The sequence below is a fragment of the Pseudomonas sp. BIOMIG1BAC genome, assembly GCF_001705995.2.
In the GTDB taxonomy this organism is placed as follows: Bacteria; Pseudomonadota; Gammaproteobacteria; order Pseudomonadales; family Pseudomonadaceae; genus Aquipseudomonas; species Aquipseudomonas sessilinigenes.
In genome coordinates, this window is record NZ_CP049045.1 from 6472757 (window position 1) to 6530087 (window position 57331).

54 protein-coding genes and 1 other RNA gene (2 of these 55 cut by a window edge) are annotated in these 57331 nt (G+C 60.9%); 16 read left to right on the plus strand and 39 right to left on the minus strand.

Annotation, left to right across the window (positions count from 1 at the left end; translation table 11 throughout):
* The 6 genes from ATY02_RS30045 to ATY02_RS30070 form a co-directional block, all read left to right on the plus strand.
* Positions 1-1093, plus strand: the 3' end of a protein-coding gene (locus ATY02_RS30045; RefSeq protein ID WP_068578869.1) for a multidrug efflux RND transporter permease subunit. Its footprint begins 2003 nt before the window's first position; 1093 of the gene's 3096 nt are visible here — the last part of the coding sequence; its start codon lies beyond the left edge, outside the window; its stop codon occupies positions 1091-1093.
* Between the two features lie 8 nt (positions 1094-1101).
* Positions 1102-1779, plus strand: coding sequence for a heavy metal response regulator transcription factor (locus ATY02_RS30050; protein WP_068578867.1), 678 nt, complete (start codon positions 1102-1104; stop codon positions 1777-1779).
* A complete protein-coding gene (locus tag ATY02_RS30055) occupies positions 1769-3133 on the plus strand; it encodes a heavy metal sensor histidine kinase (protein WP_068578864.1) in 1365 nt (454 codons plus the stop codon). The genes ATY02_RS30050 and ATY02_RS30055 overlap by 11 nt, the downstream gene beginning before the upstream one ends.
* A 176-nt stretch (positions 3134-3309) precedes the next feature.
* Positions 3310-3534 carry a hypothetical protein gene (locus tag ATY02_RS30060; protein ID WP_068578862.1) on the plus strand — a complete coding sequence of 75 codons (225 nt, stop codon included), beginning with the start codon at positions 3310-3312 and terminating at the stop codon, positions 3532-3534.
* A 189-nt stretch (positions 3535-3723) separates the two neighbouring features.
* Positions 3724-5055: an OprD family porin gene (locus ATY02_RS30065; protein ID WP_068578860.1), complete on the plus strand. Its 1332-nt coding sequence runs from the start codon at positions 3724-3726 to the stop codon at positions 5053-5055.
* 137 nt (positions 5056-5192) lie between these two features.
* The gene (locus ATY02_RS30070) at positions 5193-6716 is read left to right on the plus strand and encodes a sensor domain-containing diguanylate cyclase (RefSeq protein WP_068578858.1); all 1524 of its coding nucleotides are present in this window, start codon (positions 5193-5195) and stop codon (positions 6714-6716) included.
* A gap of 66 nt (positions 6717-6782) precedes the next feature.
* On the opposite strand, the gene lpxC is transcribed toward ATY02_RS30070, so the two are convergent.
* The 18 genes from lpxC to rsmI all read right to left on the minus strand — a co-directional run bounded on the left by lpxC (position 6783) and on the right by rsmI (position 26203).
* Positions 6783-7694, minus strand: a complete 912-nt coding sequence (gene lpxC / locus ATY02_RS30075; protein WP_011063304.1) for a UDP-3-O-acyl-N-acetylglucosamine deacetylase — start codon at positions 7692-7694, stop codon at positions 6783-6785.
* Positions 7695-7806: 112 nt separating this feature from the next.
* Positions 7807-9003, minus strand: a complete 1197-nt coding sequence (gene ftsZ, locus ATY02_RS30080; RefSeq protein ID WP_022640798.1) for a cell division protein FtsZ — start codon at positions 9001-9003, stop codon at positions 7807-7809.
* Between the two features lie 90 nt (positions 9004-9093).
* Entirely contained in the window at positions 9094-10353 is a 1260-nt protein-coding gene (gene ftsA, locus ATY02_RS30085; protein WP_068595669.1) for a cell division protein FtsA, read from the minus strand.
* Between the two features lie 14 nt (positions 10354-10367).
* Positions 10368-11237, minus strand: coding sequence for a cell division protein FtsQ/DivIB (locus tag ATY02_RS30090; protein ID WP_068578850.1), 870 nt, complete (start codon positions 11235-11237; stop codon positions 10368-10370).
* A gap of 4 nt (positions 11238-11241) precedes the next feature.
* Complete coding sequence (locus ATY02_RS30095; protein ID WP_068578849.1) at positions 11242-12198, minus strand: D-alanine--D-alanine ligase; 957 nt, start codon at positions 12196-12198, stop codon at positions 11242-11244.
* Positions 12195-13652 (minus strand): UDP-N-acetylmuramate--L-alanine ligase, encoded by a 1458-nt coding sequence (murC, locus tag ATY02_RS30100; RefSeq protein ID WP_068578847.1) that lies wholly within the window; start codon positions 13650-13652, stop codon positions 12195-12197. The genes ATY02_RS30095 and murC overlap by 4 nt, the downstream gene beginning before the upstream one ends.
* Positions 13645-14715: an undecaprenyldiphospho-muramoylpentapeptide beta-N-acetylglucosaminyltransferase gene (murG, locus tag ATY02_RS30105; RefSeq protein WP_068578846.1), complete on the minus strand. Its 1071-nt coding sequence runs from the start codon at positions 14713-14715 to the stop codon at positions 13645-13647. The genes murC and murG overlap by 8 nt, the downstream gene beginning before the upstream one ends.
* Positions 14705-15922, minus strand: coding sequence for a putative lipid II flippase FtsW (gene ftsW / locus ATY02_RS30110; protein WP_068578845.1), 1218 nt, complete (start codon positions 15920-15922; stop codon positions 14705-14707). The genes murG and ftsW overlap by 11 nt, the downstream gene beginning before the upstream one ends.
* Positions 15919-17265, minus strand: a complete 1347-nt coding sequence (murD, locus tag ATY02_RS30115; protein WP_068578843.1) for a UDP-N-acetylmuramoyl-L-alanine--D-glutamate ligase — start codon at positions 17263-17265, stop codon at positions 15919-15921. Before murD ends, ftsW begins: the two co-directional genes overlap by 4 nt.
* A gap of 6 nt (positions 17266-17271) precedes the next feature.
* Entirely contained in the window at positions 17272-18354 is a 1083-nt protein-coding gene (mraY, locus tag ATY02_RS30120; protein ID WP_068578841.1) for a phospho-N-acetylmuramoyl-pentapeptide-transferase, read from the minus strand.
* On the minus strand, positions 18354-19736 hold the full coding sequence (locus tag ATY02_RS30125; protein WP_068578838.1) for a UDP-N-acetylmuramoyl-tripeptide--D-alanyl-D-alanine ligase: 1383 nt from the start codon (positions 19734-19736) through the stop codon (positions 18354-18356). The genes mraY and ATY02_RS30125 overlap by 1 nt, the downstream gene beginning before the upstream one ends.
* Positions 19729-21192: a UDP-N-acetylmuramoyl-L-alanyl-D-glutamate--2,6-diaminopimelate ligase gene (locus tag ATY02_RS30130; RefSeq protein ID WP_068578836.1), complete on the minus strand. Its 1464-nt coding sequence runs from the start codon at positions 21190-21192 to the stop codon at positions 19729-19731. The genes ATY02_RS30125 and ATY02_RS30130 overlap by 8 nt, the downstream gene beginning before the upstream one ends.
* Positions 21192-22928, minus strand: coding sequence for a peptidoglycan D,D-transpeptidase FtsI family protein (locus ATY02_RS30135; protein WP_068578834.1), 1737 nt, complete (start codon positions 22926-22928; stop codon positions 21192-21194). Before ATY02_RS30135 ends, ATY02_RS30130 begins: the two co-directional genes overlap by 1 nt.
* On the minus strand, positions 22925-23218 hold the full coding sequence (gene ftsL / locus ATY02_RS30140) for a cell division protein FtsL (protein WP_003171871.1): 294 nt from the start codon (positions 23216-23218) through the stop codon (positions 22925-22927). The genes ATY02_RS30135 and ftsL overlap by 4 nt, the downstream gene beginning before the upstream one ends.
* Positions 23215-24162, minus strand: a complete 948-nt coding sequence (gene rsmH, locus ATY02_RS30145) for a 16S rRNA (cytosine(1402)-N(4))-methyltransferase RsmH (protein ID WP_068578832.1) — start codon at positions 24160-24162, stop codon at positions 23215-23217. Before rsmH ends, ftsL begins: the two co-directional genes overlap by 4 nt.
* Positions 24159-24614, minus strand: a complete 456-nt coding sequence (gene mraZ, locus ATY02_RS30150) for a division/cell wall cluster transcriptional repressor MraZ (protein ID WP_068578830.1) — start codon at positions 24612-24614, stop codon at positions 24159-24161. Before mraZ ends, rsmH begins: the two co-directional genes overlap by 4 nt.
* 308 nt (positions 24615-24922) lie before the next feature.
* Positions 24923-25276, minus strand: an RNA gene (rnpB, locus tag ATY02_RS30155) — RNase P RNA component class A.
* A gap of 72 nt (positions 25277-25348) precedes the next feature.
* Complete coding sequence (gene rsmI / locus ATY02_RS30160; protein ID WP_164487312.1) at positions 25349-26203, minus strand: 16S rRNA (cytidine(1402)-2'-O)-methyltransferase; 855 nt, start codon at positions 26201-26203, stop codon at positions 25349-25351.
* A gap of 230 nt (positions 26204-26433) precedes the next feature.
* Between rsmI and ATY02_RS30165 the strand changes: the two genes are divergently transcribed.
* From ATY02_RS30165 to ATY02_RS30180, 4 genes are all read left to right on the plus strand, one after another.
* Positions 26434-28245, plus strand: a complete 1812-nt coding sequence (locus tag ATY02_RS30165; RefSeq protein ID WP_068578828.1) for a penicillin-binding protein activator — start codon at positions 26434-26436, stop codon at positions 28243-28245.
* Positions 28245-28616: a YraN family protein gene (locus tag ATY02_RS30170; RefSeq protein WP_068578827.1), complete on the plus strand. Its 372-nt coding sequence runs from the start codon at positions 28245-28247 to the stop codon at positions 28614-28616. The genes ATY02_RS30165 and ATY02_RS30170 overlap by 1 nt, the downstream gene beginning before the upstream one ends.
* A gap of 104 nt (positions 28617-28720) precedes the next feature.
* On the plus strand, positions 28721-29314 hold the full coding sequence (locus ATY02_RS30175; protein ID WP_015636934.1) for a phosphoheptose isomerase: 594 nt from the start codon (positions 28721-28723) through the stop codon (positions 29312-29314).
* A complete protein-coding gene (locus ATY02_RS30180) occupies positions 29311-29889 on the plus strand; it encodes a BON domain-containing protein (RefSeq protein WP_068578825.1) in 579 nt (192 codons plus the stop codon). The genes ATY02_RS30175 and ATY02_RS30180 overlap by 4 nt, the downstream gene beginning before the upstream one ends.
* A gap of 48 nt (positions 29890-29937) precedes the next feature.
* On the opposite strand, the gene ATY02_RS30185 is transcribed toward ATY02_RS30180, so the two are convergent.
* The 7 genes from ATY02_RS30185 to rplM form a co-directional block, all read right to left on the minus strand.
* Positions 29938-30348: a ClpXP protease specificity-enhancing factor gene (locus tag ATY02_RS30185; protein WP_068578822.1), complete on the minus strand. Its 411-nt coding sequence runs from the start codon at positions 30346-30348 to the stop codon at positions 29938-29940.
* A gap of 16 nt (positions 30349-30364) precedes the next feature.
* Positions 30365-30982 (minus strand): glutathione S-transferase N-terminal domain-containing protein, encoded by a 618-nt coding sequence (locus ATY02_RS30190; protein ID WP_068578820.1) that lies wholly within the window; start codon positions 30980-30982, stop codon positions 30365-30367.
* Positions 30983-31133: 151 nt separating this feature from the next.
* The gene (locus ATY02_RS30195) at positions 31134-31916 is read right to left on the minus strand and encodes a cytochrome c1 (protein WP_068578818.1); all 783 of its coding nucleotides are present in this window, start codon (positions 31914-31916) and stop codon (positions 31134-31136) included.
* Positions 31916-33127, minus strand: coding sequence for a cytochrome b (locus ATY02_RS30200; RefSeq protein WP_053131929.1), 1212 nt, complete (start codon positions 33125-33127; stop codon positions 31916-31918). The genes ATY02_RS30195 and ATY02_RS30200 overlap by 1 nt, the downstream gene beginning before the upstream one ends.
* On the minus strand, positions 33127-33720 hold the full coding sequence (gene petA, locus ATY02_RS30205) for a ubiquinol-cytochrome c reductase iron-sulfur subunit (RefSeq protein WP_068578817.1): 594 nt from the start codon (positions 33718-33720) through the stop codon (positions 33127-33129). The genes ATY02_RS30200 and petA overlap by 1 nt, the downstream gene beginning before the upstream one ends.
* 253 nt (positions 33721-33973) lie before the next feature.
* Positions 33974-34366, minus strand: a complete 393-nt coding sequence (rpsI, locus tag ATY02_RS30210) for a 30S ribosomal protein S9 (RefSeq protein ID WP_007961615.1) — start codon at positions 34364-34366, stop codon at positions 33974-33976.
* A gap of 14 nt (positions 34367-34380) precedes the next feature.
* Positions 34381-34809, minus strand: coding sequence for a 50S ribosomal protein L13 (rplM, locus tag ATY02_RS30215; RefSeq protein ID WP_022640822.1), 429 nt, complete (start codon positions 34807-34809; stop codon positions 34381-34383).
* Between the two features lie 246 nt (positions 34810-35055).
* Between rplM and ATY02_RS30220 the strand changes: the two genes are divergently transcribed.
* A complete protein-coding gene (locus tag ATY02_RS30220) occupies positions 35056-36096 on the plus strand; it encodes an NADP(H)-dependent aldo-keto reductase (RefSeq protein WP_068578815.1) in 1041 nt (346 codons plus the stop codon).
* A gap of 67 nt (positions 36097-36163) precedes the next feature.
* Here ATY02_RS30220 and ATY02_RS30225 read toward each other — a convergent pair whose 3' ends face one another.
* Positions 36164-37300, minus strand: coding sequence for an acyl-CoA dehydrogenase family protein (locus ATY02_RS30225; RefSeq protein ID WP_053131934.1), 1137 nt, complete (start codon positions 37298-37300; stop codon positions 36164-36166).
* Positions 37301-37543: 243 nt separating this feature from the next.
* On the opposite strand from ATY02_RS30225, the gene ATY02_RS30230 reads away from it, so the two are divergent.
* The gene (locus ATY02_RS30230; protein WP_176719845.1) at positions 37544-38443 is read left to right on the plus strand and encodes a GlxA family transcriptional regulator; all 900 of its coding nucleotides are present in this window, start codon (positions 37544-37546) and stop codon (positions 38441-38443) included.
* Positions 38444-38488: 45 nt separating this feature from the next.
* Here ATY02_RS30230 and zapE read toward each other — a convergent pair whose 3' ends face one another.
* The 3 genes from zapE to ATY02_RS30245 all read right to left on the minus strand — a co-directional run bounded on the left by zapE (position 38489) and on the right by ATY02_RS30245 (position 41681).
* On the minus strand, positions 38489-39583 hold the full coding sequence (gene zapE, locus ATY02_RS30235) for a cell division protein ZapE (RefSeq protein ID WP_068595661.1): 1095 nt from the start codon (positions 39581-39583) through the stop codon (positions 38489-38491).
* Positions 39584-39671: 88 nt separating this feature from the next.
* Complete coding sequence (locus ATY02_RS30240) at positions 39672-41027, minus strand: tryptophan--tRNA ligase (protein ID WP_068578809.1); 1356 nt, start codon at positions 41025-41027, stop codon at positions 39672-39674.
* Positions 41028-41051: 24 nt separating this feature from the next.
* Positions 41052-41681: an alpha/beta hydrolase gene (locus ATY02_RS30245; RefSeq protein WP_068578807.1), complete on the minus strand. Its 630-nt coding sequence runs from the start codon at positions 41679-41681 to the stop codon at positions 41052-41054.
* A gap of 144 nt (positions 41682-41825) precedes the next feature.
* Here ATY02_RS30245 and ATY02_RS30250 point away from each other — a divergent pair, with 144 nt between their 5' ends.
* Positions 41826-42260 (plus strand): YhcB family protein, encoded by a 435-nt coding sequence (locus ATY02_RS30250; RefSeq protein ID WP_011063336.1) that lies wholly within the window; start codon positions 41826-41828, stop codon positions 42258-42260.
* Positions 42261-42341: 81 nt separating this feature from the next.
* Here the strand turns inward: ATY02_RS30250 and ATY02_RS30255 are convergent, their stop codons facing one another.
* The 5 genes from ATY02_RS30255 to ATY02_RS30275 form a co-directional block, all read right to left on the minus strand.
* The gene (locus ATY02_RS30255; protein ID WP_068578805.1) at positions 42342-43103 is read right to left on the minus strand and encodes an OmpA family protein; all 762 of its coding nucleotides are present in this window, start codon (positions 43101-43103) and stop codon (positions 42342-42344) included.
* Positions 43104-43213: 110 nt separating this feature from the next.
* Positions 43214-43858 carry an MBL fold metallo-hydrolase gene (locus ATY02_RS30260; RefSeq protein WP_068578803.1) on the minus strand — a complete coding sequence of 215 codons (645 nt, stop codon included), beginning with the start codon at positions 43856-43858 and terminating at the stop codon, positions 43214-43216.
* Between the two features lie 56 nt (positions 43859-43914).
* Positions 43915-44415 (minus strand): methylated-DNA--[protein]-cysteine S-methyltransferase, encoded by a 501-nt coding sequence (locus tag ATY02_RS30265; RefSeq protein ID WP_068578802.1) that lies wholly within the window; start codon positions 44413-44415, stop codon positions 43915-43917.
* Positions 44416-44557: 142 nt separating this feature from the next.
* Complete coding sequence (locus tag ATY02_RS30270; protein ID WP_068578800.1) at positions 44558-44806, minus strand: hypothetical protein; 249 nt, start codon at positions 44804-44806, stop codon at positions 44558-44560.
* Entirely contained in the window at positions 44787-44969 is a 183-nt protein-coding gene (locus ATY02_RS30275) for a hypothetical protein (protein ID WP_068578798.1), read from the minus strand. The genes ATY02_RS30270 and ATY02_RS30275 overlap by 20 nt, the downstream gene beginning before the upstream one ends.
* A 137-nt stretch (positions 44970-45106) precedes the next feature.
* Between ATY02_RS30275 and ATY02_RS30280 the strand changes: the two genes are divergently transcribed.
* The 3 genes from ATY02_RS30280 (at position 45107) to ATY02_RS30290 (ending at position 48253) form a co-directional block, all read left to right on the plus strand.
* Positions 45107-45781, plus strand: coding sequence for a response regulator transcription factor (locus tag ATY02_RS30280; RefSeq protein ID WP_068578796.1), 675 nt, complete (start codon positions 45107-45109; stop codon positions 45779-45781).
* Positions 45774-47114, plus strand: a complete 1341-nt coding sequence (locus ATY02_RS30285; protein ID WP_068578794.1) for a sensor histidine kinase — start codon at positions 45774-45776, stop codon at positions 47112-47114. Before ATY02_RS30280 ends, ATY02_RS30285 begins: the two co-directional genes overlap by 8 nt.
* Positions 47115-47350: 236 nt before the next feature.
* The gene (locus tag ATY02_RS30290) at positions 47351-48253 is read left to right on the plus strand and encodes a LysR family transcriptional regulator (RefSeq protein WP_068578792.1); all 903 of its coding nucleotides are present in this window, start codon (positions 47351-47353) and stop codon (positions 48251-48253) included.
* 13 nt (positions 48254-48266) lie between these two features.
* Here ATY02_RS30290 and ATY02_RS30295 read toward each other — a convergent pair whose 3' ends face one another.
* The 5 genes from ATY02_RS30295 to ATY02_RS30315 form a co-directional block, all read right to left on the minus strand.
* Positions 48267-51002: a LuxR C-terminal-related transcriptional regulator gene (locus ATY02_RS30295; protein WP_068578790.1), complete on the minus strand. Its 2736-nt coding sequence runs from the start codon at positions 51000-51002 to the stop codon at positions 48267-48269.
* A 309-nt stretch (positions 51003-51311) separates the two neighbouring features.
* Entirely contained in the window at positions 51312-52676 is a 1365-nt protein-coding gene (locus ATY02_RS30300) for a DUF1329 domain-containing protein (RefSeq protein WP_068578788.1), read from the minus strand.
* A gap of 30 nt (positions 52677-52706) precedes the next feature.
* Positions 52707-54590: a DUF1302 domain-containing protein gene (locus ATY02_RS30305; RefSeq protein WP_068578786.1), complete on the minus strand. Its 1884-nt coding sequence runs from the start codon at positions 54588-54590 to the stop codon at positions 52707-52709.
* Between the two features lie 334 nt (positions 54591-54924).
* Positions 54925-56607, minus strand: a complete 1683-nt coding sequence (locus tag ATY02_RS30310; protein ID WP_068578784.1) for a fatty acid--CoA ligase — start codon at positions 56605-56607, stop codon at positions 54925-54927.
* Between the two features lie 146 nt (positions 56608-56753).
* Positions 56754-57331, minus strand: the 3' portion of a protein-coding gene (locus tag ATY02_RS30315) for an MFS transporter (protein ID WP_068578782.1). It continues 607 nt past the right edge of the window; only the last 578 of its 1185 coding nucleotides appear in the window; the start codon falls outside the window, past its right edge; the stop codon is at positions 56754-56756.

The following is a 57331-nucleotide window of genomic DNA, read 5'->3' on the forward strand; positions in this document are numbered from 1 at the left end:
GCTCAAGAGCAACGACGGTGCGACCCTGAGCACCTGGACCCAGCGCCTGACCGAGAAACTGCGTGGCAACCCGGCCTTTCGCGATATTTCCAACGACCTGCAACTGGGTGGCAGCATCACCCACATAGAGATCGACCGGGTCGCTGCGAGCCGCTTCGGCCTGACGGCCAGCGATGTCGACGAGGCGTTGTACGACGCCTTCGGCCAGCGCCAGATCAACGAATTCCAGACCCAGGTCAACCAGTACAACGTGATCCTCGAACTCGACACCCGGCAACGGGGCAAGGCCGAGAGCCTCAGCTACTTCTATCTGCGCTCGCCGCTGACCGGGGAAATGGTCCCTCTCTCGGCCCTGGCGCGCTTCGATCCACCCACCGTGGGGCCGTTGTCGATCGCCCACGACGGCATGTTCCCGGCGGCCAACCTGTCGTTCAACCTGGCCCCCGGCGTGGCCCTGGGCGACGCGGTGATCCTGCTGGACCAGGCCAAGAGCCAGATCGGCATGCCAGCCTCCATCAGCGGCAACTTCCAGGGGGCAGCCCAGGCGTTCCAGAGCTCCCTGGCCAGCCAGCCCTACCTGATCCTCGCCGCGCTGGTGGCGGTCTACATCATCCTCGGGGTGCTGTACGAAAGCTTCGTGCATCCTTTGACCATCATTTCCACCCTGCCCTCGGCGGGCCTGGGCGCCTCGCTGATGCTCTGGCTGTGTGGCCAGGACTTCTCGATCATGGCGCTGATCGGCCTGGTACTGCTGATCGGCATCGTCAAGAAAAACGGCATCCTGATGATCGACTTCGCCCTTGAAGCCCAGCGCCAAGGCGGCCTGGCGCCTCAGGAAGCGATCTACCAGGCCTGCCTCACCCGCTTCCGCCCCATCATCATGACCACCCTGGCCGCCCTGCTCGGCGCCTTGCCCCTGATGCTCGGCTATGGCACTGGCGCCGAACTGCGCCAGCCCCTGGGCATCGCCGTGGTCGGTGGCCTGCTGGTGAGCCAGGCGCTGACGCTGTTCACCACGCCGGTCATATACTTGTGGCTCGAGCGGCTGTTCCACCGGCCCCGGTCGGCCCTGTTGCCGGCAACCAATACCTGAGGCGGGTCATGCGCGTTCTGATTATCGAAGACGAAGAAAAAACCGCGGACTACCTGCACCGCGGATTGACCGAGCAAGGCTATACCGTGGACCTGGCCCGGGATGGCATCGAGGGCCTGCACCTGGCCCTGGAAGCCGACTATGGCGTGATCGTGCTCGATGTCATGCTGCCGGGCCTGGACGGCTTCGGCGTGCTGCGGGCCCTGCGCGCGCGCAAGCAGACCCCGGTGATCATGCTCACCGCCCGAGAACGGGTGGAAGACCGGATCAGGGGCCTGCGCGATGGCGCCGACGACTACCTGGGCAAGCCGTTTTCCTTTCTCGAACTGGTGGCTCGATTGCAGGCCCTGACCCGGCGCAGTGGCGGCCACGAACCGGTGCAAATCAGCATCGCCGACCTGTGGATCGACCTGATCAGTCGCAAGGCCAGCCGCGCCGGTACTCGCCTGGACCTGACCGCCAAGGAGTTCTCGCTGCTCAGCGTGCTGGCCCGGCGCCAGGGTGAGATCCTCTCCAAGACCGCCATTGCCGAGATGGTCTGGGACATCAATTTCGACAGCGACGCCAACGTCGTGGAGGTGGCGATCAAGCGCCTGCGGGCCAAGCTCGACGGGCCTTTCGAACACAAGTTGCTGCATACCATCCGCGGCATGGGCTACGTACTGGAGAACCGCAGTGCCGAGTAACTCCATCGCCCTACGCCTGAGCGGCTTGTTCACCCTGGTGGCGCTGCTGATCTTCCTGCTGATCGGCGGGGCGCTCTATCAACAGGTGGACAAGGGCCTGGGCCAGTTGCCGGAGGCCGAGCTGGATGCGCGCTACAGCGTGCTGGAGTCAGCCTTGACCCGCTATGGCAACCCCGAACACTGGGGCAAGATCAGCGCCAAGCTCAAGCTGCTCAGCGAGGAAGACAAGCGCATCCGCTTCTGGGCCATCAGCGGCGACCCGGACTATGAATACGGCAATCCCGATGCGCGGCTCCGCGCCTTTGCCCAGGGCCCGTTGGGCATGCGCGACTTGAGCCTGGACGAGCATCCCTATCCGTTGCGGGTGCTGGTCAGCCAGTTGCCGGCCAAGGAACAGCGCCCGCCCCTGCGCTTTTTGATTGCCATCGACACCGAGGCCTTCCACCAGACCCAGCACCAGTTGCTGATTGCCTTGATCGGCCTGGCCATCGTCGGCGTTCTGCTGGCCTCGGCCCTGGGCTATTGGGTGGCGCGGATCGGCCTCAAGCCGCTGATCAAGCTGTCCCAGGAAGCCCAGCGCCTGGCCCCGCCAAGGCTCTCGGGGCGCCTGCAGCTGTCACCGCTGCCACCGGAGCTGAGCCAGTTCGTCAACTCGTTCAACTCCACCCTGGAACGGGTCGAACTGGCTTACTCGCGCCTGGAGTCGTTCAACGCCGACGTGGCCCATGAGCTGCGCTCGCCACTGACCAACCTGATCGGCCAGACCCAGGTGGCCCTGACCCGGGGGCGCTCCGCGGAGCACTACTTCGAGGTGCTGCAATCGAATCTCGAAGAACTGGAACGGTTGCGCTCGATCGTCAACGACATGCTGTTCCTGGCCAGCGCCGACCAGGGCAGCAAGGCCACCAAGCTCACCAGCGCCTCCCTGGCCACGGAGGTGGCGACCACCCTGGACTACCTGGATTTCATCCTCGAAGACGCCCAGGTCAGGGTCGAGGTCCAGGGCGACGCCCAGGTCCGCATCGAGATCGCCCACCTGCGCCGGGCGCTGATCAACCTGCTGAGCAACGCCGTGCAGCACACCGCCGCCGGCGAAGTGATCCGGGTCCGGATCGAGGTTCAGGAACAACAAGTGGCGATCGCCGTCAGCAATCCGGGACAGGGCATCGCCAGCGAGCACCTGCCGCGCTTGTTCGAGCGTTTCTACCGGGTGGATGCCTCACGCAGCAACAGCGGCGCCAACCATGGATTGGGCCTGGCCATCGTCAAGGCCATCGCCCTGATGCACGGCGGCGACGTCTTCGTGCGCAGCGATCGAGGGATCAATACCTTCGGTCTCTACCTGCCCCGCTGAAACCGCCGCCAACACCTGACCTGGGACAAGAGGCGGCAAAATCCTGCAACCATCACGCTCTTGACTGTTGTTTTTTTGGTAACAGTCCTTATCCTGTTCGGCTCTTTTTCCAGCCTCATCGTGGTTATATTTTTGTCGCACCGAATTGAACTTGCTCTGCAAGAAGGTCTTCAGAAATGTCCAACAGCATGGGTATTGCCAGCGCGTTCGTCTTGTCTTCCCTGTTCGTGGCGCCAGCCGCCATGGCCGAAGAGTCCCAGGCTTTCATCGCACGCAATGCCGCACGCGCCGCCGCGTTCGAACAAGCACAGATCGCCCAGGCGGCCCAGCAGCAGAACAGTCAGCAAGCCCAGAAGATCACTGCCGAGCACAGCAAGGCTGATGCCCAAAAGGACAGTTGATCCAAGCCAACGACTCGTTTCCCTCGACAACTTCTCTGTTTTCAATGCCGAGTAAGTTGTCTTAAAGCCGCTGAATCCAGCGGCTTTTTTTTGTCGTGGAGAAATCCCCGGCACGTTCGTCATGTACAGAACAAGAACACACCGAATTCAAAATAAAAAACTATCTTCACCCACCAAAGGAGCAACACGTTGTTTAGGACTTCGCTGAAGGTCAGCCCACTATTCATTGCAATCGCTGCAACTATCCCGAGCCTCGCACAAGCCGCCGAGGACAGCGCGACCGAGGGTTTCGTCGCCGGTTCGAGCCTCAAGCTCAACGCCCGCAACTACTACATGAACCGCAACCGCCAACAGCATAAGGATGACAACATCGAGTGGGGCCAAGGCTTCCTGGGGGTTTTCCAGTCCGGCTATACCGAGGGCACCGTCGGTTTCGGCGTGGATGCCAATGCCATGCTCGGCCTCAAGCTCGATGGTGGTGGCGGCACCGATGGCTCGAGCATCCTGCCGATCAGCCGCAGCGGCAAGGACGGCGGCAAGGCCCCCGGCTCCTTCTCCACCGCCGGCGCGACCCTGAAGATGTGCGCCTTCGACACCGAACTGAAAGCCGGTGACCTGTTCCTCAACAACCCGGTGATCGCCGGGGGCATGAGCCGCATGCTGCCGCAGACTTTCCGTGGCGTGAGCCTGACCAACCACAGCTTCGACGGCTGGTTGATCGAAGGTGGCCAGGCCAGCTTCACCAAGCTCTACAACCAGAGCGGCCACAAGCGCATTGGTACCGCCTACGGCGCCTTGCCCAGCAATGATGAAAGCCGTCACCTGAACTGGGCCGGGGTGGCCTGGAGCGGCGTGCCGGGACTGACCAGCAGCCTCTATGCCTCCGAACTCAAGGACATCTGGAACCAGTACTACTACGACCTGGACTACACCTACGCGGTCAATGACCTGGTCAGCCTCAACCCCGGCCTGCACTACTACCACACCCAGGACACCGGCAAGGCCCTGCTGGGCAACATCGACAACAACACCTACAGCCTGCACTTCACCGTCGGCGTGGGTAGCCACAGCGTCACCGCCGCCTACCAGCGGGTCAACGGCAATACACCGTTCGACTACATCAACCAGGGTGACAGCATCTACCTGGACAACTCCCAGCAGTACTCGGACTTCAACGGCCCCAACGAACGCTCGTGGAAGCTCAAGTACGCCTATGACTTCGCCGGCATCGGCCTGCCTGGCCTGACCTCGGCGCTATCCTATTCGCGCGGCGAGCTGGATCTGACCAAGGTCAATCCGAACAGCCCTGGTTACTCCAGCTGGTACAGCGCCGATGGCAAGAATGCCAAGCATTGGGAACGCGACCTGGATATCAAGTACGTGGTGCAGGGCGGCAAGGCCAAGGACCTGGCGGTGCGCCTGCAATGGGCAACCAACCGGGGTGGCAATGGTTACCGCGTCGTGGATAACGACACCGACGAATACCGTGTGATCGTCGACTACCCGATCAATGTCTTCTAAGACGCTATAAATAGAAGGCCAGCAAGTGTTGCTGGCCTTTTGTTTATGTGGGATTTATACAAGCGCCAGGGATCGATCGCTTTGCCCGGTCGCCCACACAAGGCTCGAAAATCCTCGAGGTAGCAAAAATCAGAACCATGAGCTTGAGCAGTGCGACATCCCGCACAGGGACACCCGCATCAAACTCCGAACGATTGTTGATCCTGGCCAGTTCGCTGATCGTCGCGGCCATCCTCGGCATCGTCACCTTCCTGCTGATTCGCGAGCGTGCCTCCGCCGAACAGGCCGCCATTCGTGCCGCAAACAACATCGTGCAACTGATCGATGCCGATGTGATGCGTAACGTGGAACTCTACGATCAGTCGCTCAAAGGGCTGATCAGCGCGGCACAACGCAGCGACCTGGATAATGTTTCCGCCGCCATTCGCCACCTGGCTCTCTTCGATCGTGCCAGCGCCGCCCCCTACAAGGGCGATATCCTGTTGCTGGACAAGCACGGCGACGTCCTTGCCGACTCGGCCTCGGTGCAGCCACGCAAGGCCAACTTCGCCGATCGTGAGTACTTCCGACTCCATGCCGCCAACCCGGCACCGGGGATGATGATCAGCCGGCCATTCCGTGCCCGTACCACCGAACAGGATTGGCGCATCAGCTTCAGCCGTCGCCTCAATGGCGAGAACGGCGAGTTCCAGGGCGTCGCCGAGGCGGCCATGCGCCTGAGCTATTTCAACCAACTGTTCAAGAACCTCGATATCGGCCGCAACGGCACGATCAACCTGATCAGCCGAGAAGGCATCCTCCTGGCACAACAACCACAGCTGGCCGACGACCTGGTGGGCAAGGACTTCAGCCAGCGTCCCAACTTCGTACGTTTCCTGCGTGAGGGCTATGGCAGCTTCAGCAGCATTTCCAGCGTTGACCAGATGCCACGGCTGTACACCTTCTCCAAGGTTGGCGACCTGCCGTTGATCGTCATCGTCGCCTTGGCTACCGACGAAGTCTTCGGCTCGTGGCGGCGCACCGCGCTGCTGGTCAGCGGCGCTACGGGAGCGCTGTGCATCGCGTTGCTCTGGCTGACCTTGTTGCTGTGTCGTGAACTACGACGCCGGCACAACGCCGAGCAGGAACTGGCTCGCCTGGCCTCCATCGACGCCCTCACCGGCCTGGCCAATCGCCGTACGCTGGACCTGGCCCTGAAAAATGAATGGGCCCGGGCCCAGCGCTCACTCCAACCGCTGTCGCTGCTGATGATCGATGTCGATCACTTCAAGAATTTCAATGATCGCTTCGGCCACCCCATGGGGGACCAGGCGTTGCATCTGGTGGCACAAACCATCGCGGCCTGCATCGGCCGGCCGACCGATCTGGCAGCCCGCTACGGCGGCGAGGAATTCGCCGTGGTTCTACCCGGCACCGATACCGTCGGGGCCTCGCTATTAGCGGAAAAGATCCGCACCAGCATCCAGGACTTGCCGGCCATCAGCGAACAGGCCGCTTCCCTGACCGTGAGCATCGGCATCAATACCTGGTCGGGCAACCCGGGTGCCAGCCAGCAGGAGTGGTTGAACAACGCCGACAAGGCGCTGTACCAGGCCAAGTCCAGCGGACGCAACCGAGTGGTTTCCAATATGTCCCAGGGCTGTTCCAGGCGCAGTGCCTGAAACCTGGGCATAAAAAAAGGCCATCCGGGGGGATGGCCTTCAAAATAAAAGGAAAGAGAGTGTTACTTACACGGCCGCGACTGGACGCATGTAAGAGATCGGTGCAGTGCTGGCATCTTCGAAGGTCACCACTTCCCAGGCATCTTTCTGCTCAATCAACTTGCGCAGTAGCTGGTTGTTCAGTGCGTGGCCCGACTTGAAGCCTTTGAACTCACCAATCAGGCTGTTGCCCAGCAGGTAGAGGTCACCAATTGCATCCAGGATCTTGTGCTTGACGAACTCGTCTTCGTAGCGAAGACCGTCTTCGTTCAGCACGCCATCCGAATCGACCACAATGGCGTTTTCGACGCTGCCGCCGAGTGCGAGGTTGTGCTTGCGCAGGTACTCGATATCACTCATGAAACCAAAGGTACGGGCGCGACTGACTTCTTTTACGAACGAAGTACTGGAGAAATCCACGCTTGCACTCTGGGTGCGGTCACGGAAAACCGGGTGATCGAAATCGATCTCGAAGCTCACTTTGAAACCATCGAAAGGTACGAAAGTGGCGCGCTTGTCGCCGTCTTCCACTGTCACTTCACGAAGGATGCGGATGAACTTCTTAGCTGCGTCCTGTTCTTCGAGGCCGGCAGATTGAATCAGGAATACGAAGGGTCCGGCGCTACCATCCATGATCGGGACTTCGGACGCGGAGAGCTCGACGTAGGCGTTATCGATGCCCAGGCCAGCCATGGCCGAGAGCAAGTGCTCCACCGTGTCCACCTTGACGTCACCGTTGACCAGTGTCGTCGACATAGTGGTTTCGCCAACATTTTCCGCGCGAGCAGGGATCTGCACCACAGGGTCCAGGTCGGCACGACAAAACACAATGCCGGTGTCGACAGGCGCAGGCTTGAGGGTCAGGTATACCTTCTCCCCGGAATGCAGGCCTACACCTGTGGCACGGATAATATTCTTCAGGGTGCGTTGTTTAATCATGGCTTGGGCCGCTTCAGCGCAAATTGCGAACTGGTATCAACAAAGGCTGGCGATAATAGCAGACCATGCCTTTGCTGAACACCAATCACCCTAATACCCCTGATACATTCCATCAATCGGCCTGACGACGCAGGAATGCCGGGATGTCCAGGTAGTCCAGATCATCTTGCGGATTCAATTTCGCTGCGGTCGCCGCGTTCGATTGCGCCTGATTACGCATCACGGTCGGACGATCCAGGTCGCGGTAGTTCACCGACGGCAACTCCTGGCGAGCCGGGGCTGGCGCTTGCGACTGCGCAGACGACATGGAGGTCTGAACGGTGTTGTCGATGACCTTCACAGGCTTCTCGATCTTCGCACCCAGGCCGGTTGCTACCACGGTCACGTGCAACTCGTCGCGCATGTCCGGATCGATAACGGTACCGACCTTGACCATGGCGTGCTCGGACGCGAAGGCCTCGATGATGCTACCCACGTCGGAGTATTCGCCCAGGGACAGGTCAGGACCTGCGGTGATGTTCACCAGGATGCCGCGAGCGCCTTCCAGGTTCACGTCTTCCAGCAGCGGGTTGCGGATCGCCGCCTCGGTGGCTTCGCGTGCACGGTTCGGACCGCTGGCGCAGCCGGTACCCATCATCGCCATGCCCATTTCGCTCATGACGGTACGAACGTCGGCGAAGTCGACGTTGATCATGCCTGGACGCTTGATGATGTCGGAGATACCGCGAACGGCACCGGCCAATACATCGTCCGCCTTGGCGAAAGCCGACAGCAGGCTGGCGTCTTTACCCAGGATGGTCAGCAACTTCTCGTTGGGGATGGTGATCAACGAGTCGACGCTTTCGCTCAGCGCGCGGATGCCCTCATCGGCGATCTGCATGCGCTTGCGGCCTTCGAACGGGAACGGACGAGTCACCACCGCAACGGTGAGGATGCCCATTTCCTTGGCCACTTCGGCGATGATCGGCGCCGCACCGGTACCGGTACCGCCGCCCATGCCCGTGGTGATGAACACCATGTTGGTGCCCGCCAGTACTTCAGCGATACGCTCGCGGTCCTCCAGAGCGGCTTGGCGGCCGACTTCCGGGTTGGCACCCGCACCCAGGCCCTTGGTCACGCCGGTACCCAGTTGCAGGATGGTCCGCGCGCCGATGTTCTTCAGCGCTTGAGCATCGGTGTTGGCGCAGATGAACTCGACGCCTTCGATGTTGCTCTTGACCATGTGATTGACCGCGTTGCCGCCGCCACCGCCTACGCCGATAACCTTGATTACCGGACTTTGCGGGATGTTGTCTACGAGTTCGAACATTTTCCCTCTCCTTTCATTTCTCTAGTTTTTCGCCTACTGCCTACTGCTTTTACTGCGTACTGCTTGAAACGTGTCGCGTGAAACTGCTTATCAGAAGTTGCCCTGCACCCAGCTCTTGATTCGATCGATCAAGGCGGCCTTGGGCTCGTCACTGCTGTAACTGTCGCGGTTGCCGATACCGGAGAACTGGATGCCGTCGGACTGCTTCTGCAAACCGTATTGCAACAGGCCGACACCGGTGGAATAGATCGGGTTGCGCACTACGTCGGACAGGCCCTTGACGCTGTGGGGCACGCCCAGGCGGACTGGCATGTGGAAGATCTCTTCGGCCAGTTCCACCGCACCTTCCATCTTCGATGTACCGCCGGTGAGCACGATGCCCGCCGGGATCAGGTCTTCGTAGCCGCTGCGACGCAGTTCGGCCTGGATCAGGGTGAACAGCTCGTCGTAGCGTGGCTCGACCACTTCGGCCAGGGCCTGGCGCGACAACTCGCGTGGCGGACGATCGCCAACGCTCGGCACCTTGATGGTCTCGCCGGCACCGGCCAGCTTGGCCAGGGCACAGGCATAGCGGATCTTGATCTCTTCGGCGTACTGGGTCGGAGTCCGCAGGGCCATGGCGATGTCGTTGGTCACCTGGTCGCCAGCAATTGGGATCACCGCCGTGTGGCGGATCGCGCCCTCAGTGAAGATCGCCATATCGGTGGTACCGCCGCCGATATCCACCAGGCACACGCCCAGTTCCTTCTCGTCGTCGGTGAGCACCGCGTAGGCCGAGGCCAACTGCTCGAGGATGATGTCGTCGATCTCCAGGCCGCAACGGCGCACGCACTTCTCGATGTTCTGCGCCGCGTTCACCGCGCAGGTCACCACGTGGACCTTGGCTTCCAGGCGCACGCCGGACATGCCCAGGGGCTCGCGAACGCCCTCCTGGTTATCGATCACGTAGTCCTGCGGCAGGGTGTGCAGGACACGCTGGTCCGCTGGAATCGCCACGGCCTGGGCAGCGTCGAGTACCCGCTCCAGATCCGCCGAGCTGACCTCGCGATCACGGATCGCCACGATGCCGTGGGAGTTCAGGCTGCGGATGTGGTTACCCGCCACGCCGACGAACGCCGAGTGGATACGGCAGCCCGCCATCAGTTGCGCCTCTTCCACTGCGCGCTGGATCGACTGCACGGTGGACTCGATATTCACCACCACGCCCTTCTTCAGGCCGCGGGATGGATGGGTGCCGATACCGACGATTTCCAGCGAGCCATCGGCCGCGACTTCGCCTACCAGCGCCACCACCTTGGAGGTGCCGATATCCAGGCCGACGATCATTTTGCCGCTTTGCACATTTGCCATGGTCCTGCCTCTTCTTAATTCTTCGCGACAGCGGGCCGCGCCGTCGTGGGTGCCGCCGAATCGCGCCAGCCGACGGCCAGGCCGTTGGCGTAGCGCAGATCGATGCGCGCGATGTTCGTGATCTGTTCTTTCAGCGTTTTTTCATAAATGGCAATGAAGCGGCGCATCTTCTCCACCAGATGATCGCGACCCAGCAGCAACTCGATACCCGGGCCGGCACTGCCGGCACCGGTGGTCAGGAACCAACTGCCACGCTCACGCAGCTCCAGACGGGCGATCGAAAAGCCCAGCGGTCGCAGCATCTGGCTCAACACCTGATACTGCTGCATCACTTGCTGCTGGGCCCGCTGCGGCCCGAACAACTGCGGCAAGTGTTCATAGTTCGCCAGCTCACGCGGGGTGAAGGCCTGGCCCTGGTTGTTCAACAGTGCCTCATCGCCCCAACGGGCCACAGGCAGTTGTTCTTCCAGGCGAATCACCACTTGGTCCGGCCACACCCGACGTACCTCGGCATGAGCGATCCAGGGCATCTGCTCCAGCTCGGTGCGCATGCTCGCCAGGTCGATGGTGAAGAAGCTCGCCGCGACGTAAGGCGCGATCCGCTGCTGCACCGCTTGTTGGCTGATGTAGCTCAAGTCCCCTTGCACCGCGATCTTGGTGATCGGGCGATCGGCATAAGGCAACAGGCGCTGGGCACCTTCATAGGTGCCGAACCCCAGGGCCACCAACAGCACCGGCCAGAACAAACCTTTCAGAAAGCCGAAATTGGCCTTCGGCAGACGCACCGACATCGGCTCTTTGGCCACCATCCGGCTGGCACCCCGCGGCACCGGCTTGCGGCCGGGTGCTGCAGGTTGCTGATGACGAAGCGATGCGCCTTGCATGGACTTAACCTCGCGCCTCAAGACTGGCTGCCAGGATGGCCAATACCAGCTGCTGGAAATCCAGACCGGCCGCGCGGGCGGCCATCGGCACCAGACTGTGATCGGTCATGCCTGGAGCGGTATTCACTTCCAGGAACCAGAACTGCCCCTGGGCATCCTGCATCACATCGGCCCGCGCCCAACCGGCGATACCGAGCGCCTCGCAGGCCTTGGCCGTGAGCTCCATCAGTTCCTGCTCTTTGTCGGCATCCAGGCCACAAGGGATCCGGTACTGGGTATCGGATGCCAGGTACTTGGCGTCGTAGTCGTAGAAAGTATGGGGAGTACCCAGGGCAATAGGGGGCAGGACCTGGCCACGCAGGGTCGCGATGGTGAACTCCGGACCCTGGATCCATTGCTCGACCAACACTTGCGAATCATAGGTACTGGCCGCCTTCCATGCCTCGATCAATTCGGAGCTGGTGGTCACCTTGGCCATACCGATACTGGAGCCTTCATGGGCCGGTTTGACGATCAAAGGCATGCCCAGTTCCGCCACTGCGCAAATACAGTCGCTTTCAGAGCTCAGCACCGCATGGCGTGGAGTCGGAATGCCCAGGCTGTGCCAGACCTGCTTGGTCCGCAACTTGTCCATGGCCAGGGCCGAGGCGAGGATGCCACTGCCGGTGTAGGGGATCCCCAGGCACTCCAGCAGGCCCTGCATGCTGCCGTCCTCACCACCACGACCGTGGAGGATGATGAAGGCGCGATCGATCTTCTCGTTCAGCAAGCGCTGCAACAGGTCGTCGCCGACGTCGATGCCGAACGCATCCACACCGCCGCTTTGCAGGGCTTCGAGCACGGCCTTGCCGGACTTCAGCGAAACCTCGCGCTCGGCGCTCTTGCCGCCATACAGCACGGCCACGCGACCAAAATCGGCCGGCGCTACGGTGGAGAACAGGTTGGCGTAGGCAGCAGTCATTTCAATGCCCCCTTGCCAGCCGCCACGGCACCTTCGAACAACGGGCTGGCGAGCAGCTTGGGCGCCAGGCCGCCGATATCGCCGGCTCCTTGGCACAGCAGGATATCGCCAGCACGCAGCAGCGGCTTGACCACCGGCGCCAGGTCGACGCCACGCTCGATGTAGATCGGGTCCAGTTGGCCACGCTGACGGATGCTATGGCACAGCTGGCGACTGTCGGCACCGGGGATCGGCTCTTCGCCGGCCGGATAGACCTCCATCAACAGCAACACGTTGGCATCGGCCAGGACCTGCACGAAGTCGTCATACAGGTCACGGGTACGGCTGAAACGGTGCGGCTGGTAGACCATCACCAGGCGGCGCTCCGGCCAACCACCACGGACGGCCTTGATCACCGCGGCGACCTCGGTCGGGTGGTGCCCATAGTCGTCCACCAGCATCACGTTGCCACCTTCCACCGGCAGCTCGCCGTACACCTGGAAGCGTCGACCCACACCCTGGAAGCCCGACAGGCCCTGGACGATGGCTTCATCGCTGATGCCTTCATCGGTGGCAATGGCGATGGTCGCCAGGGAGTTGAGGACGTTGTGGTTGCCCGGCATGTTCACCGACACGTCCAACGGCTCGCGGTCGCGGCGCAGCACGGTAAAGAACGTCTGCATGCCTTGCTGGCGAACATTGATCGCCCGCACGTCGGCTTCTTCGTTGAAGCCGTAGGTCACGGTAGGACGCTTGACCTGCGGCAGGATCTCGCGGACCACCGGATCGTCCAGGCACATCACCGCCAGCCCGTAGAACGGCAGGTTGTGCAGGAAGTCGACGAAAGTCTTCTTCAGCTTGTTGAAGTCGCCGTCATAGGTCGCCATGTGGTCGGCGTCGATGTTGGTCACCACGGCCACCAGCGGCTGCAGGTGCAGGAAACTGGCATCGCTTTCGTCGGCTTCAGCGATCAGGTAGCGGCTGGTGCCCAGCTGCGCATTGGTACCTGCGGCATTGAGCCGGCCACCGATGACGAAGGTCGGGTCCAGGCCACCTGCGGCGAATACCGAGGCCAGCAGGCTGGTGGTGGTGGTCTTGCCATGGGTACCGGCCACGGCTACACCGTGGCGGTAACGCATCAGCTCAGCGAGCATTTCTGCCCGTGGCACCACCGGAATACGCCGCTCCAGGGCCGTGGCGACCTCAGGGTTCGAGGTATTGACCGCGCTGGACACCACCAGTACGTCGGCATTGGCGGCATTCTCGGCACGGTGGCCGATAAAGATCTGGGCACCGAAGGACTCCAGGCGCTCGGTAACGGCCGACGACTTGAGGTCGGAGCCGGAGACCTGATAGCCGAGGTTCATCAACACCTCGGCGATCCCGCACATGCCCACGCCGCCAATACCGACGAAGTGGATACGGCGGATACGGCGCATCTCCGGTTGCGGCATGGCTTTTTGATTCTCAACCATGGGCCACCTCCAGGCAGATCTTCACCACGTCCTGGGTCGCTTCGGGTTTGGCCAGGCGGCGTGCGGCCCGGGCCATGTTGTCGAGTCGTTCTGGTTGCATCAAAACCTCTGTCAGGCGAGCGGCAAGGTCCGCTGCACCAGTCGTTCTTTGCGGCATCAGGAAAGCAGCGCCTTCACGAGCCAAATATTCGGCATTGCGAGTCTGGTGATCGTCGATCGCATGGGGCAGAGGCACCAGCATCGAGGGCAGACCGGCAGCAGCCAGTTCGCTGACGGTCAACGCACCTGCGCGACAGACCACCAGGTCGGCCCAGCCATAGGCTTGGGCCATGTCTTTGATAAAGGGCTGCACCTGAGCCTCGACGCCAACGGCGCGATAACGCTCTGCAGTGACTTCATCGTGGTTTTTGCCAGCCTGGTGGAACACCTCCGGGCGTAGCTCGGGGGCGACCTGTGCCAGGGCTTCCGGCAACAGCTTGTTCAACGGCTCTGCGCCCAGGCTTCCGCCCAGGATCAGCAAACGCGCCTTGCGTCCGGCCAGGGCCTCGCGCGGTGTATCGAGGAACAGCTCGGTGCGTACCGGATTGCCCGTGGTGCGGCGGCTACCGGAGGCCCCGAAGGTGTCCGGGAAAGCTTCGCAGACTCGGGCGGCCAACGGCACCAGCAGCCGATTGGCGGTACCGGCAACTGCGTTCTGCTCGTGAACGACGACGGGCACCGAGGACAATCTGGCAGCGACACCGCCGGGCCCGGTCACATAACCACCAAAACCCAGTACGCAAACCGGCTTGAGCTGGCGAATGATGCGCCGCGCCTGGAGTACCGCCTTCAACAGCACGAAAGGTGCCTTGAGCAACGACAACTTGCCCTTGCCGCGCAGCCCGGTGACGTTGATCAAGTGCAACGGCAGGCCTGCTGCTGGAACCAGCTCGTTCTCGATACCCCGGGGCGTGCCCAGCCAGTGCACGGTGTAGCCGCGCGCCTGGAACTCGCGGGCACAGGCCAGCGCCGGGAACACGTGGCCACCGGTGCCGCCCGCCATGATCAGCACGTTAGCGCCCATGGTTCGGCTCCTCGGCAAAGTCACTTTCGTTGAACTCCATCTCTTCGCTGCCCAGATGGGTCCTGCTCTCCCATTCGATACGCAGCAACAAGCCAAGGCAGGCGCAGCAGATCACCAGGGAACTGCCGCCATAACTGAGGAACGGCAAGGTCAGCCCCTTGGTCGGCAACAGGCCGACGTTCACCCCGATGTTGATCAGGAACTGGCCGATCCACAGGAACGACAAACCATAGGCGACATAGGCAGCAAAGAACTGCCGGGCCTTCTCCGCCCACAGGCCGATGTACATGCCACGGATACAGACGAAACCGAACAGGGCCACGGTGCACAGCGACCCCACGGCGCCCAGCTCCTCGGCCAGCACCGAGAACACGAAGTCGGTATGCGCCTCAGGCAGGTAGAACTGTTTCTGCACGCTGTTGCCCAGGCCTACGCCCAGCCACTCGCCCCGTCCAAAGGCGATCAGCGCCTGGGACAGCTGGTAGCCGGCGCCGAACTGGTCGGCCCACGGGTCGGCGAAGTTGGTCAAACGCGCCATCCGGTAGGGCTGCATCTGGATCAACAGCACCACCGCCGCCACCGCCAGCACCACCATCAAGGAGAACCGGAACAGCCCGACGCCGCCAAGGAACAGCATCGCGGCCGCGGCCCCCATCATTACCACGGTGGCGCCGAAGTCCGGCTCCATCAGCAGCAGGCCGGCCATTGGCAACAGCACGATGAATGGCTTGAAGAAGCCCATCCAGCTTTCGCGTACTTCCTTCTGCCGGCGCACCAGATAGCCGGCGAGGTAGATCACCACGAAGACCTTGGCGATCTCCGATGGCTGGACGTTGAAGAAACTGAAGCCGATCCAGCGCATCGAACCGTTCACTTCACGGCCGATGCCCGGGATGATCACCATCACCAACAGGCCGAATGCACCGATCAGCATCATCCACCCCAGGCGCTGCCAGGTGGCGATCGGGATCATCATGGTGACGATGCACGCCCCCAGGCCCAGCAGGATGTAGATCAGGTGCCGGATCATGTAGTACAGCGCGCTGCCGGACTGGGCCGCCGCCACTTCGGTGGATGCCGAAGCGATCATGATCAGCCCCAGGCCGAGCAGCGTCAGGCAACCGGCGAGCATCGGGAAATCGAGGTCGACGCCACGTCCCGTGATAATCGGCGATGGATACGGCTTGATGATGTTCCTCAGGTTCATGCCAGCGCCTCCACGATGTGGACGAACTGGTGACCACGGTCCTCATAGTTCTTGAACATGTCGAAACTGGCGCACGCGGGCGACAGCAGCACCACGTCCCCTGGTCGTGCGGTCGAACGGCACTGCTGCACGGCTTCGAGCAGCGAGCCGACACGAATCAGCGGCACGCCCTCACCGATGGCCTCGCCTATCTGCTCCGAGTCACGCCCCATCAGGATCACTGCGCGGCAGTTGGCCGCCACAGGGTCACGCAGGTCCTTGAAGTCGGCGCCCTTGCCATCGCCACCGGCGATCAGCACGATGTTTCCATCGATATCCGCACCCAGGCCTTCGATGGCCGCCAGAGCAGCCCCCACATTGGTGGCCTTGGAGTCGTTGTAGTAGCCCACGCCATCCAGGTCGCGAACCCATTGGCAACGGTGCTCGAGGCCGGCAAAGGTGCGCAAGGCCGCCAGCATGGCATCGAACGGCAGGCCCACCGCATGCCCCAGGGCCAGTGCCGCCAGGGCGTTGGACTGGTTATGGGCGCCGCGGATCTTCAGCTCGCGCACCGGCATCAGGTTCTGGAACTCGAAAGCCAGGTACTTCTCGCCATTCTCCTCGCGCAGGCCAAAGGCCTTGAAGTCGGGCGCTCCCAGGCCAAAGCTCCAGCACGGCAGGCCCTCACCCACCAACGGCCGGGTCAGGGCGTCCTGGCGGTTGAACACCACTTGCCGGGCACCACGGAAGATCCGGTGCTTGGCCAGGTGATACGCGGGCAGGCCACTGTAGCGGTCCATGTGGTCTTCGCTGATGTTCAGCACGGTGGCTACTTCGGCACCGAGCTGGTCAGTGGTCTCCAACTGGAAGCTGGACAACTCCATGACATACAACTCGATGTCGTCGTCGAGCAGATCCAGGGCGGGTGTGCCGAGGTTACCGCCCACAGCCACACGCTTGCCTGCAGCGGCGGCCATTTCACCTACCAGGGTGGTCACCGTGCTCTTGGCATTGGAACCGCTGATGGCGACGATCGGGGCTTTCGCGTTACGCGCGAACAGTTCGATATCGCCGGAGAGCTTCACGCCACGGGCAGCGGCGGCCTGCAGGGCCGGAGTTGCCAGGGCCAGGCCGGGACTGACGTAAAGTTCGTCGGCACGGCACAGGAAATCGACATCCAGCTCGCCACAACGCACTTCCACCTGCGGGTAGTCACGGCGCAGCGTGGCGAGCTCAGGTGGATTTTCCCGCGTGTCGGCCACTGCAAAAGCAACGCCCCGGCTCGCCAGGAAGCGAACCAGGGACATGCCGCTCTTGCCGAGGCCGACGACGATGCGGAAGTGGTCAGAAGCGATCAGGGACACTCGTTTCTACCTCAGTTTCAGGGTGGCAAGGCCGATCAGCACCAGGATCACGGTGATAATCCAGAAACGGACGATCACACGTGGCTCGGGCCAGCCCTTGAGTTCAAAGTGGTGATGGATCGGCGCCATGCGGAACACGCGTTTGCCGGTCAGCTTGAACGAAGCCACCTGGATCACCACGGACAGGGTTTCCATCACGAACACGCCGCCCATGATGAACAGCACGATTTCCTGGCGCACGATCACCGCGATGGTGCCCAGGGCCGCGCCCAGGGCCAGCGCACCGACGTCGCCCATGAAGACCTGCGCCGGATAGGTGTTGAACCAGAGGAAGCCCAGGCCCGCACCGATCAGCGCGCCACAGAAGACAATCAGCTCACCCGCCCCTGGCACGTAGGGAATCAACAGGTATTCAGCGAATTTCACGTTACCCGACAGGTAGCAGAAGATACCCAGGGCGCCGCCGACCATTACCGTCGGCATGATCGCCAGGCCATCGAGACCGTCGGTCAGGTTGACCGCGTTGCTCGAGCCGACGATGACGAAATAGGTCAGGACCACGAAGCCAACCCCCAGGGGAATACTCACATCCTTGAGCATCGGGATCAGCAGCGTGGTTTCCACCGGGCTCTGCGCCGTCATATAAAGGAAGATCGCTGCCGCCAGGCCGAACACCGACTGCCAGAAATACTTCCAGCGGCTAGGCAGCCCGCGAGAGTTCTTCTCGATCACCTTGCGATAGTCATCGACCCAACCGATGGCACCGAAGGACAGGGTCACCAGCAGGACCACCCAGACATAGTGGTTGCGCAGGTCAGCCCACAGCAGGGTGCTGACGCCGATGGCCGAAAGAATCAGCGCGCCGCCCATGGTTGGCGTGCCGGACTTGGACAGGTGAGACTGCGGGCCGTCGTTGCGTACGGCCTGGCCAATCTGCCGGTTCTGCAGGGTACGGATCATCCACGGACCCAGGCACAGTGACAAAGACAATGCGGTCAGTACCCCGAGGATCCCGCGCAGGGTCAGGTACTGGAAGACCGCGAAGCCTTTGTAGAACTGTTGCAGGTACTCCGCTAGCAGCAGCAGCATTAATGTTTCACTCCGTCTTTTTCTTGAAGATGGGAACCACACAGGGCCGCAACGATGTTTTCCATCGCCGCGCTACGCGATCCCTTGATCAAAATGGTGGTGTTTGGATCTTGTTCGCCGCCCAGGGCTGCGATCAGGTCAGCCTGGCTGGTGAAATGGCGCGCATGTTCGCCAAAGGCGGCGACGGCATGCGCCATCATCGGGCCTACGGCATAGAGGGCCGAAACCTTGCCTGCGGCATATGCACCTACTTCGCGGTGCCCCTGCTCCGCCCACTCGCCCAACTCGCCGATATCTCCGAGCACCAGGACGGTGCGGCCGGAAAAGCCGGCGAGTATATCAACGGCAGCGCACATTGAGGTGGGGTTTGCGTTGTAAGTGTCATCGATCACCCGCATGCCGTTCCTGGCCAACTGGGCGACAGTACGACCCTTGACCGGTTGCACTGCGTTCAGGCCGGTAGCGATGCCGAACAACGACACGCCCATGGCGTGGGCAGCCGCTGCAGCGGCCAGGGCATTGGCGACGTTATGGCTCCCCAGCAGATTCAATTGGATCTGCTCGCTGCCTGCGGGCCCATGCAGGGTGAAGAACGGGCAACCACGGGCATCGCGGCCTATATCCGAGGCGTAGAAATCCGCTGCACTGTTGGTCATGGCAAAACTCAGGACTTGGCGCCCGGCAGCACGGGCCTTCCAGATCGAAAATGCCTTGTCATCCAGGTTCAATACGGCAATGCCGGAAGCATCGAGCCCCTCGATGATCTCGCCCTTGGCCTCGACGATCTTCTCCGGACCGCCGAACTCGCCAACGTGGGCGGTACCGGCATTGTTGAGAATCGCCACGTGAGGGCGGGTCATGGCCACGGTGTAGGCGATTTCACCTATGCGCGAGGCGCCCAGCTCAATGACTGCGGCGGTATGTTCCGCAGCCAGTTCCAGCAGGGTCAGGGGCGCCCCCAGGTCATTATTCAGGTTGCCGCGGGTTGCCAGCACCGGACCACGGGTACGCAGGATGCTCGCAAGCATTTCCTTGACCGTGGTCTTGCCACTGGAACCGGTAACGGCCGCCACGGGGTTGGCGAAAGCCGCACGATTGAGCGCCCCCAACTGCCCCAGGGCCAGGCGAGTATCCTTGACCAACAACTGCGGCAGCGTGCTATCGGGAATCTCGCGCTCGACCAATGCCGCCACGGCGCCTTTGCCGGCAACTTCATTCAGATAATCGTGACCATCGAATCGTGGACCGGTCAGGGCAACGAACAATTGCCCGGCCTGGATCGCCCGGCTATCGATGCTCACCCCGCTAAAACGGGCATCGCCCGCAATCAGGCGGGCGTCCAATGGCGCAGAAATTTCGCTGAGCGACAGGGCCTTAAGCATCCGCCACCTCCCATGCACTCAGGGCTTTACCCGCCTCGACGAGATCGGAAAAAGCGTGGCGCTGACCATTGATTTCCTGATAGTCCTCGTGCCCCTTGCCTGCCAGGACCACGACGTCATCAGCAGATGCGGAGGCGATCAGGTGAGCAATCGCCGGCCCGCGACCGGCAAGGAACTCCACCTGCTCGGCAGCAGCGAAGCCGGCGCGAATATCGTTGAAGATCTGCATGGGGTCTTCGCTACGCGGGTTGTCATCGGTGACCAGCACGCCATCGGCCAGGCGCTCGACCACTTCGGCCATCAATGGACGCTTGCCACGGTCGCGATCGCCACCACAACCAAACAGGCACAGCAGGCGGCCCTTGGCATGTGGGCGCAGGGCCAGCAATACCTTTTCCAGGGCATCCGGGGTGTGGGCGTAGTCGACTACCACCAACGGCTGGATACCACCGCCCAAGCGCTGCATGCGCCCGGCAGGTCCTTCCAGCTTGGGCAGCACCGCAAGGATTTCATCCAGGGCATATTCAAGGCCAAGCAGCGCACCCACCGCAGCCAGCACATTGCTCAGGTTGAAACGACCCAGCAGGCTGCTGCGCAGATGATGCTCACCTTGTGGCGTCACCAACGTGGCACGCACCCCGTCGTCATCAAAGCGGGCTTCGCGGCAATACAGGTGGGCGGCAGGATCCTCGAGGCTGTAAGTGATCAGCCTCGACTCATGTGGCTCGAGGGCCAATTGCCGGCCGAAGTCGTCATCGAGGTTAAGCACCCGGCAACGCAGGTCGGTCCAATTGAACAACTTGGCCTTGGCGGCACCATAAGCCTCCATGGTGCCGTGATAGTCCAGGTGATCGCGGGACAGGTTGGTGAGCACCGCCACATCGAAGGCCAGGGCCGCCACGCGCCCCTGATCCAGGCCATGGGAAGAGACTTCCATGGCCACGGCTTTGGCCCCGGCATTCTTCAGGTCAGCCAGGGTTGCCTGGACGGCGATAGGATTGGGCGTGGTATGCAGGCCACTTTCCAACGCGCCATAGAAACCGGTACCCAGGGTGCCAACCAGGCCACAACGCTGACCGAGCAGGTCCAGGGCCTGGGCAACCAACTGGGTGACACTGGTCTTGCCATTGGTACCGGTCACGCCCACCAGGTTCAACTGCCGGCTGGGCTCACCATAAAAACGTCCGGCGATGTCCGACAACTGTGCCGCCAGGCCCTTGACCGGAATCAACGGCACATCGGTCAGGGGCAGGACAGTGGCACCGTCCACTTCATATGCCACGGCGGCCGCACCACGCTGCAAGGCGTCTGCAATATGCGCGCGACCATCGAACTTGGCGCCAGGCACAGCCAGGAACAGGTCACCGGCACGGACATTGCGACTGTCCAGGGTCAGCTCGCGAATCAGCAGATCGCGACCGGCGTGGGCAAAAATCTTGTTCAGGCTAAGAGACATTAGCCGCGCCCTCCATTGGCTCGCACCGGGGTACCGGTGGCGTTGGCTTGCTGCGTGGTCGGCAGGTTATCCGGAGTGATGTTCATCAGGCGCAGGGTGCCGGACATTACTTTGCTAAATACCGGAGCCGATACCAGGCCACCGAAGTAACCGGCCTTGCTCGGCTCGTCGATGACCACGACGATGGCGTAGCGCGGATCGCTCATGGGGCCGAAGCCTGCAAACAGCGAGCGGTAGGAGTTCTCGGCATAGCCCTTGGTACCCACCGAAGTCTTGCGCGCCGTACCACTCTTGCCTGCTACGTGATAGGCCGGAACCTGGGCACGGAACACCCCGCGAGGGGCCTCGATCACTTGCTGGAGCATGCCCTGCATGGTCTTGGCGACTTTCTCCGGGATCACCTGGGCGGTTTGCGGCGCCTTGTCGGACTTGATCAATGTCAGCGGAGCGATACGCCCGTTGTTGGCCAGCGCGGAAAACGCGTGCACCAACTGGATCGCTGTCACCGAGATGCCGTAGCCATAAGACAGCGTGGCGGTCTCGGCCTTGCGCCACTCGCGATAGTTGGGGAGATTGCCAACGCGCTCGCCCGGAAAGCCCAGGCCGGTGTCCTGGCCCAGGCCAATCTTCTGCGCCAGGCGGAAAATGGTTTCGCCACCGATATCGAAGGCGATCTTGCTCATGCCCACGTTACTGGAGTTGATCAGGATGCCGGTCAGGTCGAGGATCGGGCCTTCGGTCTTGGATACGTCGCGGATGGTGTACTTGCCCAGTTGCAGGGTGCCCGGGTAGACCTCGACGGTATCGCTGGGTTTCCAGCGCCCGGTTTCCAGCGCGGCGCTCATGGAGATGGCCTTCATGGTCGAGCCGGGCTCGAACACATCGATCATCGCCCGGTTGCGCATCATCGCCGGCTGCAGGTTACGGCGATTGTTCGGGTTGTAGGTCGGCTGGTTGACCATGGCCAGGATCTCGCCGGTCTTGACGTCCATGATCACCAGGCTACCGGCCTTGGCGCCGTTTTCGACGATGGCATTGCGCAGCTCGCGGTTGGCCAGGTATTGCAAGCGCAGGTCGATCGACAACGCCAAGGGCTTGCCGGCCTTGGCGTTCTTGGTCACCTGCACGTCCTTGATCAGCCGGCCACGCCGGTCCTTGATCACCTGGCGCTTGCCAGGCACTCCGGCCAGCCATTCGTCATAGGCCAGCTCGACACCTTCGCGGCCACGATCGTCGATGTCGGTGAAGCCCACCATATGTGCAGTCACTTCACCGGCCGGGTAGAAACGCCGGAACTCCTCAATGCCATAGACCCCCGGGACCTTGAGGTCGAGCACGGCCTGGCCCTGCTCCGGAGTCAAGCCCCGGACCAGGTAGATGAATTCCTTGTTGGCCTGGGCTTCAAGACGCTCGGTCAACGCCTTCGGGTCCTGGCCCAGGGCCATGGCCAGGGCAGGCCAGCGGTCCTTGGCCAATTGCATTTCCTTGGCATTGGCCCACAGGGTGGTCACCGGCGTACTTACCGCCAGGGGTTCGCCATTGCGATCGGTGATCAGGCCACGGTGCGCAGGGATGGGAATATGCCGCACGCTACGGGCATCGCCCTGGCCTTTGAGGAAATCGCGATCGATCACCTGCAGGTCGATGATGCGCCAGGCGATCGCCGACACCATGACCGCGAGCAAGCCCAGCACCACGCGAAAACGCCAGGGATAGAGCGCACCTTCGAGCTTCATGGCGCCACCATTCGAACTTCGGCTGCGCCGGGGATATGCATCTTCAGTTGCTCGGTAGCCAGCACTTCGATCCGGCTATGGGCGGTCCAGGTGCTTTGCTCCAGGATCAGCCGGCCCCACTCGGCCTGCGCCTTGTCGCGCACACTCAGCTCGCCGTACAGCGTATTGAGCAACTGGCGATTCCAGTGGGCGCTGTAGGACACCGCAATCGCGGAGACCAGAACGCCTATGAATAGCAGGAGCATGAAAAAGCTTCCGCCTGGGAGTGGCTTGGCAAAAAGCTTGCTCACCGCAGCTTCTCCGCGACACGCATGACGGCGCTACGGGCACGGGGATTGGCTTTGAGTTCGGCCTCGGAGGCGAACTGCGCTTTGCCATGAATCTTGATTTTTGGCTGGAAGGCTTCGAAGCGCACCGGCAGGTTGCGTGGCAAGTTGTCAGCCTCGCCCTTGACCAGGCGACGCATGAAAAGCTTGACGATGCGATCTTCCAGGGAATGGAAACTGATCACCACCAGACGCCCACCTACTTCCAGGGACTCCAGCGCAGCTTCCAGGCCGGTCTCGAGGTCGCCCAGTTCGTTGTTCACGTGGATACGCAGGCCCTGGAACGCGCGGGTCGCCGGGTTCTTGCCCTTTTCCCAAGCCGGGTTGGCCACCTTGAGCACTTCAGCCAGGTCGGCAGTGCGCTCAAAAGGCTGGACCTCACGACGCTCGACCACGGCCCGGGCCATGCGCCCGGAAAAACGCTCCTCGCCATATTCCTTGAATACGCGGGCAATCTCTTCTACCGGGGCGGTCGCGATGAACTCGGCAGCGCTGATACCCCGGGTCGGATCCATGCGCATGTCCAGCGGACCGTCATTGAGAAAACTGAAACCGCGCTCAGGGTCGTCCAACTGCGGCGAAGACACGCCCAGGTCCAGCAGAACACCGCTGACCTTGCCATCCAGGCCACGACTGGCAACCTCGGAACCCAGCTCGGCAAAACTGCGCTGCACAACGACAAAGCGGCCGTCTTCGGCCGCTAGCGCTTGCCCGGTGGCAATCGCTTGGGGATCTTTGTCAAATCCGAGGAGCCGCCCTCCCGGACCAAGCTTGCTGAGAATCAAGCGGCTATGTCCGCCACGACCGAACGTGCCATCCAAATAGCAGCCATCAGGACGTACCGCGAGAGCCTCGACGGCTTCGTCAAGCAGTACGGTGATGTGGTTAAAGCCGCTATCAATAGTCACAGGATCAAATCACGCAGTTCATCAGGCATCGCGCCCGGTTGTTGAATAGCCGCCAGGTCCGCTGCAGAAACAGCATTCCAGGCATCCTCGTCCCATAGTTGGAACTTGTTCAGTTGGCCCACCAACATCGCGCGCTTATCCAAATGGGCATATTCACGCAGGCGCGGTGGCACCAGAAAACGACCACTGCCATCGAGTTCGAGATCGACGGCATTACCAATCAGCAAACGCTGCAGGCGACGGTTTTCTTCGCGAAGCGAAGGCAGTGCACGCAGCTTGGTTTCAATCAGCTCCCACTCATCGAGTGGATAAACACACAAACAAGGATCAACGGCATCGATGGTGACGATTAACTGCCCGGAACTTCGCGAAACGAGCTCGTCACGATACCGGCTGGGCATGGCTAGCCGGCCTTTGGCATCGAGACTGATAGCGTTAGCTCCGCGAAACACGTCAGCGTTTCTCCAAATTTTAGCGTTTTGCGCTCAAAAAACCCACTTCATGCCACTTTCCGCCACTTGCGCACACTATAGGAATGCGCCCACACCACCGTCAAGGCACGCGGCGACGGAAAACCCTTATAGAACGGAGATTTAGGAGACTTAGAGGAGGGGTAACGAGAATTCGAAGGGCATTTCAAAGCATTAACTTCAGACAACTCAAGAAGCTGTCGCTCAAAGTTAAAGTAATTTATTAAGAGTAAGAATTTTTCGGTATTACAGGAACGCTTCTGCTATTGAATCAAGCAGGGAAGGAAAAGGTGGAGAGTCGATCTGTAAGCCGGGTTCTGTCGAGGACAGTCATTCCTCTACGATGGCCATCACTGGACATCTTTAGCAACCTACCCGGTTCCAGCGCGGGCCACGCCTTGGAACCCTATTTGGTCTTGCTCCGAGTGGGGTTTACCTAGCCACGAACTGTTACCAGACGTGCGGTGCGCTCTTACCGCACCTTTTCACCCTTACCGGCACCGAAGTGCTTAGGCGGTTATTTTCTGTGGCACTTTCCGTAGGCTCACGCCCCCCAGGCATTACCTGGCACTCCGCCCTATGGAGCCCGGACTTTCCTCCCCCCTCTAATTTTCATAGAGGGCAGCGACTGTCCAATCGACTCTCCGCCGCGCAGGTTAACGGCAGAGCCGCCCAAGGACAAGCAATAAAAGCCTTTGGCCACTCTGCTACGCAATTTATTGCGCCTTCTGTTTCTCCAGGGCGACCTGATAGAGCACATTCTTGCGCTCGCCGGTAATTTCAGCCGCTAGCGCAGCCGCCCGCTTGAGCGGCATTTCCTTGAGCAGCAGGTCCAGGATACGCATCGTTTCGGCATTGATCGCATCCTCACCTTGCGGGGCAGTCCACCCCGCCACCAGCACTACGCACTCCCCTCGCTGCTGATTGGCGTCGGATGCCACGAACTGGCGCAGCTCGGAAAGCGGCAAGCCCTTGAGGGTCTCGAAAGTCTTGGTCAATTCACGGGCCAGCAATGCAGGCCGCTGCGCACCAAATACCGCTTCCATATCCTCCAGGCACTCAAGAATCCGATGAGGAGCCTCGTAGAAAATCAGCGTGCGAGGCTCTTCGCGAACCTGCTCCAGGCGCGCCCGGCGCCCAGCAGCCTTGGCTGGCAGAAACCCTTCGAAGATAAAACGATCGGATGGCAGCCCTGCAGCAGACAACGCCGCAATCAATGCACAGGCTCCCGGCACCGGCACCACGGTCACCCCGGCCGCTCGAGCCTGGCGCACCAGGTGATAGCCAGGATCGGAGATCAATGGCGTCCCGGCATCGGAAATGAGTGCAACATCCTCGCCCGCCAAGAGGCGCGAGATGAAGCGACTACCTTCATCTCGCTCGTTGTGCTCATGACAAGCCGCCAACGGCGTAGTGATACCGAAGTGTTGCATCAACCGTTGAGAATGCCGGGTATCTTCGGCGGCAATCAGCGATACCTCTCGCAACAACTTCAAGGCCCGGGCACTGATATCGTCCAGGTTGCCGATGGGCGTCGCCACCACATAAAGCGAGCCAGCAACGGAATTCATAGAACCTGGAACAGTCAAAGCGCACACCTCGCGGTCGGGAAAAGAATCCATTGTAGCGCGTTGAAGCCCCATCAAGCCGCTCGGCGATTACCTTGCCCCCGAATGACCCCATGCTATACAGCAACATCTGCACGCGCTAAATCGACGGTTTATCACCAGTAACATCGCGCCCCGGCCAGCGCTTGGGTACAATTCAACGTTAATTTGATCGAGTATTCAGGAACACTTACATGATCGCTTGCCTGCGGCTGTTTACTGCCCTCTGCCTGGCTACCCTTTTGGTGGCTTGCGCCAGCTCGCCCTCCTCCAGCCTTGGCGAACTTCCACGGACACCGGATGCCAGCATCGAGCAATTGCTCGAAGAGGCAGCCTCCAGCAAGAACCCGGACAAGGCTGCCCTATTGCGCCTGAGCGCCGCCGACCTGGCTTATCGTCAAGGTAATGCCGGACGCGCCGGACAGATCCTGCAACAAGTGCAACTGGACCAGCTCAAACCTGCCCAGCAGATTTTCGCCAGCACGCTGGCAGCTGAACTGGCCATGGCCCGTAACCAGCCCAAAGCTGCCCTGACCGCCTTGGGCCACCCCAGCCTGCAACACTTGAGCGAACTGCCAGCAACCCAGCAGGTGCGCACCCTCAGCATCCACGCCCGCGCCCTCGAGGCCGATGGCCAGACTCTGGCTGCCGCCAAGGAACGCGTAGCGCTTGCCCCCCTGCTTAAAGATGACGCCGCAGCGAAGAACCATGAGGCCATCTGGGCCCTGGTCGCCGCCCTGCCCACCGATCAACTGCAACCGGCCGGGAACGATGACCTCAGCGGCTGGCTGAGCCTGGCCTTGACGGTAAAGACCGCAGGCACCCTGGAACAACAACAGACCGCCATCGATAACTGGCGAGCACAGAATCCAAAGCACCCCGCAGCCATTCAGCTACCGCTCCCCCTGATCAAGCTCAAGGAGCTGGCCAGCCAGCCACTGTCGAAAATTGCCTTGCTGCTACCCCAGGATGGCCCGCTGGCCTCGTACTCCAAGGCCCTGCGCGAAGGCTTCATGGCTGCTCACTATCGCGCCCAGCAAGCTGGCCAGAAACCACCAAGCATCGAGTTCTATGACAGCTCGCGCATCAGCTCGCTGGACGAGTTCTATCGCAAGGCCCAGGCAGATGGCGTGCAATTGGTAGTAGGCCCGCTGGAAAAACCACTGGTCAAACAGCTGGCCGCGCGCCCACAACTGCCAATCACCACCCTGGCCCTGAACTACGGCGAGGGCGAGCAAGGCCCTGCGCAACTGTTCCAGTTCGGGCTGGCCGCAGAAGATGAGGCCCGCGAAGCCTCTCGTCGCGCCCGGGCCGATGGCCTGCATCGTGCGGCGGTCCTGGTGCCGAAAGGCGAGTGGGGAGATCGTGTACTCAAGGCCTTCCGCCAGGACTGGGAAGCAAATGGCGGCAGCGTGATCGGTATCGAACGCGTCGACCAACCCGTCGCACTGGCCCAGCAGATCGCCAACCTGTTCCAGCTACGCCAGAGCGAAGGTCGGGCCAAGAGCCTGCAGAGCACCGTAGGCAGCCAAGTGGCCGCCCAGCCATCGCGCCGCCAGGACATCGAGTTCATTTTCCTCGCCTCCACTCCACAGCAGGCACAACAGATCAAACCGACACTGAACTTCCAGTACGCCGGCGATGTACCTGTCTACGCCACCTCCACCGTATTCAGCGCCAGCGGCGACCAGAACCAGTACAACGACATGAACGGCATCATGTTTTGCGAAACGCCATGGTTGCTGGATGCCAACGGCCCACTGCGCCGTCAAGTCACAGCCCAGTGGCCCCAGGCAGGAGGCAGCCTCGGCCGCCTGTACGCCATGGGCGCCGACGCCTACAGCCTGGCCCCACGCCTGGGCCAGCTCAAGGCATTGCCCGACAGCCGGATCGAAGGCGAATCCGGAAGCCTGGGCATAGCCGCCGGCCAACGAATCGAACGCCAGCTGCCCTGGGCCAAGTTCATCAACGGTCAGGTCACCCGCCTGCCCGATACGTTGCGCTAATGCTCCAAAGATCACGCCAACAACGCGGACGAGATGCCGAAGGCCTTGCGCTCAGGCATCTCCAACAGCAAGGGCTGCGCCTGCTGGCACAGAACTGGCTATGCAAGCGCGGCGAGCTTGATCTGGTCATGCTTGACGGCGATACAGTAGTATTCGTCGAAGTCCGCTACAGACAACACACACAATGGGGTGGCGCCCTGGGCAGCATCGATGGGCACAAGCGCCAGAAACTGATCCTAGCCGCGCAGCTTTTCCTGCAGAGCGAATCACGCTGGTCCAATCACCCCTGTCGTTTCGATGTAGTCGCCATTGACGGCACCCCGGATTCAAACGCCCAACTGAACTGGCTACGCAATGCCTTTGACGGCTGATAGACATCACAGGGCCGCGCCTACCTTCACCCAATTTCTTTGCTCTTTGCTTTGCGGGCTGCACATTCACGTGCCACCAAGCCGCGCTACTTAAGGTCACACAGATGGACATGCAATCCCGAATTCGCCAGCTTTTCCAGGCCAGCATCGACACCAAGCAACAGGCGATGGACGTACTTGCACCGCACATCGAGCAAGCCAGCCAAGTAATGGTCAACGCCCTGCTCAATGAAGGGAAGATGCTCTCCTGTGGCAACGGCGGCTCAGCTGGCGACGCCCAGCACTTTTCTTCCGAACTGCTCAACCGCTTCGAACGTGAACGCCCCAGCTTGCCGGCCATCGCCCTGACCACCGACAGCTCGACCATCACCTCGATTGCCAACGACTACAGCTACAACGAAGTCTTCTCCAAGCAGATCCGCGCCCTGGGCCAACCCGGCGACGTACTGCTGGCCATCTCTACCAGCGGCAACTCTGCAAACATTATTCAGGCCATCCAGGCCGCACATGATCGTGAAATGATTGTCGTAGCATTGACCGGCCGTGACGGTGGTGGCATGGCATCGCTGCTGCTACCGGAAGATGTCGAGATTCGCGTACCAGCCACCGTTACCGCACGTATCCAAGAAGTCCACCTGCTGGCGATCCATTGCCTCTGCGATCTGATCGACAGCCAATTGTTCGGGAGTGAAGAATGACCCCTAATCGCCTTGGCCTCCTGGCCTTGACCCTGTGCCTGAGCATCACTGGTTGCAGCTCGGTGATTACCGCCACCCGCGACAAACCCATCGATGACGATCGCGGCACTCGCACCTTTGGCAGCAAGATCGATGATTCCCTGATCGAAACCAAAGTTGCGGTCAATGTCGCCAAAGCCAGCCCGGACCTGGAAAACAACTCGCATATCGTCGTGACCAGCTTCAACGGCATCGTGCTACTGGCAGGCCAGACACCCCGCCAGGACCTCAAGGCCACGGCCGAGCAAGCCGCCAGCGAAGTACAGCGAGTCAAGAAAGTACACAATGAACTCCAGGTACTGCCGCCCTCCGGGTTCCTTGCACGGCAGAACGACAGCTGGCTGACCACCAAGATCAAGACCCAGATGCTGACCGATGCCAGCGTTCCAGCTTCACGCATCAAGGTGGTGACCGAAAACGGCATCGTCTACATGCTTGGATTGCTGACCAAGCAGGAGGCCGCCCAGGCGACAAACCTGGTACAGGGCGTCTCTGGCGTCCAAAAGATCGTCAAGCTGTTCGAATACATCGACTGAGATTCCAGCAGGCGTAAAAAAGGCGATCCAACCGGATCGCCTTTTTTATTACTTGACCACTTTCAGGCTTGGCCTGCCACTCGGGCGCGGAGGCTCATCATCTGGCGGCAGGTCATCATCCGGCTCAAGATCGGCCCCATCATCAAGGGGAGACTCCAGATCAAAGACCATGCCCTGGCCATTTTCACGGGCATAGATCCCAAGAATCGCACCAACGGGTACATGCAGGCTATGAGGCACGCCACCAAAGCGCCCCTCGAAGGTCACCACATCGTTATCCATGTGCAAATGACGCACGGCACTGGGGGAGATATTCAGGACGATCTGCCCATCACTGGCAAAGCCCTGGGGCACCTGCACCGCCGGGTAATCAGAGTTGACCAGCATGTGCGGGGTGCAGTCGTTGTCCACAATCCACTCATAAAGCGCGCGGACCAGATAAGGTCGACTGGAGTTCATAGCGGCTCCTTAAGCCTCAGCGCATATCACGTTCGACACCAGACAGACTTGCCTGGAAAGCCTCACGCGCAAATTGGCGTTCCATGTAATCAAGCAGCGGCTTGGCCTGCCGCGGCAGTTCGATACCCAAGACTGGCAACCTCCAGAGTATGGGCAGTAGGCAGCAGTCCACCAGGCTTTGTTCCTCACTGAGGAAAAATGGCTTATCGGCAAACAGCGGGGAAACACCCGTCAGGCTTTCTCGCAACTCCTTGCGAGCCTGGACCCGCGCCGCCTCCTTGGTTCGCGGATCAAGAATCAGATCCACGTGCCCGCACCAATCTCGCTGGATACGGTGCATCAGCAGCCGGCTATTGGCTCGAGCCACAGGATAGACCGGCAACAATGGAGGATGCGGATAACGCTCATCCAGATACTCCATCACCACCGTCGACTCCCACAACGCCAAGTCACGATCAACCAGCGTAGGCAAGCTCCCGTAGGGATTCACTTCGATCAGTTTCGGCAGCTGACGCCCCGCCTCCACACTGATGATCTCGGCGCTGACACCCTTCTCCGCAAGCACGATGCGCACCCGGTGGGAATAGTGGTCGGCGGGGTCGGAGTAACAGGCCAACCGATTGGTCACGCCCATGGCGATCCTCCTCGCGTGTTGAATTTATCGAAAGCAGAAAAACGAGCGCGCCCTCAGGACGCCTCTGGTAACCCCCGGATGATACAGGGTTGTTACAGTTTCAGAGACGCCCTTGGGCGCGCAGGCTCAACAACTGATGCTTAGAACGCTATCAATGCACATCCTTCCAGTATTCGCGCTTGAGCAGGTAGGCGAATACGAAGAAGAAGGCCAGGTACAGCAGCACGTAGGTGCCGATACGCTGGTGCTGCAGCTTGACCGGGTTGGCCGAGTAGGCCAGGAAGGTCACCAGGTTCTTGACCTTCTCGTCGAACTGCGCCTCATTGAGGGTACCGGTGTTTTCCTTGACGGTCAGCTGATCACAAGCTTCGTGAGTCAGCGGAGTGCCGGTCAGCGGGTCATATTGCTTCTTGCCGTCTTCGACAATCTGCACCTGCTTGCAACCGACCACCTGGCGTCCTTGCAGGCCAACCAGGACGTTAGGCATACCTACGTTCGGGAACACCTTGTTGTTCACACCCCAAGGACGTGCCGGATCCTCGTAGAAGGACTTCAGGTAGCCATACAGCCAATCGGTACCACGAACGCGAGCCACCAGGGTCAGGTCGGGCGGAGCAGCACCGAACCAGGTCTTGGCATCCGCCGGCTGCATGCCGATGTTCATGTGGTCGCCGATCTTCGCACCGGTAAAGACCAGCTTGCTCATCATCAGGTCGTGCGGAATGCCCAGGTCGTCGGCCACTCGCTCGTAACGCTGGAACTTGGCGCTGTGGCAACCCATGCAATAGTTGGCAAAGGTACGAGCGCCATCCTGCATGGCCGCCTTGTCGCTCAGGTCGATGTCGACCTTTTCCAACTCGGGACCGCCGTGTTCGGCAGCGAAAGACAATACAGGCATAGCAACAAGAATCAGTGCAGCAAATAACTTTTTCATCAGCCAGTCACCCTTTCCGGAACCGGTTTGGTCTTCTCGAGCCTGGTGTAGAACGGCATCAGAATGAAGTAGGCGAAGTACAGGAAGGTACATACCTGCGACAGCAACGTACGGCCTGGAGTTGGCGCCAGTACGCCCAGCACGCCCAGGATCACGAACGAGATGCAGAACACCAGCAGCCAGATCTTGCTCAGCCAGCCTTTGTAGCGCATGGACTTGACTGGACTGCGGTCAAGCCAGGGCAATACGAACAGCACGGCAATCGCAGCACCCATGGCAATAACACCCATGAGCTTGTCCGGCACCGCACGCAGAATCGCGTAGAACGGAGTGAAGTACCAAACCGGGGCAATATGCTCAGGCGTCTTGAATGGGTTGGCTTGTTCGAAGTTCGGCTTCTCGAGGAAATACCCACCCATTTCCGGGAAGAAGAACACGATCGAGCAGAAGATGAACAGGAACACCACTACGCCAACGATATCTTTCACGGTGTAGTAAGGATGGAACGCAATGCCATCCAGCGGCACGCCGTTTTCGTCCTTGTGCTTCTTGATATCGACGCCATCCGGGTTGTTCGAACCCACTTCGTGCAGTGCCAGGATATGCAGCACTACCAGGCCCAGGATCACGATAGGCAGGGCCACGACATGCAGGGCAAAGAAGCGGTTGAGGGTAATACCGGAGATCAGGTAGTCACCACGAATCCACTGGGTCAGGTCGTCACCGATAACCGGGATCGCACCGAACAGCGAGATGATCACCTGGGCGCCCCAGTAGGACATTTGCCCCCAAGGCAGCAGGTAGCCCATGAAGGCCTCGGCCATCAGCGCCAGGTAGATCAGCATGCCGAACAGCCAGACCAGCTCGCGCGGCTTCTGATAGGAACCGTAGAGCAGGCCACGGAACATATGCAGGTAGACCACGATGAAGAACGCCGAGGCGCCAGTGGAGTGCAGCAGACGCAGGATCGCGCCGTACTCGACGTCGCGCATGATGTATTCGACGGAAGCAAAGGCTTCTTCTGCCGAAGGGGTGTAGCTCATGGTCAGCCAGACACCGGTAACGATCTGGTTGACCAGAACCAGCAGTGCCAGGGAACCAAAGAAATAGAAGAAGTTGAAGTTCTTCGGAGCGTAATACTTGCTCAGATGGTCTTCCCACATCTTGGTGGCGGGGAAGCGTGCATCTACCCAATCCATGAACTTGCTCATCACGCTTTCTCCGTGTCGACGCCAATGACGATGACGTCATCCGACTCATAGGAATGCGGGGGTACTGGCAGGTTCAACGGCGCAGGCTGCGACTTGTAGACACGACCGGCCAGATCGTAGTGGGAGCCGTGGCAAGGGCAGAAATAGCCACCTACCCAGTCCTTGCCCAGATCCGCGGGCGCCACTTCAGGACGGAAGGTTGGAGAACAGCCCAAGTGGGTGCAGATACCGATCAGCAGAAGAATCTCTGGCTTGATCGAACGCACTTCCGGGTCGACGTAGGTTGGTTGTACCGAGTTCTTGGAGTTAGGGTCAGACAACTGGCCCTCGATCTTTTTAAGATTCCCCAGGATTTCCTCTGTACGGCGGACGATGAACACTGGCTGACCACGCCACTCAGCAACCATCTGCTGACCTGGATCGATCTTGCTGATATTCACCTTCACCGGTGCACCTGCGGCTTTCGCCTTGGCACTGGGAAACCATGACCCCACGAACGGGACCGCAGCCCCCACCGCTCCGGCAGCACCCACCACGGATGTGGCTGCTACCAAGAAGCGACGCCGGCCTGCATTCACGCCGTCATTGCTCATTCAGTCCTCTCCCATCAGCTTTGTGGCCTGTTAAATCAGGCATCTACTAAGTAACAATCTGAACTTATAAAAATTTTGCCGAATGGTAATGAAAAGCCCCTATTCTGACAAGGTAATTACCAAGCCGGCCCTGCGCCAGGCCTTGTAGTATAGGGCCTCCACGGATGTGGCAAGTTGTCACACGGCAAATTTCAGGCAATAAAAAACGCCCAGCTCCGCGAGGAGACTGGGCGTTTTTGAACGCAGTAGCGAATTAACGCTTGGAGTATTGCGGACGCTTACGCGCTTTACGCAGACCCACTTTCTTACGCTCAACTTCACGTGCGTCACGGGTTACGAAACCAGCTTTACGCAGGGCGCTGCGCAGAGTCTCGTCGTAATCCATCAGGGCGCGAGTGATGCCGTGGCGGATTGCGCCAGCCTGGCCACTTACACCACCGCCGATAACGGTAACGTAGATATCGAACTTCTCAACGGTCTCGGTCAGTTCCAGCGGCTGACGAACTACCATGCGGGCAGTTTCGCGACCGAAGAAGCTATCCAGGGAACGGTTGTTGATGGAGATGTTGCCAGTGCCCGGACGCAGGAACACGCGTGCGGTTGCAGTCTTGCGACGGCCAGTGCCGTAATTTTGAGTCGCCGACATAATGAACTATTCCGTTAAATCTTCAGTTCTTGGGGCTGCTGAGCAGTATGAGGGTGAGCAGCGCCCGCATACACTTTCAGCTTACGGTACATGTCGCGACCCAGCGGGTTCTTAGGCAGCATGCCTTTTACCGCGGTCTCGATCACGCGCTCAGGGGCTTTAGCGATCAGCTTCTCGAAGTTGATCGACTTAATGCCGCCCGGGAAACCGGAGTGGGAGTAGTACATTTTGTCAGTGGTTTTAGCACCAGTAACACGTACCTGCTCGGCATTGATCACGACGATGTAGTCGCCAGTGTCAACGTGAGGAGTGTACTCAGGCTTGTGCTTGCCACGCAGACGGCTCGCGATTTCGGTAGCCAGACGACCCAGGGTCTGGCCAGCGGCGTCGATGACGAACCAATCGCGCTTTACTGTTTCCGGTTTAGCAGTAAAAGTTTTCATTCTTTATAGCCTCAGGGGCCGCCCAGCAAAATAGACGGCGGATCTTACTGAATAGTGCTTACTTTGACAAGGTCAAAGGCAGCCGAATACAGACGCTTTCGGGGGCTCGGGTCAGCGCGTCTGACATGCGGCAAGAATCTTCGGCAGGCGGGGCATCACTTCCACCGCAGAAAGAGCTGCAGAATTATCCAGATTGCGAAACAAAATTCAACCTGCTTTTATGATTGTTTTGCCGAGGAAGTACCCATGGACTACCGCCAACTGGGCCGGACCGACCTGAAAGTGAGCACCATCTGCCTGGGCACCATGACCTGGGGCGAACAGAACAGCGAGGCCGAAGCCTTCGCCCAGATCGAGCGAGCCAAGCAGGCCGGGATCAACTTCATCGATACCGCCGAGATGTATCCGGTGCCACCCAAGGCCGAGACCTACGCCACCACCGAACGCTACATCGGCAACTGGTTCAAGCAACGCGGCGACCGCGCCGACTGGATCCTGGCCAGCAAGATCGCAGGCCCGGGCAACACCATCGACTACATCCGCGACAAGCACCTCAAGCACAACCGCAAGCATATCGTCGAAGCCGTGGATGCCAGCCTCAAGCGCCTGCAAACCGACTGGATCGACCTCTACCAGTTGCACTGGCCGGAACGCAGCACCAACTTCTTCGGCCAGCTCGGCTACCAGCACAAGGCCGACGAAGACTTCACCCCGCTGGAGGAAACCCTCGAGGCGCTGGACGAGCAGGTCAGGGCCGGGAAGATCCGCCACATCGGCCTGTCCAACGAAACCCCATGGGGCACCATGAAGTTCCTGGCCCTGGCCGAAAGCCGTGGCTGGCCGCGGGCGGTATCGATCCAGAACCCCTACAACCTGCTCAACCGCAGCTTTGAGGTGGGCCTGGCGGAAATTGCCATCCGCGAACAATGCGGCTTGCTCGCCTACTCGCCCCTGGCCTTCGGCTTCCTGTCCGGCAAATACGAAGGCGGCGCCCGCCCCGCCAAGGCACGCCTGAGTCTCTACAGCCGTTTTAGCCGCTATTTCAATCCCCAGTCGGAAGCCGCCTGCAGCCGTTACGTGGCGTTGGCTCGCGAGCATGGCCTGGACCCGGCACAAATGGCCCTGGCCTTCGTGACCCAGCAACCTTTCGTAACCAGCAACATCATCGGCGCCACCACCCTGGAACAACTGGACAGCAACATCGCCAGCGCCGAACTGAAGTTATCGGAAGAAGTCCTGGCCGGGATCGAAGCCATCCACAAGGACCAGCCCAACCCCGCCCCGTAAGCCACGCCTTGCGCCACTGGCCGGCCAACAGGCAACCACCTGTTCGCCGGCAGCACTCGCGCCCTCCTTATAAAGAACGAGCGATGATTTCCTTCATGATCTCGTTGGTCCCGGCATAGATTCGCTGCACCCGGGAGTCGGCCCACGCCCGGGCAATCGGGTACTCCCACATGAAGCCGTAGCCGCCATGCAGCTGCACGCACTCATCCAGGACCTTGCACTGCAGGTCGGTTCCCCAGTACTTGGCCATGGCCGCCGTCGGTACGTCGAGCTTGCCCTTCAGGTGCAGCTCCAGGCAGCGATCGACGAACACCCGGCCAATCTGGATTTCCGTGGCCATCTCCGCCAGCTTGAACCGGCTGTTCTGGAAGTCGGCGATCGCCTTGCCGAAGGCTTTGCGCTCGCGGGTGTAGTCCAGGGTCCATTTCAACGCCGCCTCGGCACTGGCCAGGCCACCGATGGCCACGCTCAGGCGCTCCTGGGGCAGTTCCTGCATCAGGTAGACGAAACCCATCCCGGCCTGGCCCAGGAGGTTCTCCTTGGGCACTCGTACATCCTGGAAGAACAGTTCCGAGGTGTCTTGGGCCTTCATACCGACCTTTTCCAGGCGCTTGCCCTTGGTGAAGCCCGGCGAATCGGCTTCAACCAGGAACAGGCTGGTGCCCTTGGCCCCGGCCTTGGGATCGGTCTTGGCCACCACGATCACCAACTCCGCCAAGTAACCGTTGGTAATGAAGGTCTTGGAACCGTTGAGCACATACTCATCGCCGTCGAGCACTGCCGTGGTCTTCACGCCCTGCAAGTCGGACCCGGTTCCGGGCTCGGTCATGGCGATCGCCGTGACCAGCTCGCCCGAGACCATCCGCGGCAGGTATTTCTGCTTCAGCGCCTCACTGCCGTAATGCAGCAGGTACGGCGCGACGATGTCCGAATGCAAGGAGAAGCCGATACCGCTCAGGCCCAGGCGGCTGACCTCCTCGATCACCACCGTGCTATACAGGAAATCCGCCCCCAGCCCGCCGTATTCCTCGGGAATGTGTGAACACAGCATCCCCGCCTCGCCCGCCTTGCTCCACAACTTGCGGTCGATGTAGCCCTGCTTTTCCCATTCGCCATGGAAAGGCACCGCTTCTTTTTCAAGGAAGGTACGCACACTGTCACGGAAGAGTTCGTGTTCGGAACTGAACAAGGTTCTGGGAATCATGCAGCCACCTGTGATTGTCATTGATCGGGTCTGGCTGCCAGAGCCTAAGCCCAGCCACAGGCACGGGACACTGGACACATCCGACAAAAAATAAGACGATCCAGCCGTCTGGTGACCACTTTCCCCTATAAGAACAATCGAATTATGTCTAACCAAACTTCCACGCCCTTGCGGCGCGTCAGCATCCTGGCTATCGACCGGGTTTTCGCTTCCACCCTCATGCAAGCCAAGGATTTCTTCCACCTGGCCAGCCTGCGCTACGGCAAGCAGCTGGGTCATGGCCTGACGCCGGCCTTCGAGACTCGCCTGGTCAGCCCCGACGGCCAGCCGGTCTGCAGCTTCAGCAACGTGATCATGCCAGTGGATGGCCCACTGGAAGATAGCGACGTGATCATCCTCCCCGCCTTCTGGGACGACTTCGACTCACTGTGCCAACGTTATCCACAGATCCTGCCCTGGCTACGCGCCCAACACGCCCGTGGCGCCGTACTTTGCGGCGAAGCCACCGGGGTCTTCTGGCTGGCCGAGGCCGGGCTGCTCGATGGCAAGGAGGCCACCACCTACTGGCGCTTCTTCAGCACCTTCAGCGAGCGCTTTCCCAAGGTCCAGCTCAACCAGGACAAGCACCTGACCGATGCCGACAACCTCTATTGTGCCGGCGGCACGACCTCGGCCTGCGACCTCTATATCTACCTGATCGAGCGCTTCTGCGGCGCCAGCGTGGCCCAGGCCGTGGCCCGGGACATCCTCTATGAGGTCCAGCGCAGCTACGCCCCGGGACGCATCGGCTTCGGTGGCCAGAAGCTGCATCAGGACGTGATCATCCTGCAGATCCAGCACTGGCTCGAAGAACACTTCGCCGACAAGTTCCGCTTCGAGGACGTAGCGCGCGAGCACGGCATGAGCATTCGCAACTTCATGCGGCGCTTCCAGACCGCCACCGGCGACAAGCCCCTGCACTACCTGCAGCGCCTGCGGATCGAAACCGCCAAAGGCCTGCTGTCAGGAACACGCAAGAGCATCAAGACCATCAGCTACGAAGTCGGCTACGACGATGCCAGCTTCTTCGCCCGGCTGTTCCGCCAGCACACCGAGCTTTCACCCAACCAGTACCGCCAGCAGTTCCAGCAACTGGCGGCATGAAAAAAGGGGCCTGCATAGCAGGCCCCTTTTTCCATCGAGTCGCGATTACGGCTTGTGCGCCCGCGAGAGGAACTCGTGGGATTGCATCTCCAGCAAACGACTGAGGGTCCGCTGGAACTCGAACGTCAGCCGGCCACCGGTGTAGAGATCCTTGAGCTCCACTTCGGCGGAGATGATCAGCTTGACGTTACGGTCATAGAACTCGTCGACCATATTGATGAAGCGCCGGGCGATGTCATCGGTAGCAACGCCCATCTGCTCCACACCGCTGAGCAGCACCGCGTGAAAGATCTTGCCCAGCTCGATGTAGTCGTTCTGGCTACGCGGGCCGTCGCACAGCTCGCGGAAGTCGAACCAGGCCACATCGTCACAGGTGCGCAGTGCGCGGATCTCGCGGTTCTCGACGATCAGTACGTCGTTTTCCACAGCCTGGGTGCACTCCGGCGTCAGCGCCCGGAAGCTCTTGCGCAAGCTTTCGTGGGCTGCCTCATTCAATGGATAGTGGAACAGCTCGGCCTGCTCCAGGTGACGCAAGCGATAGTCGACACCACTGTCGACGTTGACGATTTCGGTGTTCTGCTTGATCAGGGCAATGGCCGGCAGGAAACGGGCACGTTGCAGACCGTCCTTGTACAGGCCGTCCGGCACGATGTTCGAGGTGGCGACCAGGGTCACACCGTTCTTGAACAGCTCTTCCATCAGCGTGCCGAGAATCATCGCGTCGGTAATGTCGGACACGAAGAATTCATCGAAGCAGATCACCCGCGCCTCTTGCGAGAAACGCTTGGCGATAATGGTCAGCGGGTTCTTCTCGCCACCCAGGGTCTTCATTTCCTCGTGGACGCGCTTCATGAAGCGGTGGAAGTGCGTACGAACCTTTTCCTTGAATGGCAAGGCCTCGAAGAACGTATCGACCAGGTAGGTCTTGCCACGCCCCACGCCGCCCCAGAAGTACAACCCCTTGACCGGCCCCAGATCCTTCTTGCCAAAGAGCTTGCCGAGCAGGCCCGGCTTGTTGTGCTCGGCCGCGATCAGATCGTCATACAGGCGCTGCAGATGACGCACAGCGGTTTCCTGTGCAGCGTCATGGAAGAAATCCGGGCGTTTCAGATCTGCTTGGTATCGTTCTAGGGGCGTCATAATTCGTTAGCAAGGCAACAAAAACGGGCCGTCACTTTAGCGACGGCCCCGGGGAATGGCAATCAGCCCTTGGTCGGGAAGATTCCGCTCAGTCCTGGGCTGGAGCCAGGGCAATCCGTACTTCTGCGATGGCCGCATCGCGGGCAGCAGCATCGGCAAAGGTCGGGCTGTCAGCCACACAGGCACCGTCCAGCCAGATACCGAAGCCATTGGCCTCGGTACGCAGGTCCAATTCCTGACCCGACTGCAACTGCTTGCTCGCGGCACCGGCGGCCTTGCCATCGGCAAAGTTGCGCGACAGCAGCAGTTGCTCGCCATCGGCGGACAGCAGGCGGAAACGGAAGCTGCCATCGTCCTCGCGGAAGCTGACGACACGCGCAGCCTTGGCCGCCTTCTTCTTGGTGGTGGCCGCCACCTGGACCTGGTTTTCGAAGGAGCGCAGGCCTACCGCTTCGCGCAGCTCGGCCAGGAACGGCGTCGCCACGCTACGGGCCTTGGCCGCGCCAGCCAGGAGGATGTCCTCCAGATCCGCCGGGCGCGCGATCAACTGGTGATAACGCTCGCGAGCCTCGCCCAACTCACCATCCAGCAACTGGAACAGGCGGCTCTTGGCTTCGCCCCAGCCCAGGCCCTGCAGCAGCTCGCTACGGAATTCGGCGGCCTGCTCGGCAGTGGAGAATGCCTGGAACAGGGTGAACAGGTGGGAGTTGTCCGGATCCTTGGCTTCGCCTGGCGCCTTGGAGTCGGTGACGATCCGCGAGATCGCATCCTTCATGTCCTTGGCGCTGGTGAACAGCGGGATGGTGTTGTCGTAGCTCTTGGACATCTTGCGACCGTCCAGGCCTGGCAAGGTGGCAACGCTTTCCTCGATCAGCGCTTCGGGCATGGCGAAGAATTCCTTGCCCTGGCCGAACAGGTGGTTGAAACGCTGGCCGATGTCCCGGGCCATCTCCACGTGCTGGATCTGGTCACGCCCCACCGGCACTTTATGCGCGTTGAACATCAGGATGTCCGCGGCCATCAGCACCGGATAGCTGTACAGGCCCATGGTGACGCCGGCATCCGGGTCTTCGCCGGCCTCGACGTTCTTGTCCACCGAAGCCTTGTAGGCATGGGCACGGTTGAGCAGGCCCTTGGCGGCGACGCAGGTCAAGAGCCAGGTCAGTTGCGGGATTTCCGGGATATCGGACTGGCGATAGAAGGTCACGCGGTCCACATCCAGGCCACCAGCCAGCCAGGTAGCGGCGATCTCCAGGCGCGAGCGCTGGATACGCAGCGGATCATCACACTTGATCAGGGCGTGATAGTCGGCCAGGAAGTAGAAGGAATCGGCATTGCTGTCGCGGCTGGCGAGGATCGCCGGGCGAATCGCCCCGGCATAGTTGCCCAGGTGCGGCGTGCCGGTGGTAGTAATGCCGGTGAGGATACGCGTACGAGTAGTCATGGGTAATCGCTTATCAGACTGCTATCAATTCGTGAGTCGCGGCAGTACCAGATCCTTCAGATCGGTGAGCTTGCCGTGAAAGAAGTGTCCGCATTCTGCCACTTTCAGCAGCTCATGGGGACGAACAAGCGCACCAGACCAGTCATAGACAGCCTGTGGATCGATGACCTCATCGGTTTCCGGCTGGATCAAGGTCAGTGGACAGTCCTGCGCCAGGGTGTCGGTATCGCGCAAGCGGGTCACCGCTGCGGCCACCATGAACAGGTGCTTGAGTTGCACGCCCTGGGCTTCGAGGCGCCCACCAAGGCTTGCCGCGACGAAGCCGCCAAAGGAAAACCCCAGCAGCGTCAATGGCAACTGCGGGTGCTTGGCCCGCAGCCAATGGGCCGCCGCCTCGGCATCGTCGACTTCGCCCGTGCCCATGTCGTGGCTGCCCTCGCTGGCACCGACGCCACGGTAGTTGAAGCGCAGGGTGATCAGCCCGGCATCTCGTGCAGTGCGCTGCAAAGTGGACACCACCTTGTTGAGCATGGTGCCGCCCTGTACCGGGTTCGGGTGGCAGATCAGCGCCACGCCGCGGGCGTCGGGCACCTCCAGATACAAGGCTTCCAGTTGGCCTACAGGGCCGGCAATCACTACAGGGGTTTCACGCATTAGCAAGGAAGGAACTCCGTGACCTCGAAGGGGGTCGACTCGTCTAGCAAATGGTCTGTGCCAATCTATTGCGAGTGAATCGCGGTATACAGCGCAGGTTCGAGCCGTTAACGTAAAGCAAAGCCGTTTATAGAGGAAGGACTCGTGGAACACTCGCTCTTAGTTTGGTTGTTGCCGACTCTTGCCCTGGTCGCGGGTGTCGCCATTGGATTCCTGGTCGCTCGCCTGCTGCCCAACGCCGCGCCTAACCGCACGCAGCGTCAGCTGGACGATATCCAGGAACGTTTCGACAATTACCAGAATGAAGTGGTGACTCACTTCAACAGCACCGCCACCCTGGTGAAGAAGCTCACCCAGAGCTACCAGGAAGTACAGGATCATCTGGCCGAGGGTGCCAATCGCCTGGCCCTGGACGAACTGACCCGCCAGCGCCTGCTGGCCGCCCTGCACTCCGAATCGGTACAGGCACCACGTGAACGCCTGACGCCACCACGGGATCAGGAGCCACCACGGGACTACGCGCCAAAGACCCCTAACGCCCCCGGCATGCTCGACGAGCAATATGGCCTGAAGAAATAACCAGCTTCTGCCTGCCAACAAAAAGCCCGCCCGATTTTCATCGGGCGGGCTTTTTTGTACCCCCGGCTCAAGCCGGTTCGATCAGTAACCCTGCTGGTAGGGCTGTTGATACTGCTGCTGGGGAGGCTGCTGGTACTGCTGGGTTGGCTGTTGATATTGCTGGCCGGGAATCGCCTTGAGGTTGACCTCTACCCGACGGTTCTGGGCCCGGCCATTGACGTCGGCGTTGCTGGCGATCGGATTGTCCGGGCCAGCACCGCGCGAGGACAGGTTGGCACTGCTCACGCCCTGGGAAGTCAGGTAAGTGGCCACACTTTGCGCACGACGCTGGGACAGGTCCATGTTGTGCTGGCGGCTGCCGGTGCTGTCGGTATACCCGACGATCTCGATCTGGTTCTGGTTGAACTCGCGCAGGGAGTTGGCCAGGTTGTTCAGCGGCTGATAGAAGCTTGGCGCGATATTCGCCGAGTCGGTGGCGAAGGTGATATTGCCGGGCATGATCAACTTGATCTGGTCACCCTGGCGCTGCACTTCGACCCCGGTATTGGCCATGCTGGCGCGCAGCTTCTTCTCTTGCTGGTCGGCGTAGTAGCCATAACCGGCGGCGGAGGCGCCCACCACGGCAGCACCGATCAGCGCGCCCTTGCCACGGTTGTTGTGGTCGATTGCAGCACCGGCCAGCGCACCGGCCAAGGCACCCAGGCCACCATATTTCGCAGTTTTGCTCATGCCCGACGAACCGCCGTCAGCCTGCCCCTGGTTGTCATAGGGGTTAGGCGAAGCGCAGCCGGATAACAAGGCCACAGCAGTAGCGACAACAATCAAACGACGCGAGGTGAACATGGAAAGCTCCTACATATGCATTCTGTAATGCAGAGGACGTTGGCAACGGACCTATGCCGGCGTTGGAACACACAGAACAGCAAAAATTCCGTGGGAGGCCGAGCAAAAAATCAGGCTCTCACGAACGGGTTCTGGCGCATTTCATCACCCAGCCGAGTGTCCGGACCGTGCCCGGCGACCACTGTGGCGTCTTCGTCGAGGGTATACAGACGCTGCTTGATCGAGCGCACCAGGGTGGCCTGGTCGCCGCCCCACAGATCCGTACGCCCGACCCCGCGCTTGAACAGCGTATCGCCGGCAATAAGAAGCTTAGCCTCGGAAAACCAAAAGCTCATGGAACCTGGGGTATGTCCCGGAGTATGCAGGGCCACGCCACAACCGCAGGCCAGCTCCTCGTCATCGCCCAACCAGCGATCCGGAGCAGGAACCGGGGTATAAGGCACACCGAACATGCTGCACTGCATCTCCAGGTTGTCCCAGAGGAACTGGTCATCCTTGTGCAGATGCAAGGTCGCGCCGGTCTTTTCCTTCATCTGCCCAGAGGCCAGGAAGTGATCCAGGTGGGCATGGGTGTGGATGATGCTCACCACCTTCAGGCCCAAGGCGTCGAGGCGCGCCATGATCAGGTCCGGGTTGCCACCCGGATCGACGACGATGGCTTTTCCGGTCAGAGGGTCGCCGATGATGGTGCAGTTGCACTGCAACGGGCCGACGGGGAAGGTTTCGCGAATAAGGCTGGGTTTGGCGGCGTCCATGGGAATGTTCCAGAAAAACGAAAGAACATTCTGGCACAGCTGCCGCCATGGCTCACTTAGAACGCCAGCGGCATGGTCTCCCCGCCTTCCAATGCCAGGAGGAACTGCTTGGCCTCGAGCCCTCCGGCAAACCCGGTGAGGCTGCCCGAGGCACCTATCACCCGATGACAAGGCGTGACGATCGAGATCGGATTCCGACCGTTAGCCGCCCCCACTGCGCGTACGGCCTTGGGGCTGCCGATCTGCTGCGCAATCTGGCTGTAGCTGCGGGTTTCACCGAAGGGAATGGTCAGCAGGGCCTGCCAGACCTTGCACTGGAACTCGGTGCCGACGAAGTCCAGCTCCAGGTCGAAACGCTTGCGGGTACCAGCAAAGTACTGCGCCAACTGTTTCTGGGCCTCAAGCAGCGCTGGATGATCGCCGGCCTCCTCGAGCGGCCCCAGGCGCACCCGGTTTTCCCGCTCCTGTTCCCAGAGGATCGCGGCAAGCTTCGCGCCCCTGGCCACCAGGGTCAGCTGTCCCACCGGGGACGGGATGATCTTGAATACACAGGACATGTCAGCTCTCCTTCATTCCGCCAAGGGTATGGGGCACGGCTCCCATGGAGCTTGCCTTGTACGCCTTCACTGTAAATCGAGATTCAAGCGCCAGAACTACGTTTCTTGCGTTCGAATTCGACGGAGAACCCTTGCCCCCGAACTAGTCATCCTCTTCGATCAGGTAGCAATTGTCACTGCTGCTACGCCGCCCGTGAGGGTCGACGATAAAAGCCCCGCGTCCCTGGCCGCACTCGAGCAAATGCACTGGGGACAGCTCCCGCTGCTTATCGATCTGCGCATTGAAGCGCATGATGTAGGCCCCCAGGGACAGCGATACACACAGAATCAGTACCAGGCACAACACCAACTGGTCGGTGTAGTTGCCCTCATCAGAATGCACTGGCGACATAGTCCTGCCCTGCCCGTTCAGCGCTCTGCCCAATCAGGAACCAGCTAAGGGGTCCGCCCTCGCCCAAGCGCACCAACGGCGCCCTGGAAGGCAGGACACAGGCCATCAGGCCCAGGAGAATCGAAACCAGCAAGATGCCTTTGATGACTGAAGACAGGTTCATGGCTGCGCCACGCTCTATGAAAGTAGGATTCCAGACTAGCGAGGGGTGGGTTAACGGCAGGTAAACATCGGCGGACACTCATCGGACTCCGCTATCCTTCGCTCCATCGAGCGACACAGGCCCTGAGGGATATTCCCGTGCATATCAACTTGCTGCTGGTCGAGGACAACCTTGACCTGGCCAATACCGTCATTGAGTACCTGGAGATCAGCGGTATCGTCTGCGATCACGCCAGCAATGGCCAGGCAGGCCTTAACCTGGCCCTGAGCCAACACTATGACGTCATCCTCCTGGATATCATGCTGCCGCGCCTGGACGGCCAGCAGCTTTGCGCCCAATTGCGCCAGCACGGCAGCCAGACGCCGATCCTGATGCTCACCTCCCTCGATGCCCTGCCGGACAAGCTCGCCAGCTTCGCCGCCGGTGCCGACGACTACCTGGTCAAGCCCTTCGAGCTGGCCGAGCTGGTGGCCAGGATCCGTGCCCTCAGCGTACGCCGCAGCGGCCAGGCCAGCCGCCTGCAAGTAGCCGACCTGGTAATGGAGCTGTCCACTCGCAAGGTCAGCCGGGCCGGGCAGGAACTGCACCTGTCACCCATCTGCTGGACCCTGCTGGAATGCCTGATGCGCGCCAGCCCCGAACCGGTCACTCGTGAACGCCTGGAGGCGACGATCTGGGGCGACGAGCCGCCGGACAGCAATACCCTCAAGGTCCATATGCACCGACTACGCAAGACCGTGGACAAGTGTTTCGACCAACCGCTGATCCATACCCTGCCCGGTATCGGCATACAGTTGAGGTCCCATGCCTAAGAGTCTGGCTTTGAAGTGGGTGATCAGCAGCAGCTTCCTGTTGCTGATCGCCATCGTGTTGCTGATCTACAGCCTGCTGCTGCCGGAATACAGCGTACGCGGCCTGCTCTACACCGCCAGTGCAATGATGGAGGAGGAAGCCCAGTACTTTTCCCGGCACTACGCGAAGAACCCGAACACACCACCACCGCACAACTATTTCTACACCAGCGTCATCGGCAAGGAGGCCTTGCCGGAGAAAATCCGCCACATGCTCGATACCCCGCCCAGCATGTCCTTCGGCGCGGTCCAGGTATTCGGCGACCTGGACTCCGAAGACGAGGATGAAGGCCGCGCCGTCCTGGCCCAGCCCCTGAGCGACGGCAAGACGCTGTACATGTACGACATCGATCATGACCAGGAAGAAGGTGGAGAGGTGGAAACCCCACGCTCCGATGCCTACCTCGACCATGAATTGCGTGGCGTCATCTTCATCAGCCTGGCCGTGTTCATTCCAGCCCTGATCATCATCGCCTTGCTGGTCTGGTGGCTGGTCAGGCCGCTGGGGCGGCTGGCCCAATGGTCCACCACCCTCAAAGACCCGGAGGCAGTATCCGGACAACGCCCGCACTTCGGTTTCAAGGAGTTCAACATGCTGGCCGACGCCCTGGCTCAAAGCGTGCAACAGGTGCAGGCCGCCAGCCTGCGCGAAGGTCGCCTGTTGCGCTACACCAGTCACGAACTGCGCACTCCGCTGGCGGTGCTCAAGGCCAACATCGAACTGCTGGCCCTGCAGTCCGGAGGTGTCCTGCCGCCGCCCCTGCAACGTATCGAGCGCTCGGTACTGAACATGCAGCGCATCGCCGAAACACTGCTGTGGATGAGCCGCGAGCTGCCCGAGCCCTTGCCGGAAGAGGCCATCGACATGAGCGGCCTGGTCAACGACCTGATCGAAGAGCACCGCTACCTGATCGGCACCCGGGATATCGAGCTGATCCTCGACATCAGCAGCGAACCCTGCCGCCTGCCGTTCACCGCATGCCGCATCGTGGTCGGCAACTTCCTGCGCAATGCCCTGCAGTACGCCGATGACGGGGTCGTGGAGATCAATTTCGCTTATCCACAGCTGCGCCTGGTTAACCGGATTCGCGAAACCCAGCAAAGCGAGGCCTCCGCCGACTTCGGTTATGGCCTGGGCCTGGAACTGATGCGCCAGCTATCCGCCCGCCTGGGCTGGCATATCGAAGTCACAGTGGAAGAACAGTGCTACACCGTGACCCTGGCGTTCGAGAACACAGAGCCCCCACAAGAGCCGCAACCTGAGGCGGACAACCCAGCCGACCTGCCGTCATAGCCTGCGCCAGTAGCACCGAGCGAGGAAAAATGTACTGGCAAGCGATGAAAAAGCTGGTTCCGCCCTCCCCTGCAACCCTCTGCTTATAGGTATTGTGGGCGGACAAGAATCGCGCTCGGGGCATGCCGCTGCGTCGCGTGGTTGCGCTGATCGATGCGGTGCCCTTCGGTCCGGTGCAATCATGCCCGGATCATCACGATCCTTTCCCCGGGCCAAGGCAAAGAACGAGGTTCGCCGTGGCCACCTACAATCTGCGTCAACTCAAGTACTTCATCACCACCGTCGAATGCGGCAGTGTCGCCGAAGCATCACGCAAGCTGTACATCGCCCAACCTTCGATCTCCACCGCCATCAAGGGCCTGGAAGACAGCTTCGGCGTCCAGTTGCTGATCCGCCATCACGCGCTCGGCGTCTCCCTCACCCCCAGCGGCGCACGCTTCTACCGCAAGGCCCAGGAACTGTTGCGCATGGCCAAGGAGTTCGAACAGAACGCCCTGGCAGACAACGACGTGGTGTCCGGGCAGATCGATATCGGCTGCTTTGAAACCGTGGCGCCCCTGTACCTGCCGCAACTGATTGCCGGCTTCAGCGCGTTGTATCCCGGGGTGGAAATCCGCATTCGCGACGGTGAGCAACAAGAGCTGGTGCAAGGCCTGACCGGTGGCGCCTACGACCTGGTGATCCTGTATGAGCACGAGCTGGACGGCACCATCGAGACCGAGCCGCTGATGCCGCCCCAGCGCCCCTATGCCCTGCTGCCTGCCGATCACCGCTACGCCCAGCAAGCCCAGGTCTCGCTGCGGGACCTGTGCCTGGAGCCCATGATCCTGCTGGATGTACAACCCAGCCGCACCTATTTCGTCAGCCTGTTCGAAGAGCTGGGCCTGACACCCCAGATTGCCTTCAGCTCACCCTCCATCGAGATGGTGCGGGGCATGGTCGGGCAGGGATTCGGCTTTTCGATCCTGGTGACTCGCCCCCATTGCCAGTGCTCCTACGACGGCAAGCCGGTGGTGTGCGTGGATATCGTCGAGGACGTGACCGGCTCCGGCCTGGTAGCGGCCTGGCTCAAGCGTGGGCAACTGACCAAACCGGCCCGCCTGTTCGCCGATTACTGCAAGCAGCACCTGGCCTCCTGAACGGCAAAAGCGCCTACCCCAGCAACCCCAATTCCTGGGCCCGGGCCACCGCCTGGGTCCGGCGCTCCACTCCCAGTTTGCTGTTGATGTGGCTGGCATGGGTTTTCACCGTGTGCAGCGAAATGAACAGGCGCTCGCTGATCTCCTGGTTGGAGCATCCCCGGGCAATCAGTTGCAGCACAGAGAGCTCCCGGGAACTCAGGCACTCACTGGGAGCCGCTGGCTCCGGCGAGTCACGGGGCGTCGAAGGCAAGCGCTCGAGCAAAGCCTGGGTCAGCGCAGTGCTGGCACACGACTCGAGCTGCTCGCGCGCCCAGGCAGGATAATCGAGCAGCAGCGCCTCGAAAGGCTGCAACACGCCCCCCACTGCCGCCTCCAGGGCCAGGGCAAAATCCCGGCGCGCCTCCGGCCCCTGCCCCGCCGCCAGCAGCCATGCGGTTTTCTGGGTCAGGGCCATGACGCACAGCAATTGCCGGCCACTGTGCCGACCATGCTCCACCAGACGTTCCAGGCGCTGAATGGCCCTGGCTCCCTGGCCCTTGATACCGTCCAGCCGGGCTTGCTGCAATTCGATATGCAGGGGTAATTGAGGATGGAACTCCGGCGGCGCCGCGGCCTGCTCGCCCGTGTAGGTCTGCCCCAAGCGCGCCAGCCAGGCCTCGGCAAGGTCAGTGCGCCCCTGGGCCAACCACAACTCGCACTTCACCAGGGTAATCATCGCCAGGTAGTAGATCGGCGGTACATCCCAGATATGCATCAGGCGCTCGGCTTCGGCCAGTTCGGCAAAGGCCCGGGCGAACTCACCGCGCTGGCCCTCCTGCTTGGCGATCACGCAGTGCCCGATCAACACGCTGATATCACGACAAGCCCGGGCCTCCACCAGCCCGGCCTGCAGTCGGGCCTGGCCGGCTTCGGGCTGCAAGCGCAGGGTCAAGAGATAACCTTCATACAACGTCAGCCGTGCCCGCACCGCGTACAGCCGTTGGGCCGACAAACCCTGCAAACGGCATAAGCCTTGATGCACTTCCTCCTGGGCCCGCAATACCTCGCCGCGGGCCTGCAACACTCGCGCGCGATCGTAATGGGCCAAGGCTTCGAACAACGGATTGCCGACCCGCTGCGCCAGCTCCAGGGACTCGCGATTGAGGCTGCGGGCACGCCACAGGTCGGCATCGGTAATGGCCAGGCTGGACAGGGTGGACAGGCACATCAACCGTTGCCCGTAGCGCTTGTGAGGCAAGCTTTCCAGGGCCTCGCCGCAATAGGCCAGGGTCTGCTCCCGCTGGCCACGACCACGGGCGATAATCCCGCTCAAGGCCAGCCATTGCGCCAGCATCGACTTCTGCGCAGTGGCCGAAGGTGCCGGCAGGAAACGACTCAAGTGAGCCGCCAGTTCCTGTGCTGCATCCAACTGGCAGGCCAGGCCCAGGGCCCAGCTATAGAGCACGATCAGGCGCGGGGTGCTGACCAGCAGGCTGTCGGGCAGGTCCATTTTCCAGCGCAGCAGCATGCCGACGTTCTGCTCGGCCAGCAGTTGCTCCTCTGAAAGGTTCTGCACCAGATTGGCAGCCACATCCAGGTGCCCGGCACGCAGTGCCTGCTCCACCGCCTCGTCCAGCAGCCCCTGGGCGTTGAACCAGCGACAGGCTCGCAGGTGCAGGCTGGCAGCCGGTATCAGGGCATTGGCCGTCGGCCGGCTGCGCAAAAGATCGGAAAACAGATGGTGATAGCGATACCAGCGCCCATGTTCGTCCAGCGGTACCAGGAACACTTGGTGGGCCTGGAGGAAGCGCAGGATCTCGGCACTGTCATGGGCTTCGCGCAGGGCATCGCAAAGCTCGGCGCAAAAGCGTTCCTGCAGGGCCGTATCGTAGAGAAATGCCTGGACTTCGCTGGGCAGGCAGTCGATGACTTCTTCCAACAGATAGTCGCGAATGAGCCCCTCGCCACCATGCAACCCCTGGGGCAAGGCGCCCACGCCCCCCGCTTCGGACACCGCCAGCAGCCAGAAGCGCAAGCCCGCGACCCAGCCTTCGCTGCGCTGGATCAGGCTTTCCAGGGCTTCACCGCGCAATGCGTTACTGTGCCGATCCAGCAGGCTCAGGGATTCTTCATGGGTCAGGCGCAGGTCCTGTTCATGCAGCTCCAGCAATTGCCGCGACAGGCGCAGCCGCGCCAAGTGCCAGTCCGGGCGCTGGCGGCTGGTCACCAGCACCAGCAGGCCATCGGGTAGATGGTTGAGGAAAAACTGCAAGCAACGATCCAGGACCGGTCCCTGGGCCAGGTGATAGTCATCCAGCACCAAGACCAGCGGCGTGGCCGTGGACAACTGCTCGGCCAGTTCATCCAGCAAACCGTCCAGCCATTCTTCAAAGGCGAATGGCTGGTGACGCTGGCGCATTTTCAACAAGCCCAGGGACTGCCGGCCCAGTTGCGGAAAATACTGCTGCAAGCCGGCCAGCAGGCGCTCGAGAAAACGCCCGGGGTCGCTGTCCCGGCGGCTCAGCCCCAGCCACAGGCTCTGCCAGTGCTGCGGCAAGCCCTGGCAAAACTCCACCGCCAGCGAACTCTTGCCAAACCCGGCCGGGGCGCAAACCAATAACAACCGCCCCTTCAATCCGCTCTGCAAACGCTCGCAAAGACGCGGTCGCTTGACGTACCCATCAGGCAACGGCGGTCGATAAAAACGCCCTTCCAGCGCAGGAATCACCGCATTGTCGGACCCTTGAAGGGAGAACAGATCAGTCATGGCCAACTCTTATTGGTGTACGGTTGTCGGCGTAGCAGATGCCCGCAGACTAGCGGTAAAAGGCCACCTGTTGAAGGTTTTTGCGACCATTTGCGCGAAAAAGACTATGACCAAATTGGTCAGATAAAACTGAATGATTGGATGATATTTCCTTTGCTTATTAGGAGCAGGAACCATTCAGTCCAAGAAAGATAGACACATTGGCGCTGATTTCTACATCAGGCGCCCTTGTCCGTCTGGCAGGCAAAAAAAAGCCCCGAACCAGCCGGGGCAATTTTCGAGGATGCGGCCTCTACTTGCTGCTACCGATCAGCGAACCCCGTCCTGGCGCAGGGCCGCCGGAGTGAAGTCGCTGGTGGTGGCGGTGAAACCGAAGTCATACGCCTGTTTCTCTTCGTTCTTCATGCCCAGCGCCAGGTAGCGCCCGGACTGCAGGTCGTAGAGGGTTTCCAGGGCATACCAGGGAACCTGCTTGTCGTAGTACTCCTCGGCATGGGCCTCGGCTACGCGCCACAGCTGGCCACGACCGTCGTAGTGATCGATCACGGCGGCCTGCCAGGTGTCTTCATCGATATAGAAGTCGCGCTTGGCGTAGATATGACGCTGGCCTTCCTTCAAGGTCGCGACCACGTGCCAGACCCGGCGCAGCTCGTAGCGAGCCAGGTCCTGGTTGATATGCCCGGCCTTGATGATGTCGGCGTACTTGAGGGCCGGCGAGTCGATCTTGTAGCTGTTGGAGGCAATGTACATCTCCTTCTTGCCTTCCAGCTTCCAGTCGTAGCGATCCGGAGCACCGTTGTACATGTCCAGGTTATCGGAGGTCCGCAGGCCGTCGGCAGCGGTCCCCGGGCCGTCATAGGAAACTTGCGGGGCACGGCGCACACGGCGCTGGCCGGCGTTGTAGACCCACGCCGAACGCGGCTCCTTAACCTGGTCGAGGGTTTCGTGGACCAGCAACACACCACCGGCCAGGCGCGCCGGCGCGGTGACCTTCTGCTTGAAGTAGAACAGGATGTTGCCCGGGTTTTTCGGGTCGTAGTCCTTCATCTTGTCGCGAAACACGAACTGATCCTGGAAGTACACCAGGCTGTAGGAGCCATTGGCCTGGGGCGTGGCCTGGGTGACCAGGCGAGTCACGCTGCCGCCGCGATAACGGGTGATGTGGTTCCAGATCACCTCGACCCCGCTTTTCGGAATCGGGAACGGAATCGCGGTCTCGAAGTTCTCCAGGCCGTTGCCGCCGGAGACCAGGTTGGTCTTGGTGGCATTGCGCTTGATGGCGGCAAAGACATCGGCTGGAACGGTGGCGCCACGGTGGGAGGGATACACGGGCATCTTGTAGGTGTCCGGGTAGCGCTTGAACATCGCATATTGCCCGGGCGCCAGCTTGTCCTTGTACTGCTCGACGTTCTGCGCAGTGATGGTGAACTGCGGTTGCTCACTGCTATAGGGGTTGGACAGGAAACCCTTGCTGTCCACGGTGCCGGCGTTAGTGGCCAGCGGCTTCCAGGCCGGAATGGTGCCGGCGGCGTTGCCGGCCATCTCTGCGCCCATCGGTGTCAGGCTGGTGCCGAGCTTGGCGGCCTCATCGGCCGACACCGCAGCCATGACGCCAGTAGCCAGCAGCGACAGTCCCAACACACCGACGTGCAACAGACTCTTGGTGATTTTCATATTGTTGTTCTTCCTGAAAATGCAGTGTGCTTAAAAGTTCACGCCAACGCTCAAGGCGAGGAAGTCCCGGTCATCCACGGTGCTGAAGTCGCCACCAAAGAAGTTGGTATAGGCCAGGCTGGCGGTGTAGGTGTTCTGGTATTCGGCATCCAGCCCCAGGCTGATGGCCTTGCGGCCTTCCTCGAAGTTGCCGCCAGGGCCCGGCGAGTAGCCCTTGACGTCATGGGACCAGGCCACATTGGGCTTGAGGTTCACACCGGCGAACACATCCGGGTATTCCCAGATGGCCCGGCCGCGGTAGCCCCAGGAGGTCGCCGTGGTAAAGCCATCGTTGTTGCAGTTGGTGTTCAGGCCACTGATGCTGCCGCCCAGACCGGCACCTTGTGATGCGGAACTGGCCAGAGCCTCACAAACCCCGCCCGGCAACTTGCCAGACCCCTGCACGGGATCTCGGCCATAACGGACCTTGGATTTGCTTTCCAGACCACCCACATAGGTGACACCGGCCTCACCCACCAGCGTCAGGCGGCTAGCCCCCATGACCTGATCGAAGAAGTGCGTGAAGGTTGTCTGGAACTGAGTGATTTCCTTACGGCGATAGCCATGCAGATCCTGGCCGGGTACACCGCTCAACAACGAAGCATTACCCAGTACCGGTCCACCGAGGGGGCGCACTCCGGCGAACAGGATATCGGTGGAGTTCAACTGCACCGGGGCGTTGGGACGGTAGCTCAACTCGCCGCTCCATGCCGTCCCTGTGGGCAGCGTGGTGGAGAAACTCAGGCCATAAAGGCGAATATCTTCCGGATACTCCACGAAGTAGTTGGAGTTACCCGCGACCACCAGCGGCGCCAACTGACGCAGGGCAGCCGGCAATGCAGGGTTACGGAACTGGGCATAGACCGAGGCTGGTGCCCCCTGGGCGCTGAAGATCGGGGCCCGGCTGTGATAGTTCATGAAGTAGGCACCGAACTCGGTGTCCAGCGGCTCATAGTTGTAACGGAACGCCACGCCAAACTGACCGCTATCACGAGCATCCCGGTCCGCACCACGGCGTACCAGTACCCCCTCCTGGTTGATATCCACCTTGTTGGCATTCAGGAATGGGTTGGCGGCTGCCGGTACCGTCGAGCGCTTGTTCAGCACTCGCAGGTTGTTGTCGCAACCATCGGAAATGATGTCAGGCTGCGAGAAGAAGGTCCCGCAGTTGTCGGTCACCGTCTGGTCCCACTCCAACTGGTAGAAGGCCTCGGTCGACAGGTTCTCGGTCAGGTTCTGCGAGATGTAGAACATGTTGACCGGGATCAGGCCTTCCTTGATCTCGGCGCCTGGGCGGCGAAACGCTGACACGTCGATCGGGTTGATCGAGTTGATACCGCCGCCAATGAAGGTACTCTCGCCCCAGCTCACCACCTGCTTGCCGAAACGCACCGAACCTGGCTCATCGCCAATGGAATAGTTGTGATAGACGAAAGCATCGAGGATCTGCCCACCGGAGGACTTGGCGCCTTCCTTGCGGTTGTGATCGCTGATGTTCTTGAACTCAAGGTCTTCGTCCTTGAGCTTGAAGTCATACCAGTACTTGCCACGAACGAACACACCGGTATCGCCATACTTCAGTTCCAGGTCATGGATACCCTTGAAGATCTTCGAGAAGGTCTGGCCCTTCTTGAAGTTCAGGTGGCCATCATCGGAGGTCTGGGACAAGCCCTTGCCGCCGTTGTTGACCCCGATCAGGTCCTTGTTGGGGTTGGCGGTCGACCAACTGGCCCCCAGGGAAAGGGACGAATCGAAGCTGCCTTCGATTTCACCGATATTGAAACTGACGCCGAATGCAGGCCCGGCGAGCGTGGAGGCGAGACCGACGGCCAGGGGCAGTTTCGCCCGGCGCCAGAACTGGTTTGCTGATGTCATCGACGCTACTCCATGTGCATTATTGTTATGGCAATAAGTACTTCCGAGACCGCCTCGAATACCTCGCCGGCACACCGGCCAGGCTTCAAGGTTGCGTGATGACGACACCGCGCAATGCCCCGTCCCTCGAAAAGACTCTGGATGGACTATAGCCAGCAAGGGGTACTGCTTGATCCCTCTAAAGTGTGATTTGCAGCCTGACACCCATGCTGGAGCCGACCTTGGCCATAACCATTGAAAAACGACCGGCAAGAATGACGGAAAAATCCACGAGTACAAGGCAAAGGCTTGCAGGATGGGGATGCCGTGCCCCCAAGGGCACGGCAGGAGAACATCAGAGTGTGGAGAGAAAAGCGCTGTTGGTGGCCTGCCATTCGCTGATGTTGACGCGAATGCGCTTCTTGTCGAGCTTGCCGACGCTGGTCTTGGGAATTTCAGTAACAAGGGCGATTTGAGAAGGAATGGCCCATTTGCTCAAGTGCCCCAGCTCGACGAAAGGCTTGAGGTGCTCCTTGAGCTCGCGGGCGCCGATCTCATAGCCTTCGCGAATCACCAGCAAGGCAAAGGGGCGCTCACCCCATTGCGGATCGGCGACCCCGACCACTGCTACTTCGCGTACCGCTGCATGACGACTGATGAGGTCTTCCAGGTCCAGGGAGGAAATCCACTCGCCACCGGTCTTGATCACATCCTTGATCCGATCGCGGATATCGATCACGCCCATGCCGTCCAGGGTCGCTACGTCGCCGGTATGCAGCCAGCCGCCCTCCCAGAGCTCGGCGCCCTTTTGCGGCTCGTTGAAATAGCCCTCGGTCAGCCAGGGTGCACGCAGCACCAGCTCGCCCTGGGATTCGCCGTCCGCCGGCAGGAATTTGCCCTCGGCATCGACGATCGCCGCCTCGACCAGCGGCCCGGGCACCCCGGCCTTGATCCGGTAGGTAATGCGCTCGTCCTCGCTGCCAGCCATCAGCTCGTCATTGAGGTGCGCGCATGACACCAGCGGACCGGTCTCCGACATGCCATAGGCGGCAGTCAATTGCACGCCCTTGGCCTTGGCGGCCTCGTACAAGGCACGGTTCAGGGCACTGCCGCCAATGACGATCTTCCAGCCACCGAAGTCCGTACCCTGGGCCGCCTTGGCGTTGAGCACCATCTGCAGAATGGTCGGTACGCAGTGGGAGAAGGTGACCTTCTCCCGGCGCCACAGCTCCACCAGGTACTCTGGATCATAGCGCCCGGGATAGACCTGCTTGAGACCCAGCATGGTGGCCACGTAGGGCAGGCCCCAGGCATGCACGTGGAACATCGGGGTGATGGGCATGTACACATCGTTGGTACCCAGCAGGCGCACGCTGTCGATGGCGCCCATGATGGTCGACACGCCCATGGTGTGCAGCACCAGTTGGCGGTGGGTGAAGTACACGCCCTTGGGATTGCCGGTGGTGCCGGTGGTGTAGAAGGTGGTGGCCACCGAGTTCTCGTCGAAGTCCTCGAATGCGTAGTGCGTACTGGCCGCGGCCAACAGGCTCTCGTATTCGCCCACCAGGTTCGGCAGATCGGCACTCTTCTGCTCGCCATCGGTGAGCAGCAGGGTCTTCTCCACCGTGGTCAACTGCCCGGCGATGGCCTGGTACAGCCCGACGAATTCGCTGTTGACCAGCACGAAGCGGTCCTCGGCGTGGTTCATGGTGTAGAGGATCTGCTCCGGCGACAGGCGCACGTTGATGGTATGGATCACCGCGCCAATCATCGGGATGGCGAACATGCACTCCAAGTAACGATGACTGTCCCAGTCCATCACCGCCACGGTATCGCCGGCCTTGACTCCGGCGGCGGTCAATACATTGGCCAGGCGGGCCACGCGCTCGATCAGGGTGGGGTAGGTGTAGCGCAACTGGTCGCGATAGATGATCTCGCGGGTTTTCTCGTAACGGCTGCCGGACATCAGCAACCGCTTGATCAAGAGCGGATATTGGTAAGCGCCTTCGGCGGGTGGGATAACACGAGTCTGCAACATAACAATCCCTTTTCTGACGGCTCGGTCGTAGCTGGAGAATACCCACTCTAGAGTGCCCGCGCGCCAGCTAAATCAGCCAAAGGGATGATTTGCAGAGCCGTACAAATACTAGCGCCAGGCCAGTATCGCAACGGCTCCGCATCGGCTCAGGCCTGTTGACCCAAGGCGGCCTCCGCCGGCGTCCGGGGAAAGGCCAGGGCCGCGACGAACGTCAGCGCGGCAACACCGGCCAGGATCAGGTACAACCCGCCAAGCCCCTGGCGCGGCTCCACCAGGGCGATCAACGGAATCGCCGTGGCACTGGCGCCGAACGACAAGCAATAGCGCAGGGCGAAGACCCTGGCCTGCCACTGTGGCGCAACAAAGTTGGCCACCATGGCGTCATTGACCGTGACCTGGCCGAACACCACGAACATGAACGCCGCCCCCAGCGCGATCACCGCCCAGCCATCGGCGTGAGCCAACCCAAGCAGCAACGGAGCCTGGAACAGGGTCATGACAATGAACGGCCATTTCAGGCTGAAGCGATGCAACAACCGGCCCATGGTCAATTGCGCCACCGCGCCGAAGGCATAGGCCAGGCTGACCACCACGCCCAGGGTCTGCGCAGACGTGAAGACATCTTGCAGGCGCTCCTGGAACAGTTTCGGGTACGTCATGGTGGTGGCGTTGAACACCACGCCGCCGGTGGCGGTGGCCAGGGCCAGGACAGCGAATACCAGGA

What these genes read in the sequence shown, in the direction of transcription:
- murG (WP_068578846.1), bottom strand. Translation starts at nt 14,715, where the DNA reads ATGGGCGCTAACGTGCTGATCATGGCGGGCGGCACCGGTGGCCACGTG.
- ATY02_RS30060 (WP_068578862.1), top strand. Translation starts at nt 3,310, where the DNA reads ATGTCCAACAGCATGGGTATTGCCAGCGCGTTCGTCTTGTCTTCCCTG.
- ATY02_RS30260 (WP_068578803.1), bottom strand. Translation starts at nt 43,858, where the DNA reads ATGGACGCCGCCAAACCCAGCCTTATTCGCGAAACCTTCCCCGTCGGC.
- ATY02_RS30175 (WP_015636934.1), top strand. Translation starts at nt 28,721, where the DNA reads ATGGACATGCAATCCCGAATTCGCCAGCTTTTCCAGGCCAGCATCGAC.
- ATY02_RS30170 (WP_068578827.1), top strand. Translation starts at nt 28,245, where the DNA reads ATGCTCCAAAGATCACGCCAACAACGCGGACGAGATGCCGAAGGCCTT.
- zapE (WP_068595661.1), bottom strand. Translation starts at nt 39,583, where the DNA reads ATGACGCCCCTAGAACGATACCAAGCAGATCTGAAACGCCCGGATTTC.
- ATY02_RS30185 (WP_068578822.1), bottom strand. Translation starts at nt 30,348, where the DNA reads ATGAACTCCAGTCGACCTTATCTGGTCCGCGCGCTTTATGAGTGGATT.
- ATY02_RS30240 (WP_068578809.1), bottom strand. Translation starts at nt 41,027, where the DNA reads ATGACTACTCGTACGCGTATCCTCACCGGCATTACTACCACCGGCACG.
- rpsI (WP_007961615.1), bottom strand. Translation starts at nt 34,366, where the DNA reads ATGTCGGCGACTCAAAATTACGGCACTGGCCGTCGCAAGACTGCAACC.
- ATY02_RS30130 (WP_068578836.1), bottom strand. Translation starts at nt 21,192, where the DNA reads ATGTCTCTTAGCCTGAACAAGATTTTTGCCCACGCCGGTCGCGATCTG.
- ftsA (WP_068595669.1), bottom strand. Translation starts at nt 10,353, where the DNA reads ATGGCAAATGTGCAAAGCGGCAAAATGATCGTCGGCCTGGATATCGGC.
- ATY02_RS30070 (WP_068578858.1), top strand. Translation starts at nt 5,193, where the DNA reads ATGAGCTTGAGCAGTGCGACATCCCGCACAGGGACACCCGCATCAAAC.
- ATY02_RS30200 (WP_053131929.1), bottom strand. Translation starts at nt 33,127, where the DNA reads ATGAGCAAGTTCATGGATTGGGTAGATGCACGCTTCCCCGCCACCAAG.
- ATY02_RS30180 (WP_068578825.1), top strand. Translation starts at nt 29,311, where the DNA reads ATGACCCCTAATCGCCTTGGCCTCCTGGCCTTGACCCTGTGCCTGAGC.
- ATY02_RS30275 (WP_068578798.1), bottom strand. Translation starts at nt 44,969, where the DNA reads ATGAACCTGTCTTCAGTCATCAAAGGCATCTTGCTGGTTTCGATTCTC.
- ATY02_RS30195 (WP_068578818.1), bottom strand. Translation starts at nt 31,916, where the DNA reads ATGAAAAAGTTATTTGCTGCACTGATTCTTGTTGCTATGCCTGTATTG.
- ATY02_RS30310 (WP_068578784.1), bottom strand. Translation starts at nt 56,607, where the DNA reads ATGTTGCAGACTCGTGTTATCCCACCCGCCGAAGGCGCTTACCAATAT.
- ftsZ (WP_022640798.1), bottom strand. Translation starts at nt 9,003, where the DNA reads ATGTTCGAACTCGTAGACAACATCCCGCAAAGTCCGGTAATCAAGGTT.
- ATY02_RS30265 (WP_068578802.1), bottom strand. Translation starts at nt 44,415, where the DNA reads ATGTCCTGTGTATTCAAGATCATCCCGTCCCCGGTGGGACAGCTGACC.
- ATY02_RS30245 (WP_068578807.1), bottom strand. Translation starts at nt 41,681, where the DNA reads ATGCGTGAAACCCCTGTAGTGATTGCCGGCCCTGTAGGCCAACTGGAA.
- ATY02_RS30220 (WP_068578815.1), top strand. Translation starts at nt 35,056, where the DNA reads ATGGACTACCGCCAACTGGGCCGGACCGACCTGAAAGTGAGCACCATC.
- lpxC (WP_011063304.1), bottom strand. Translation starts at nt 7,694, where the DNA reads ATGATTAAACAACGCACCCTGAAGAATATTATCCGTGCCACAGGTGTA.
- ATY02_RS30190 (WP_068578820.1), bottom strand. Translation starts at nt 30,982, where the DNA reads ATGGGCGTGACCAATCGGTTGGCCTGTTACTCCGACCCCGCCGACCAC.
- ATY02_RS30225 (WP_053131934.1), bottom strand. Translation starts at nt 37,300, where the DNA reads ATGATTCCCAGAACCTTGTTCAGTTCCGAACACGAACTCTTCCGTGAC.
- petA (WP_068578817.1), bottom strand. Translation starts at nt 33,720, where the DNA reads ATGAGCAATGACGGCGTGAATGCAGGCCGGCGTCGCTTCTTGGTAGCA.
- ATY02_RS30285 (WP_068578794.1), top strand. Translation starts at nt 45,774, where the DNA reads ATGCCTAAGAGTCTGGCTTTGAAGTGGGTGATCAGCAGCAGCTTCCTG.
- ATY02_RS30165 (WP_068578828.1), top strand. Translation starts at nt 26,434, where the DNA reads ATGATCGCTTGCCTGCGGCTGTTTACTGCCCTCTGCCTGGCTACCCTT.
- ATY02_RS30135 (WP_068578834.1), bottom strand. Translation starts at nt 22,928, where the DNA reads ATGAAGCTCGAAGGTGCGCTCTATCCCTGGCGTTTTCGCGTGGTGCTG.
- ATY02_RS30095 (WP_068578849.1), bottom strand. Translation starts at nt 12,198, where the DNA reads ATGACTGCTGCCTACGCCAACCTGTTCTCCACCGTAGCGCCGGCCGAT.
- ATY02_RS30295 (WP_068578790.1), bottom strand. Translation starts at nt 51,002, where the DNA reads ATGACTGATCTGTTCTCCCTTCAAGGGTCCGACAATGCGGTGATTCCT.
- ATY02_RS30270 (WP_068578800.1), bottom strand. Translation starts at nt 44,806, where the DNA reads ATGTCGCCAGTGCATTCTGATGAGGGCAACTACACCGACCAGTTGGTG.
- murC (WP_068578847.1), bottom strand. Translation starts at nt 13,652, where the DNA reads ATGGTTGAGAATCAAAAAGCCATGCCGCAACCGGAGATGCGCCGTATC.
- ATY02_RS30090 (WP_068578850.1), bottom strand. Translation starts at nt 11,237, where the DNA reads ATGCAAGGCGCATCGCTTCGTCATCAGCAACCTGCAGCACCCGGCCGC.
- rplM (WP_022640822.1), bottom strand. Translation starts at nt 34,809, where the DNA reads ATGAAAACTTTTACTGCTAAACCGGAAACAGTAAAGCGCGATTGGTTC.
- ATY02_RS30255 (WP_068578805.1), bottom strand. Translation starts at nt 43,103, where the DNA reads ATGTTCACCTCGCGTCGTTTGATTGTTGTCGCTACTGCTGTGGCCTTG.
- rsmI (WP_164487312.1), bottom strand. Translation starts at nt 26,203, where the DNA reads ATGAATTCCGTTGCTGGCTCGCTTTATGTGGTGGCGACGCCCATCGGC.
- ATY02_RS30125 (WP_068578838.1), bottom strand. Translation starts at nt 19,736, where the DNA reads ATGCTTAAGGCCCTGTCGCTCAGCGAAATTTCTGCGCCATTGGACGCC.
- mraY (WP_068578841.1), bottom strand. Translation starts at nt 18,354, where the DNA reads ATGCTGCTGCTGCTAGCGGAGTACCTGCAACAGTTCTACAAAGGCTTC.
- ATY02_RS30050 (WP_068578867.1), top strand. Translation starts at nt 1,102, where the DNA reads ATGCGCGTTCTGATTATCGAAGACGAAGAAAAAACCGCGGACTACCTG.
- ATY02_RS30305 (WP_068578786.1), bottom strand. Translation starts at nt 54,590, where the DNA reads ATGACATCAGCAAACCAGTTCTGGCGCCGGGCGAAACTGCCCCTGGCC.
- ftsW (WP_068578845.1), bottom strand. Translation starts at nt 15,922, where the DNA reads ATGAACCTGAGGAACATCATCAAGCCGTATCCATCGCCGATTATCACG.
- ATY02_RS30300 (WP_068578788.1), bottom strand. Translation starts at nt 52,676, where the DNA reads ATGAAAATCACCAAGAGTCTGTTGCACGTCGGTGTGTTGGGACTGTCG.